The organism is Alsobacter ponti (assembly GCF_024294805.1).
GTDB lineage: Bacteria > Pseudomonadota > Alphaproteobacteria > Rhizobiales > Beijerinckiaceae > Alsobacter > Alsobacter ponti.
This window is the reverse complement of the sequence record NZ_JANCLU010000021.1, coordinates 1-55673: the sequence shown is the minus strand read 5'-3', so window position 1 is coordinate 55673 and position 55673 is coordinate 1. Positions and strand designations below refer to the sequence as shown.

Here is a 55673-nt window from a genome sequence, read left to right as displayed (position 1 = left end):
TCGTTCTTCGAGATCGGCATGGACCAGGCGCTGCGGCTGCGCAAGATGGTCGAGGAGGACCTGCGCGGGGCGATCGAGCGCAGCGAGCTCGAGCTGCAGTACCAGCCGCAATTCTCCGCGGACGGACGCCGGATTGTCGGCGTCGAGGCGCTGGTGCGGTGGAACCACCCCGTCCACGGCAGCGTGTCGCCGTCGGCCTTCATTCCTGTGGCGGAGGAGCGCGGCCTCATCAGCGCGCTGGGCGAATGGGTGCTGCGCCAGGCCTGCCGCTCCGCCCGCAACTGGAAGGGCATCACGGTGGCGGTCAACGTGTCGCCGATCCAGTTCCGGCAGAAGGACTTCGTCTCCACCGTCATCCGCATCCTCGACGAGGAACGGGTCGACCCGACGCGCGTCGAGCTGGAGCTGACCGAGGGCGTCATCGTGGAGGACGCGGACGCCGCCGAGAACGCGATGATGGACCTGCGCGCGGCCGGACTGCGCTTCGCGCTGGACGACTTCGGCACCGGCTACTCGTCGCTGATCTATCTGCGCCGCTTCGCCTTCGACAAGATCAAGATCGACCGGTCCTTCCTGGAGTCGATGGAGACGACCGGCGAGAGCGCGATCCTCGTCCACTCCATCGTGCATCTAGGCCGCGCGCTGGGCCTGACGGTGACGGCGGAAGGCGTCGAGACGGCCGAGCAACAGCGCTTCCTGCAGGCGGTCGGCTGCCACCAGGTGCAGGGCTATCTGTTCTGCCGGCCGGTGTCGGCCGAGAAGATCGACGAGCTCCTGGGCCTGGTGGGCGAGGACGGGACGATCAAGCCGCGCGCGGCGGCGTAAGGCTCAGAAGATCGCCGTCGCGCTGGCGATGACGGCGAACACGAAGCCCAGACTCAGGCTCGTGCCGACCATGCCGACGGCAAGTCCGCTGACAACCACGTAGCCGTCGCGCTCGACGAGGCCGAGGCCCACGAGGCAGACGGCCAGGCCGAGCGGGATCTGCCCGATGAAGGGCGCCGCGAAAACCAGCGCCAGCGAGAAGGCGAGCAGCACCACGCCCATGACGCGAAGCGCCGGCTCCGAATGGAACACCACGAGCCGGGGCCGCGCCGCCCGCTCCAGCCAGACGAGCCAGGGCAACGCCCGCGCCGCCGCCTTGCTCACCACGTCTCGCGCGAGGGTGCGGTCCAGAAGCCGCCTCGGAAGCCAAGGCGAGGGCCATCCGACCACGAGCTGAAGCGCCACGAAAAACAGCAGGATGCCGCTGATGAGCGGGATCGGCGGCGGCATTGGCAGACAGTTCGGCAAGCCGAGCACGACGATCAGCAGCGCGTAGGTGCGTTCGCCGAGCGCGGCGACGATCTGCCTGACGCTGATCCTGTCCTCAGTTCCCGCCGCGAGCTGCATGAGGATGTCGGATGTGCGGCTTGGGCCCTGGGACATGATTCCGTTCAAGCAAACGGGGCCGACACGGCCCCGCGACGTTCATATCCCACTCGCCAAATGAGGCCAAGCAATGTCCGCCGCGGGCAGCCGGCGTCAGAGCTCCGCCGAAGCGGCCGCGAGGTCCTGCCGGATCGCCTGCGACGCCTCGCGAAGCTCGGCCGCGCCACGCTGGCGCGGCCTCGGCACCGCGATGCTTTGGGAGACGCGCAGCGCGCCCGGCGCGCCGCCCAGCGCGACGATCCGGTCGGCGAGGTAGACCGCCTCCTCGATGTCGTGGGTGACGAACAGCACCGTCTTGCCCGTGCGTTCGCGCACGCGCAGCAGCTCGTCCTGGAGCGTCTCGCGGGTCAGGGCGTCGAGGGCGCTGAACGGCTCGTCCATCAGCAGCACGTCCGGGTCGACAGCGAGGGCGCGGGCCAGCGCCACGCGCTGGCGCTGGCCGCCCGAGAGCTCGTGCGGATAACGGTCGCCATAGGCGGCGAGGCCGACGAGGCTCAGGGCGTCCGCGGCCCGCGCGAGGCGGTCGGCCCGGCTCAAGGGGCCGCGTTCCAGCCCGAAGCCGACATTCGAGAGCACCTTGCGCCACGGCAGCAGGCGGCCGTCCTGGAACACGAGCGCGACCGGCAGCAGCGAGCCCTTTCGCGGCGGCGCGACCGCGACCGTACCGGCGCTGGGGCGGCTCAACCCGGCGATCACCCGCAGCAGGGTCGACTTGCCGACGCCCGACGGCCCGACGATGGCGACGAACTCGCCCCGCCCGACGCTGAGGTCGAGGCCGCGCAGCACCTCGGTCCGCCGCCCCTCCCGGACATAGGAGAGGCCGAGCCCGGAAACCTTGATCAGTTCGTCCGCCATCTCAGGACTTCCACGCGAGAATGCGGCTCTGCGCGATCACGAAGAGCGTGTCGATGACGCCGTACAGCGTGGCCATGGTGATCATGTAGACGACGACGATATCCGTCGCGAGCAGGCTGGAAGCCTGCATCATGCGCTGGCCGAGCCCCGCCACGCCGAAGATCTCGGCCGCCACCACGGCCATCCAGGCCTGCCCCAGCGCGGTGCGCAATCCGGCAAGGATGCCCGGCGCGGCGGCCGGCAGCACGATCTTTGCAAGCTTGGCGAAAGGCGAGTGGTAGCCGAACGCGTCGGCCACCTCGATCAGGTCGCGGTCGACGGCGCGCACGGCGCCGAGCGTGGCGAAATAGCAGATCCAGAACACGCCGATCGCCACGATGAACACCGCGGCGGGCGTCGACACCCCGAACCAGATGATCGCGAACGGCACCCAGGCCAGGCCCGGGATCGGACGGAGCAGCCGCACGACCCAGGACAGCGCCGCTTCGGCCCGCCGATCCTGTCCCGTCACGACGCCGAGCGCGATGCCGAGCGCCGCGCCCGCGACAAGGCCCATCAGGTAGTGGCCGAGGCTCGACTGGATGGAGGACAGCCAGAAGCCGGAGCGGATTTCGCGCAGCAGGGCCTCGGGAATCTGGCTCGGCGCGGGCAGGAACGCCTGGGAGACGACCCCCAGGCGCACAACGCCTTCCCAAATGGCGAGGAAGGCGGCGAGGCCCGCCGCCCCGAGCCCAAGAGAGTATCGAACGCGCACGTCAGCCCGCTCTGGCTTTGCCGTAGAAGGTGGAATCGAACAGGCCTTCCAGCGGGTATTCCTTGTCGAGCGAGCCGAGCTTCACCTGATAGGCCTGCATCAGCCGCGTCGCGTCGACGATGGCGCCGGGGTCGGCGATGAACTTGCTCGCCGGCGACACCAGGGCGGCGCGGATCGTCGCGGTGTCGACGATGCCTTTGCCCAGCACCGCCTCGACATGGGGCGCGACCCGGTCGGGATCCTTCTGGATCAGGTCGACGGCCCTGACGGTCATGTCCACGATGGCCTGCGCGGTCTTGGGGTCGCCCTGCACCAGCGCGCCGGTGAGCGCCACCACCGTGCCCGGCTGGTTCGGGAACATCTCGCCTCCAAGCGCGACGATGCGGGTGCGCGGGTCGCGCTTGGTGATGATGGTGACGGCGGGCTCGCGGACCGTCGCGCCGTCGACCGCGCCGGTCAGCAGCGCCTGCTGGGTCGCGTCGATGCCCATGGGCACGATCTCGACGTCGGCCTTGTCCGCCTTGGCGACCTCCCACAGCCAGTATTGCATCGTGGTGTTCGGCACCGAGCCCGCCGGCTGCGTGGCGAGGCGGGCGGCCTTGCCCTGCTCCTTCCGGAACGCCGCGAAGGCCTGGGCCGGGCTGACGCCCTGCTTGAAGTGACCGGCCAACTTGCCGCCGGCCACCATCACCAGTTCCTCCACCGCCGTGGCGGTGACGACCCGGATGTCAATTCCCTTCGCGCGGGCGACGGCCAGCGGGGCCACGCCCGCCACGTAGATGTCCAGCGTGCCCGAGGCGAGCGCCTGGATCATGTTGGGACCCGACTCGAAGGTGATGAACTGGAGGTCGAGCCCCGCCTGCTTTGCCCAGCCCTCCTTGTCGAGAACGATGACCGGCGCCGCGCCGAGGATCGGAATGATGCCGACCCGCAGTCTCTGGGCCGCCCGGGCGGGGCTGGCGAGATGAAGCGCGGGCGCAGCCAGGGCGGCGCCCGCGGCTGTGCGCAGCAGGGTTCGGCGAGAAAACATCGGAAGCTCCCGTTAGCGCCTGTCGGCGAGATATCACGGGAGATTTAATTCGATCCGGAAAAAACACAAGACAAATCGGAATTTCTGAAATTTCACATGTCGAATTCGCTATTAGTGGACCCTCAGCTCGCCGTTGCGCACATCCAACTCGGCGGGCCGGATCAGCCGGGCGTGCGCCACCCGCACCGAATGCAAGGGGCCTTCGAGCTTGGTTTGCCAGAACTGGAGAAAGCCTTGGAGCACCGGGAAATCCGGCGCCACGTCGTAGTCCTGCCAGACATAGGCCTGCAGCAGAACCGGGTGGTCCGGCATCCGGTAGAGGATCCGGGCCGTCGTCAGGCCATAACCTTTCAGCTGTTTGATGAAGTCCTGCGAAACCATGCAACCTCCGGCCTAGCTGCCTGAAGTCGGGTCCGCCGAGGCTCGCCCGACTCTCGGGTGAAGAACTTCGCTCCCCGAGGATGGTTCACGATCGTCAAGATGAAGTAAAGATTTGCGTGTTCTATCAGAGACTTGGCAGCCGGCCTGGAGCCTTGCTAACAACGCCGTCAGTCTTGGGCGCGGCGAACCCCACCGCTCCGCAATTGCGCCAGCAGCTCCGGCGTGTCGACGTCGAAGGTGACGGATTCGTCGGCGACCGGCACCTCGACGACGCTGTCCCTGCGGGTCGCGAGCAGCTTGCGCGCGCCGGCGTCTCCCGAGAGCGCCGCAACGTCGCCAAACAGGGAACGGGCGAGAAGCACGGGGTTGCCCCACTCGCCCGCAAGGGTGGGAACGACGGCCGGCGCGTCGGAATGACTCTCGAACGCCGCCACGAGCCGACGGACCAGGCTCGCCTCGACAAGCGGCATGTCGCCGAGCAGCACGACCGCCGCCTCCGCCTCCCCGCCAAGCGCCGCGACGCCCTTGCGAAGCGAGGTCGACAGCCCCTCGGCAAAGTCGGGATTATGCGCGAACGTCACGTCCAGCCCGTGAAGCGCCGAACGGATTTGCGCGTCCTGGTTTCCGGTGACGACGACGACCGGCGCGAGCCCCGCCGCCAGAGCGGCCTCGACCGCGTGGCGCACGAGCGGCTTTCCCTCGAACGTCTCCAGCAGCTTGTTCGTGCCGCCCATGCGGCTCGAGCGCCCGGCCGCCAGGACGATGGCTGCGACGCTCACGCGGGGCCGTCCCCTGCCGTGTCCGGCGCGCCGTGCTCGCGGGGCTGGCCGCGCTGGACGATCTCCATCAGGAGGCCGCCGACGCCCATGCCGGCGATGTCGTCGCCCGTCACGGGGAGGCCGGCGAGCAGGCGTTGCAACACCCAGTCGAAGCCGTTTTCCTTCGGGCTGCGGGCGCAACCCGGCGCGCCGAGAACCCGCTTGCCGGCGACCTCTCCGAGCAGCAGCAGATTGCCGGGATCGACCGGCATGCCGAAGCGCTCCACCCTCCCCCCGGCGGCGACGACCGCCGACGGGATGACATCGCGCCGGTCGGTGATCGCCGACGCGCCGAAAACGACGATCAGGTCCGCCGCGCCATGGGCCAGGGAGGCGATGGCGTCGGCGAGCGCCCGCGTCTCGTGCGGCGTCTCGCGGTCGGCCACGATCGTCGCCCCCGCCGGAGCGAGCCGCTCGCCCAGCACCGTCAACGTCTTGCGCACGACGGAGGGCTTCAGGCCGGGCAGCAGGGTGGAGACGACGCCCACCTGCAGCGGCCGGAACGGCGCGACGGACACGGCCGGGCTCGACCCCGACTGCGCCTGCGACAGCGCCTTGTCGAGCAGCGTCGCCGGCGTCGCGAAGGTGATGATCTTGACCGTGCCGATCATCTCGCCAGGCACCACCGCCCGCCATTCGGGGAGGGTCGCGACGGTGATCGCCTCGTCGATCCGGTTGACGCCGTCCACCAGCGCGCGCCGGACGACCAGCACGCCCGCCGTCTCGGCGAAGAGGTTGGACCGCCCGGTGAACGGCTTTTCCACGCGGACGCCCGGTCCGGCGAAGGCCTGCGCCAGTCGATGCGCCGCCTCGTCTTCCGAAACATCGTCCGGCCCCGGTCTCGCGATCACGACGCTCGCGATTCCGGCCTCGCGCAGCAGCGCGACGTCGGCCCTCGAGATCACCGTCCCCTTCTTCACCACGCCGGCCGGCAATCGCACCGAGTGCGCCGCGATGCCGCCGATCGCCTCATCGAGGGGGACGGGCCCGAACTCCATCGCGGGCTCCGTCAGGCCGCGTCGCGGGAATTGGCGCGCGTGGCGTCGGCGCTCAGCCGAAGGCTGGCGGTGATCTCGCCCATGATCGACAGCGCGATCTCGGCGGGACTGATCGCCCCGATGGGCAGCCCGATCGGAGCATGGATCCTGGCGATCTGCGCGTCGCTGAACCCGGCGTCCTTGAGCCGCTGGACCCTGGCGCCGTGCGTCTTCCGCGACCCGAGAGCCCCGATGTAGAAGCATTCCGAGCGCAACGCGATGGCGAGCGCGGGATCGTCGATCTTCGGATCGTGCGTCAGCGCCACGAAAGCCGTGTAGCGGTCCACCCCGATGCGGGGCAGCACCTCGTCAGGCCACTCCGCATGGAGTTCCACGCGGGGAAAGCGCTCCGGCGTGGCGAAAGCGGTCCTGGGGTCGACGATGGCGATGTCGTGGCCGAGCAGTTTCGCCATCGGCGCGAGCGCCTGGCTGATGTGGACCGCGCCGGTGACGACGATGCGCACCGGCGGCACCTGCACGGCCAGGAACACCTCGCCCTGCGGCGTCTGCGCCATGCGGCTCTTGCCGGCGCGCAACGCCTGGCCCAGCAGTTCGGCGAGAGGATCGGCGGCGATGTCGGCCTCGCGCACCATGCGCTGCGCGCCGGTGGCGACGTCGGTGACCACGACCGTGGCGCGGCGGGCGGCGCGCTCGGCGTTGAGGGCGGTGAGGAGTGCGAGTTTCATCAGTCCACCCTCTCCACGAGCACCTTGATGCGGCCGCCGCAGGACAGGCCGACGCGCCACGCCGTCTCGTCCGCGACGCCGAATTCCAGCATGCGCGGCCCGCCGGACGCGATCACGTCCACCGCCTCGCCCACGACCGCGCCCTCGACGCATCCGCCGGAGACGGAGCCCAGGAAATTGCCTTCCTCGTCGATGATGAGATGGCTGCCGACCGGGCGCGGCGCGGAGCCCCACGTCTCCACGACGGTGGCGATGGCCACGCCCCGCCCCTCGCGCCGCCAGGCCTCGGCCCTGTTCAGGATATCGTCGTCTGTGGACACCATGGCCGGCCTCCCTTCCAGGACAACTCTATTCGCCAGACTACCGCCGATATCGGGCCGGCACATCCGCCACGCAAGCAGATCAGCCCACGCGTTTCAGCCATTTTCGCGGGTCTGCCTCGCCGCTTTCGTCTTCCGCGAGCGCCAGCGCCAGCGCTTCCATGGACGCCAGGTTGTGGATGGGTCGGAACTCGTCCACATGGGGCAGCATGGCGCGGATGCCCTGGGCCTTGGCTTCGAAACCGTCGAACCGCAGCAGGGGGTTGAGCCAGACGAGGCGGCGGCAGGAGTGGTGCAGCCGCTCCATCTCGCGCGGCAGGCCGGCCGAGCCGTCGCGCTCCAGCCCGTCCGTGAACAGCAGCACGACCGCCCCCTGCCCCAGCACCCGGCGCGACCACTCGCGGTTGAACTGGTGCAGGCACGTGCCGATGCGGGTGCCGCCGGACCAGTCCTGCACCTGCGCCGAGCAGCGCGCCAGCGCCTCGTCCGGGTCGCGGCTCTTCAGCGAGCGCGTGACGTTGGTGAGCCTGGTGCCGAACAGGAAGGTGTGAACCCGCCGCCGCTGTTCCGTCAGCGTATGAAGGAAGTGCAGGAAAAGTCTCGTATAATCCGACATCGAGCCCGAGATGTCGCACAGCGCGACGATGGGCGGGTGGCGCAAAGCGCGCTCGTGGAAGGCGAGTTCGATCACCGCGCCGCCGCCGCGCAGGCTGCGCCGGAACGAGCGCCGCGGGTCGATGCGGCGGCCGCGGACGGCGGCGACCATGCGGCGGGTCCGCACCTCGTCGTCAGGCAGTTTCAGATCGGTGATGGCCCGCTGCGCCCTGGCGATCTCGGCCGCCGTCATCTGGGCGAAGTCCTTGCCCTGCAACACTTCCCGCTCGGAAACGGTGAGCCGGGCGGAGACCTCCATGTCCTGCTGGCGGGGCTCGTCCTCCTCCCGCCCGCTCTGCAGCAGGGCCTCGGCGACGCGCAGGGCCCCGGCCTCGGGCTTCTTCTCCTCCTGGCCCGGCGCGGCGGGAGAGCGCGGCGACATGCTGGCGATGATCTTCTCGATCATGCCCTTGCGCCGCCAGAAGATGCGAAACGCCTGCTGAAAGATCTCGGAATGCTCGTGCTTCTTCACGAAGACGGCGTGGAGACTCCAGTAGAAATCGCTGCGGTCGCCCACCCGGGCGGCCTCCACGGCGGCGACGGCGTCGAGCACCGAGCCTGGCCCCACCGGCAGCCCGGCGGCGCGCAGCGCCCGCGCGAAATGGGCGATGTTCTCGGCCAGGCGGCCTTGCCCGCCGGTTTCCGCCACACTCGGCCGATCGCTCAAATCGCGTGCTCCCGCAAGGGCTTGCGCTACACCGCCCGGGCCTTGCCGGTCGCCTCGGCCTTGATCTCGTCGAGGATCGCCTTGGCCTTGCCGGCCTGCATGGCCTGGATGTCGTCCTGGTATTTCAGCAGCGCCCCGAGCGTATCGGAGACCAGCGCCGGGTCGAGCGCCACCGCGTCGAGCTCCACCAGCGCGCTCGCCCAGTCGAGCGTCTCGGCGACGCCGGGGACCTTGAACAGATCCTGCGAGCGGATGGCCTGGACGAAGGCGACGATCTCGCGGGAGAGGCGGGCGGGGGCCTTCGGGGCCTTGGCGCGCAGGATGGCGAGCTCGCGCTCGGTGTCGGGATAGTCGACCCAGTGATACAGGCAGCGGCGCTTCAGGGCGTCGTGAATCTCGCGCGTTCTGTTTGAAGTGACAACGATGATCGGTTTTTCAGGCGCCTTGACGGTGCCGAATTCGGGGATTGTCACCTGGAAGTCGGAGAGGACTTCCAGAAGAAACGCCTCGAACGCTTCATCCGTCCGATCAAGCTCGTCGATCAGCAGCACCGGCGCGCCGGCGGGGTCCGGCGACAGCGCCTGGAGCAGGGGACGGCGCACCAAATAGCGCTCGGAGAAGATGTCGTCCTCCAGCCGCGCGCGGTCGACGACGCCCTCGGCCTCGGCGAGGCGGATCGCCATCATCTGGCCGGCATAGTTCCACTCGTACACGGCCGAGGACACGTCGAGCCCCTCGTAGCATTGCAGCCGGATCAGCCGGCGGCCGAGCGTGCCGGCCAGCACCTTGGCGATCTCGGTCTTGCCGACGCCCGCCTCGCCCTCGAGCAGGAGCGGACGCCCCATCCGCAGGGCCAGGAACACGACCGTCGCCAGCGCCCGGTCGGCGACGTACTCGCCATGCGCCAGCAGCTTCACGGTGTCGTCGATGGAGGCGGGAAGCTGGGCCATAGGTCGGATGCTCACGATGCGGAGAGGCGGCACCGTCGGAACGGTTTGGACGCCTGGAGGTGGACGTACAAGAGTTAAACGACAAGGCGGCCGGGACAAGCCCGGCAAGCGGCCGTCTGCCTTGCGCCGTTGCCTACACTCTTCGAACCTCATAGTTTTCGAGTTGACTTCGTTCCAAGTTAAGCTCCGGATGTCGGTCTCGGGCGTTTCCAGCTATCCCCCAAACAACATTGAGCTGCACCCCCCGACAGAACACATTTCCCTTAAACATCATGAATTCCTGTTTAGGGTTTACGTAACGAACTTCGGCGTCAAAGCCATCGCGGGTCTTTAACTTGAGCGGAATGATAGGAGTCCATTTCTCTTTCACTATCTGCTCCCCAAAAAAGAAAGGCGGCCATTATAGCCGCCTCTTTTTTGGAGTGTAGAACAGCCTTACTTGGCGATGGCGGCGGCGACGGCGCGCTTGGCCATCACGACGATGAGGTGGGCGCGGTAGTCGGCGCTGGCGTGGATGTCGCCGTTGAGGCCGGTCGCCGGAACGGTGACGCCCTCCAGCGACTTCGGCGAGAAGCGCTTCTTCAGCGCCTCCTCCAGCGCCGGCGCGCGGAACACGCCGCTGGCGCCCGCGCCGGTGACGGTGACGCGCACGTCCCCGCCCCGCTTGGCCACGAACACGCCGACCATGGCGTAGCGCGAGGCCGGGTTGCGGAACTTGGCGTAGGCGGCGCGCGAGGGGATCGGGAAGGACACCTTCACGACGATCTCGCCCGGCTCCAGCGCCGTCTCGAACAGGCCGGTGAAGAACTGGTCGGCCGGGATCTTGCGCTTGTTGGTGACGATGGTGGCGTTGAGCGCCAGCGCCGCCGCCGGATAGTCCGCCGCCGGGTCGTTGTTGGCGATCGACCCGCCGATCGTGCCGCGGTTGCGCACGGCCGGATCGCCGATCTCGCCCGCCAGAGCGGCGAGGCCGGGAATGGCCTGCTTCACAACTTCGGATGTGGCGACGTCGGCGTGCTTCGTCATGGCGCCGATGACGAGCGAACGGCCCTTCAGCTCGATGCCGGACAGGCCATCCACCTTGGCGAGGTCGATCAGCACGCCGGGCGAGGCCAGGCGCTGCTTCATGGTGGGCAGCAGGGTCTGGCCCCCGGCCAGCAGCTTGCCGTCGTCGGCGGCCTTGGCGAGCGCGGACGCGGCCTGCCGCACCGTCTTGGGGCTCACATAGTTGAAGGCGTACATGGGTGATCTCCGGAAGGAAGAATGTTCGCGGCTTATTCGGCGGCCATCTTGCGGGCCGCCTTCTGGCAGGCCTTCCACACGGCCTGGGGCGTCGCCGGCATGGCGATGTCCTCGTGGCCGAGCGCGTCGGTGATGGCGTTGATGACGGCGGGCGGCGCGGCGATGGCCCCGGCCTCGCCGCAGCCCTTGATGCCGAGCGGGTTGGAGGGGCACGGCGTCACCGTCGTGCCGACCTGGAAGGACGGCAGGTCGTCGGCGCGCGGCATGGCGTAGTCCATGTAGCTCGCCGTCACCAGCTGGCCGTTGGCGTCGTAGCGCGCGCCTTCCAGCAGCGCCTGGCCGACGCCCTGGGCGATGCCGCCATGGACCTGGCCCTCGACGATCATCGGGTTGATGACGTGGCCGAAATCGTCCACCGCCGTCCACCGCTCGATGGTGGTGACGCCCGTCTCCGGGTCGATCTCCAGCTCGCAGATGTGGACGCCGGCCGGGAAGGTGAAGTTGGTGGGGTCGTAGAACGCCCCCTCCTTCAGCCCCGGCTCCAGCTCCTGGCCGGAGAACTTGTGGGCGATGTAGGCCTGCAAGGCCACCTCGCCGAAGGCCAGCGACTTGTCGGTGCCGGCCACCTGGAAGCGGCCGTCCTTGAACTCGATGTCGTCGGCGGAGGCCTCCAGCACGTAGGCGGCCACCTTCTTGCCCTTGGCGACGACCTTGTCGAGCGCCTTGGAAATGGCCGACATGCCGACCGCGCCGGAGCGCGAGCCGTAGGTGCCCATGCCGAACTGCACCTTGTCGGTGTCGCCGTGGACGACCGAGACCTGGTCGATCGGCACGCCGAGGCGCGCCGAGACGAGCTGGGCGAAGGTCGTCTCGTGCCCCTGGCCATGCGAGTGCGAGCCGGTCAGCACCTCCACGGTGCCCACCGGGTTGACGCGGATCTCCGCCGACTCCCACAGGCCGACGCCGGCCCCGAGCGAGCCCACCGCCGCCGAGGGGGCGATGCCGCACGCCTCGATATAGGCCGAGAAGCCGATGCCGCGCAGCTTGCCCTTGCGGGCGCTCTCGCGCTTGCGCTTGCCGAAGTTGCGGTAGTCGGCCATCTCGAGCGCCTTGTCGAGGGAGGCCGAGTAGTCGCCCGCGTCGTACATCATGATCACGGGCGTCTGGTGCGGGAACTTCCGCACGAAGTTGCGGCGGCGGAACGCGGTCGGATCCTGCCCGAGCTCGCGCGCCGCGACCTCGACGATGCGCTCGACCACGAAGGTCGCCTCCGGCCGGCCGGCGCCGCGATAGGCGTCCACCGGCGCGGTCGTGGTGTAGATGCCGTCGACCTCGCAATAGATGGCCGGGATGTCGTACTGGCCCGACAGCAGCGGCGCGTAGAGATAGGTCGGCACGCTGGAGGAGAAGGTGGAGAGATAGGCCCCCAAATTCGCCTTGGTCTTCACCCGCAGGGCGAGGATGCGGCCCTTCTCGTCCATCGCCAGCTCGGCGTCGGTCACGTGGTCGCGGCCGTGCGCGTCGGAGAGGAAGGCCTCGGTGCGGTCGGCCGTCCACTTCACGGGCCGGCCCACCTTCTTCGCCGCCCAGACGCACACCGTCTCCTCGGCGTAGATGAAGATCTTGGAGCCGAAGCCGCCGCCGACGTCCGGCGCGATGACGCGCAGCTTGTGCTCCGGCGCGATGCCGATGAAGGCGGAGAGCACGAGGCGCGCCACGTGCGGGTTCTGGCTGGTGGTGTAGAGGGTGAACTGCTCGGTGCCGCTGTCGTAGTCGCCCACCGCGGCGCGCGGCTCCATGGCGTTCGGCACGAGGCGGTTGTTGACGATGTGCAGCTTCGTCACGTGCTTCGCCTTGGCGAAGGCGGCGTCGGTCGCGGCCTTGTCGCCCAGGCTCCAGTCGTAGACGCGGTTGTCCGGCGCGACGTCGTGGATCACCGTCTTGCCGGTCACGGCCTCGTTCATGTCGACGACGGCCGGCAGCACGCCGTAGTCCACCACCACCTTCTCGGCCGCGTCGCGGGCGGTGGCGTAGTCCTCGGCGACGACCACGGCGACGTGGTCGCCGACATAGCGCACCTTGCCCTGCGCCAGCGCCGGGTGCGCGCCCGCCTTCATCGGCGAGCCGTCCTTGTTGTGGATCATCCAGCCGCAGATCAGGCCGCCCACCTTGTCGGCGGCGAGGTCGTCGCCCGTCAGCACGGCCAGCACGCCGGGCACGGCCCGGGCGGCGGTGGCGTCGATGGACTTGATGGTGGCGTGGGCGTGGGGCGAGCGGACGAAATAAGCGTAGGACTGGCCGGGCCGGTTGATGTCGTCGGTGTACTGGCCCTTGCCGGTGATGAAGCGGAAATCTTCCTTGCGGCGGACGGGAGCGCCGATCTCGGTGGCTGTCATGGGGTGTCCCTCCAGGCCGTCCCCTTCGTCTTTTCGCGCGAATGGCGGACGGCGGTCGTCATTGGATTGCAGCGGCGGGGGCGAAGCGATGGGCGCGGGCGCGCGGCGGAGCGCCGCCGCGCCGCGCGATGCGGCCCCCGGCCCTACTCGGCGGCGACCTTCTGCCCGGTCGAGGCCATGGCCTGCGCGCCGGCCGCGACGGCCTTGACGATGTTGTGGTAGCCCGTGCAGCGGCAGATATTGCCCTCGAGCTCCTCGCGGATGGTGTGCTCGTCGAGGTTGGAGCCCTTGCGGTTCACCATGTCCACCGCGGTCATGATCATGCCCGGGGTGCAGAAGCCGCACTGCAGGCCGTGATGCTCGCGGAAGGCGGCCTGCATCGGGTGCAGCTCGGTCCCGTTGGCCAGCCCCTCGATGGTCGTGACGTGCGCGCCGTCGCAGCTCACCGCCAGCGTCGTGCAGCTCTTCACGGCCCGGCCGTCGACATGCACGACGCACGCGCCGCACTGGCTGGTGTCGCAGCCGACATGGGTGCCCGTCAGCCGCAGGTTCTCGCGCAGGAACTGCACGAGCAACGTCCGCGGATCGACGTTGCCGGTGACGGACTTGCCATTCACCGTCATTGAAACCGAGGCCATGCCACATCCTCCACTTGGATCGGCGTCCATGCCGGACGCCCTTTCTTGGCGCGCCGAGTAGCGCGATGAACCGAAATGTCTCTTGGGACCGACGCGCGTCGGGGGCGCGTTGCGACCAATGAGTTTTAAGTGTGATACGCCCCGAAACGCGGGTCAAGCGCCTTGAAGGTGCGAGAATCCCGCCGGAATCGCCGGATTTTCACCACTTTTCGCGTCGAGGCTCGCCCGTTCGCGAAAGGCCAGGCTCAAGCTTGCGCCGGGCTCACCGCCTTGGCGAAATTGGCGAAGAACTCGTCCGCCATCTTCTTGGCGACGCCGTTGACGAGGCGGCCGCCGAGCTGGGCGAGCTTGCCGCCGATCTGCGCCTCCACGTCGTAGGTGAGCTTGGTGCCGCCCTCGACCTCCTCGAGCTTCACCACCGCGCCGCCCTTGGCGAAGCCGGCGACGCCGCCCTCCCCCTCGCCGCTAATGCGGTAGCCGTTCGGCGCGTCGATGTCGGTCAGGTTCACCTTGCCCTTGAATGTGGCGCCGACCGGTCCGACCTTGACCTTCGCAGTGGCCTGGAATGAGGTGTCGCTGGTCTTCTCCAGGCTCTGGCAGCCAGGGATGCAGACCCGCAGCACGTCGGGATCGTTGAGCTTCGCCCACACCGTCGCCTTGTCGGCGGGCAGGACGAAGTCGCCATTCATGGTCATGGCCATGCGGGAAGCTCCTGATTGGAGGCGCGAATTCGGGCCGTCGCCCCACGGGGCTTGCGGCGCGGAACCCGCGCGGGAAGGATGGGGGCGGATCAGACCATGTTAGCCCGGTTCCCGCAATCGCGCGGTCCGTCCGGGTCAAATGCATTTTTCAAGGGGGACGCCGAACCACATGTCGATACTGACGGACGACGAACGAGAGACCGCCGCGGGCGGGCGCGGCGAAGGGGCCGGCATGGCGATGCGCATCGTCGCCGAAGCCGCCCGCCTGATGGGCGCGCCGCGCCTCATCCCCATCGCCTCGGCCCATATCGACGGCGCGCTCTACCACGGCGATTCGGGCACGCTGTTCGCCGAGGCGCTGACGGCGGGCGGCGCGCGCACGGCCGTGCCGTCGACGCTGAACGTCGGCGCGCTCGACCTCACGGGCTGCTCGCGGGTGAACCTGCCGCCGCACCAGCGCGACATGGCCCGGCGCATGATGCGCGCCTACGAGGCCATGGGCTGCGCGCCCACCTGGACCTGCGCGCCCTACCAGGCCGGGCACCGCCCCGCCGTGGGAACCGACGTCGCCTGGGGCGAATCGAACGCCGTCGCCTTCTGCAACTCCGTGCTGGGCGCGCGCACCAACCGCTACGGCGACTTCCTCGACATCGCCTGCGCGGTGTCGGCCCGCGCGCCGGACTACGGCCTGCACCGGCCGGAGAACCGCCGCGCCACCGTGGTCGTCGATGTGTCCGGCCTGTCGGCCGCGCTGCGGGCGTCCGAGACGCTCTACCCCGTGCTGGGCACGTGGTACGGGCTGACGCTGGGCTCCGCCATCGGCGTCATCGAGGGCCTGCAAGGCTTCGCCAGCGAGGACAGGCTGAAGGCGCTCGGCGCGGCGGCGGCCTCGGCCGGCGGCGTCGCCTTGTTCCACGTCGCCGGCGTGACGCCCGAGGCGCCCGACGCGGCGACCGCCTGCGGCGGGAAGGAGGCGCTGGCGAGGGCCGAGCGGATCGTGCTCGACGGGGCGACGCTGCGCGGCGCGCTGGCGCGGCTCTCCACGGCGGTGGGCGACCGCGTCGACGCCATCGCCGTCGGCAGCCCGCATCTGTCGCTCGACGAGATGGACGCGCTGGAGCGCCTGCTCGCGGGACGGCGCACGACGCGCCCGCTCTACGCCTGCACCGGCCGCCATGTCGTCCGCGCCCTCGAGGCGTCGGGGCGGCGGGCCGCGCTGGAGGCGCAGGGCGTGACGATCGTCGCCGACACCTGCGTGGTGGTGACGCCGATCCTGCCCGACATCGGCAATGGCGCGGTTCTGATGACGAACTCCGGCAAGTTCGCCCACTACGCGCCCGGCAACACCGGCTACGCGGTGCAATACGGCTCGCTCGCCGACTGCGTGGAAAGCGCCGTCGCCGGCCGCCTGATCCGGGAGGACGCCGCATGGGCGTGAACGACGGCCAGCGCGCCGAAATCCTGCTGCCGGGCGCGGGCGAAGGCGACGTGCTCGCCCTCACCCATCCGATCAGCTTCTGGGGCGGGGTCGACCCGCGCACCGGAAACATCATCGACGCGCGTCACCCCCAGCGCGGGGAATGCGTGGCGGGCCGCGTGCTGGCGCTGCCGGGGACGATCGGCTCGTCCTCGGCCTCCGCCGTGCTGCTGGAGCTGGTGCACGCCGGCAAGGCGCCGGCGGCGATCCTGATGACCGAGCCGGACGCCATCCTGCTGCTCGGGCTGGTGGTGGCGCGCGAGATGGGCTGGGCGACGCCGCCGGCGCTGCGCATGCCGCTCGAGGCCCAGCGCGCCTTGCCGGCGCGGGTGCGGGTGGGACCGGACGGCGCGGTGACGCCGGCCTGAGCCGGCGTCACAATTCGGCCAGGGCCTGCTTCAGCCCGGCGCGCAGGTGAGCGATGAGCGCGTCCGACGCGTCGCCGGCGGCCTCCGGGTCGCCGGCCGCCACCGCCGAGGCGACGGCGGCGTGGCGCTCCGCCGAGGCGCCGAGGTCCGGCTCGCGGCGGAAATAGTACCAGGCGCGGCGCACCATGGTTTGCAGCGGCGCGAGCGCGCGGGTCGCGAACGGGTTGGCGGCGCTGGCCGCCAGCGTCTCGTCGAACGCCTTGTCGCAGCGCATGTAGAGGGCCATGTCGCCCTTGGCGGCGGCGGCGCGCATCGCCTCGCCCGTCTCGGCCAGCGCGGCGCGCTGGGCCGGCGTGGCGCGGCGGGCGGCCGCCATCGCGACGACGCGCTCCACCGGGCCGCGCACGTCGAGCGCCATCAGAACCTCCAGCGGGTTGATCGCCCCCACCGTCATGCCCTTGCGGGGATAGACGACGATCAGCCCGTCGGCAACGAGGCGCTGCACCGCCTCGCGCACCGGCGTGCGGCCCATGCCAGCGCGCAGCGCCAGCTCCTGCTCCGTCACCCGCGCGCCGGGCGGCAGGTCGAGGCGCACCAGCGCGTCCTCGAGCAGGCGGAAGGCGCGCTCGGCCTGCGTCTCCGCCTGCCTCTCCCCGCCCTTGCCGCCCGTCTCCGCCGCCTTCGCCGTGTCGTTCACGCCCGCCCCCGTTGAATCTTCGTCTCAGGAAAGCACGCCGAGGTGACTGGCGCGACTCGCCTTTCAGCCGGTCCGTCCCGGCCTCGCGCCCCCGGCCCCGATGCCGCGAGGCAGGCCATTGACGGCGCTTCGATTGTAATATATCACAGGTATATCAACAACGCCGCAAGCGGGGCTTTCGTCGCCGCCCGCCATGGCGCAAGTTCTCTGCGAACCGGGAGACCGACACGATGAGCACGCCCTGGACCGGCATTTTCCCCGCCGTCACGACCAAGTTCACCGAGGACGACCGCCTCGACATCGCCGAGATGGAGCGCAGCTTCGCGCTGCAGCTCGACGCCGGCGTGCACGGGCTCATCGTCTGCGGCTCGCTCGGCGAGGCCTCCACCCTCGAGCCCGAGGAGAAGATCGAGGTGCTGCGCACCGCGCTGCGCGTCGCCAAGGGCCGCAAGCCGGTGCTTCTCACCGTGGTCGAGGGCTCGACCCGTCGCGCCTGCAAGCTCGCCGAGGACGGCGCCAAGGCCGGCGCGCAGGGCTTCATGGTGCTGCCCGGCGTGCCCTACAAGTCCGACGCGCGCGAGACGCTGACCCACTACCGCACGGTCGCGAAGGCCGGCGGCCTGCCGGTGATGATCTACAACAACCCGGTCAGCTACGGCGTCGACATCACCCCCGCCATGCTGGGCGAACTCGCGGCCGACCCGCTGTTCGTGGCGATCAAGGAATCCTCCGACGACGTGCGCCGGGTCACGAAGATCTTCAACGCGGTCGGCGACCGCTTCCAGGTCTTCACCGGCGTCGACAACCTCGCGCTGGAGAGCCTCGCCGTCGGCGCGGTGGGCTGGGTCGCCGGCCTCGTCTGCGCCTTCCCGGCCGAGACGGTCGCCATTTACGAGCTGATGAAGCAGGGCCGCGTCGCCGAGGCGCTGGCCATCTACCGCTGGTTCCAGCCGCTGCTCGACCTCGACGTCTCCGCCCGGCTCGTCCAGAACATCAAGCTCGTCGAGGCCCTGGCCGCGGGCTCGAACGACCGCTGCCGCGCGCCGCGCCTGCCGCTGGCCGGCGCCGAGCGCGCCGCCGTCGAGGCCATCGTGGCCAAGGCGATGGCGAGCCGCCCGCAACTGCCCGCCCTGCGCGCCGCGGCCGAATAGGGCTCGCCATGAAGATCGTGGTGGTCGGGGCCGGCGTCGTCGGCCTCGCCGTCGCCCACGCGCTCGTCGACGAGGGCCACGCGGTCACCGTCGTCGACCGCGAGGGCCCCGCCGCCGGGGCGTCGCGCGGCAATGCCGGGTGGCTCGCCCACACCGACATCGACCCCATCGCCTCCCCCAAGATGCTCCGGCAGGTGCCCAAATTCCTGCTGGACCCGCTCGGCCCGCTGTCGATCCGGCCGAGCTACCTGCCCCGCCTGATGCCCTGGCTGACGCGGCTGGTCCTGGCCTCGCGGCCCTCCCAGCTCGCCCGTTCGGTCGAGGCGCTGGTGGCGCTGCAGCGCCTCGCCATGCCGGCGTGGGACCGGCTCGCGTCCGAGCTCGACCTGTCGCGCCTGATTCACAAGCGCGGCGCGCTGTTCGTGTTCGACGGCGAGCAAGCCTTCGCGCTCGGCAAGCCGCATTTCGAGAAGCAGCGCGCGCTCGGCATCGCCTGCGACTTCCTCGGCGCGGCGGACCTGCGCGCGCTGGAGCCCGGCCTGTCCGAGCGCATCGTCGCCGGCGCGTTCTTCCCGGACGCCGCCCACGTCGCCGACCCGCTCGTCGTCACCCAGGCGCTGTTCGACGCGGCGCTGGCGCGCGGCGTCGCGTTCGCGCGAGCGGACATCGTCGCCATCGAGCCCGGACCGCCGTGTCGGGCAGTCGCGGCGGACGGCGCCGCGTTCGAGGCCGACGCCGCCGTGCTGTGCGCGGGCGCGTGGTCGAAGCCCCTCGCCGCCCGGCTCGGCGACGCCATCCCGCTCGATACCGAGCGCGGGTATAATGTCAGCTTCCCGGGCGTCACCGGCGTGCTGAGCCGGCCGGTCGCCTTCCAGGGGCACGGCTTCGTGGCGACGCCGCTCGACACCGGGCTGCGCATCGGCGGCGCGGTGGAACTCGCCGGGCTGGAGCTGCCGCCCAACCACGCCCGCAGCCGCGCGCTGCACGCCAAGGCGTCGCGCTTCCTGCGCGGCTTGCCGGCCTATGACGCCGGCACGCCGTGGATGGGCTTCCGCCCGTCCATCCCCGACTCGCTGCCGGTGATCGGGCGCTCGCGGGCCGCGCCGCACGTGCTGTACGCCTTCGGCCACGGCCATTACGGCCTGACCCAGTCCGCCGCGACGGCCCGCATCGTGGCGGCGCTGGCGGCCGGGCGCGAGCCGCCGATTGACCTCGCCCGGTTCAGCCCGCACAGATTCCACTGACACGGGTCCGACCTGCGTCGGAACCGCAGCCCTGACGGACATCGAGATGGCGACACACACGTTTTTCTGCGTCGACGGCCACACCTGCGGCAACCCGGTCCGCCTCGTCGCCGGCGGCGGACCGCCCCTGCGCGGGGCCGACATGGTGGAGAAGCGCGCCCACTTCCTGGCCGAATACGACTGGATCCGCACCGGCCTGTGCTTCGAGCCGCGCGGCCACGACATGATGTCCGGCGCGATCCTCTACCCGCCGACGCGGCCGGATTGCGACATCGCCTTCCTGTTCATCGAGACGTCCGGCTGCCTGCCGATGTGCGGCCACGGCACCATCGGCACCGTCACCATGGCGCTTGAGCGCGGGCTGGTGACGCCGCGCGAGCCGGGGCTTCTGCGCATCGACACGCCGGCCGGCGTCGTCGAGGCGCGCTACCAGAAGAACGGCGACTACGTCGACAGCGTGCGCATCACCAACGTCGCCTCGTTCCTGCACTCGCGCCAGATCGCGGCCGACGTCGAGGGTCTGGGCGAACTGGTGGTGGACGTCGCCTATGGCGGCAATTTCTACGCCATTGTCGAGCCGCAGAAGAACTTTCCCGGGCTGGAGCACGTGCAGCCCTCCGACATATTGCGCTGGAGCCCGCGGGTGCGCGCCGCCTTCCGCAAGGCCTATGACTTCGTCCACCCGGAGAACCCGGCCATCAACGGCCTCTCCCACGTGCTGTGGACGGGCACGCCGACCCGCGAGGAGGCCCACGCCCGCAACGCCGTGTTCTATGGAGACAAGGCCATCGACCGCTCGCCCTGCGGCACCGGCACCTCGGCGCGCATGGCGCAGTGGGCGGCGCTGGGCCGCCTGAAGCCGGGCGACGACTTCGTCCACGAGAGCATCATCGGCACGATGTTCAAGGGCCGGGTCGAGCGCGCGGCGCGCGTCGGCGACCGCGACGCCATCATTCCCTCGATCGAGGGCTGGGCGCGGATGACGGGCTACAACACGATTTTCATCGACGACCGCGACCCGCTCGCGCACGGTTTTCAGGTTCGCGACCAGGCCTGACGGCGCCGGATGGCTGCATTGCGTGCTCATCGGGGCTCGCCGGGAGCCGTCGAAACCACGAAAGCGGCGGTCCGGGAGGGGGTCTCGTGGCGGAATCCACCGAAGAGGGGCGCTTTTTTCGCAAGTTCCGCTTTTTGATGAAAATCACATGGCGGAAAGTTGTGAGGTTCCGGGCGGCTTGGTAAGACTGCGAGACAATGTACCCAGTGCTGGGCACGCGGCTTGCTAAGGGCCTCGCGCCCGGCGGCCGGAAGAACGGAAAATCCGCCACGGCCGGGCGCATCGTCACAGAGGGGAGTGGCAGAGCACATGGAAGTATTTCTCCAGCAGCTCATCAACGGGCTGACGCTGGGGTCGATCTACGGCCTCATCGCGATCGGCTACACGATGGTCTTCGGCATCATCGGAATGGTCAATTTCGCCCATGGCGACGTGTTCATGGTGGGCGGCTTCATCGCCCTGATGTGTTTCATGATCCTGACGGCCTGGCTGGGGCTGGCGGTGATCCCCTCCCTGCTTCTGGTGCTGCTGATCGGGATGATCCTCACCGGGCTGTGGAACTGGACGATCGAGCGCGTCGCCTACCGGCCCTTGCGCGGCTCCTTCCGGCTCGCCCCGTTGATTTCCGCGATCGGCATGTCGATCTTCCTGGCCAACCTCGTGCAGGTGCTGCAGGGCCCGCGCAACAAGCCGCTGCCGCCGATGATCCAGGGCAATTTCGTGCTGATGGGCAGTGAATCGACCACCGTCGTTCTCGCCTACAAGCAGATCGTCATCGTCGTCGTAACCGTCGCGCTGCTGATTGCGTTCTGGTGGCTGGTGCAGAAGACGCCGCTCGGCCGCGCCCAGCGCGCCTGCGAACAGGACCGCAAGATGGCCGCCCTGCTGGGCATCGACGTCGACCGCACGATCTCGATCACCTTCGTCATCGGCGCCGCGCTCGCCGCCGTCGCCGGCGTCATGTACCTCATGTACTACGGCGTGGTGAGCTTCAGCGACGGCTTCGTGCCCGGCGTCAAAGCGTTCACGGCGGCCGTGCTCGGAGGCATCGGCTCGCTGCCCGGCGCGGTGCTCGGAGGCCTGCTGATCGGCCTCATCGAAACGATGTGGTCGGCCTACTTCACCATCGACTACAAGGACGTCGCGGCCTTCTCCATCCTCGCGATCACCCTCATCTTCCTGCCCACCGGCATCCTGGGCCGGCCCGAAGTCGAGAAGGTCTGAGCAGATGACCATCGCCGCCCAGACCTCCCTGCCGGCCGCCCGCGCGGCCGAGTCGCAAATCCCCAAGGCCGCCCGCGAGGCCGGCTTCGCCGCGCTCGTGATGCTCGGACTGTCCTTCCCGATCCTGGCTCTCAGGACCGAGCAGAACATGTCCAACGAGCTGATCCTGACGAGCCGCTGGTCGTGGGCGCTCATCGCCTGCATCGCGGTGTTCATCGCGCGCTTCGTGCAGATCCTCTTCCGCAGCGCGCTCGCCAAGACGCTCACGGTGTTCGGCTCGCTGGTGCTGCTGGGCGGGCTGGCCCGCGCCGCGGGCGCCGCGTTCGACACCTTTGCCGCTTCCGTGTTCGCCATCGGCGTCGCCCTGGTGGCGCTGGGCCTCGTCTGGGAGCGTCGCGCCGCCACCACGCCGCCCTCGACGCGCACCGCCGCGGAGCGGTTCGCGTGGTTCGCGCCCGCCAAACCCTACGTCGCGCCCTTCGCGCTGGGGCTGCTCGCCGCATATCCGCTGCTGGCGCTCGCCGCCGTCGGCCAGGGCGGGTCGATCAAGTGGATCGACAATTTCGGCATCCAGATCCTCATCTACATCATGCTCGGCTGGGGCCTGAACATCGTGGTCGGCCTCGCCGGCCTGCTGGACCTCGGCTACGTCGCCTTCTACGCGGTGGGCGCCTATGCCTACGCGCTGATCTCGACGCAGGTGATCCCGGCCACCTTCCCTGGGCTCGGCGTGTGGGCCTTCTGGATCTGCCTGCCGATCTCGGGACTGCTGGCGGCGCTTTGGGGCATCCTGCTCGGCTTCCCGGTGCTGCGACTGCGCGGCGACTACCTCGCCATCGTGACGCTGGCCTTCGGCGAGATCATCCGCCTGGTGCTGATCAACTGGGTCGACTTCTCGAACGGCTATGCCGGCATCTCGTCGATCCCGCGGCCCAGCTTCTTCGGCGTGCCCTTCAACGCCTCCGACGAGGGTTTCGCCGCGCTTTTCGGGCTGGAATTCAGCCCGATCTACCGCACCATCTTCCTCTACTACGTGATCCTCTGCCTCGCTTTGCTGACGGCGTTCGTCACGGTGAGGCTGCGGCGGCTGCCCGTCGGCCGCGCCTGGGAGGCGCTGCGCGAGGACGAGATCGCCTGCCGTTCGCTCGGCATCAACACCACCAACACGAAGCTGACCGCCTTCGCGCTGGGCGCGATGTTCGGCGGCTTCGCGGGCTGCTTCTTCGCGGCGCGCCAGGGCTTCATCAGCCCGGAGAGCTTCACCTTCCTGGAGTCGGCGCAGGTGCTGGCCATCGTCGTGCTCGGCGGCACCGGCAGCCTGCTCGGCGTGGTGATCGCCTCGATCGCGCTGGTCGGCGGCTTCGAGATCCTGCGCGAGCTGGACTTCCTCAAGCAGGTGTTCGGCGAGTCCTTCGACCCGACGCAGTACCGCACTCTCCTGTTCGGCCTCTCCATGGTGCTGATCATGCTGTGGAAGCCCCGCGGCCTGGTCTCGACCCGCGAGCCGACCGCCTTCCTCAAGGAATCCAAAGCCGTGTCGTCATCTCTCGTGAAGGAGGGCCACGGCTGATGAGCGCCTCCCTCCAGACCCGGACCGCCGCCCCGCTGCTGCAGGTCGACCACCTGACCATGCGCTTCGGCGGCCTCGTCGCCATCAACGACCTCAGCTTCGAGGCCCGCGCCGGCGACATCACCGCCCTGATCGGCCCGAACGGGGCCGGCAAGACGACGGTGTTCAACTGCATCACCGGCTTCTACAAGCCGACCGAGGGGATGATCACACTCACCCACCCGGACGGCTCGTCCTACCTGCTGGAGCGCCTGCCGGACTTCCGGATCAACTGGCGCGCCAAGGTGGCCCGCACGTTCCAGAACATCCGGCTCTTCCAGGGCATGACGGTGCTGGAGAACCTGCTCGTCGCCCAGCACAACCCGCTGATGATCGCCTCCGGCATGACCTTCCTCGGCGTGCTCGGCACCAAGGGCTATCGGGAGAGCTCGCGCAAGTCGATCGAGAAGGCCGAGTACTGGCTCGAGAAGACCGGGCTGGTGGAGCGCGCCGACGACGCCGCCGGCGACCTGCCCTACGGCGCGCAGCGCCGGCTGGAGATCGCCCGCGCCATGTGCACGGACCCCGTGCTGCTGTGCCTCGACGAGCCCGCCGCCGGCCTCAACCCGCGCGAGAGCCTGGAGCTGAACACGCTGCTGCGCTCCATCCGCAAGGACCACGGCACGGCCATCCTGCTGATCGAGCACGACATGTCGGTGGTTATGGAGATCTCCGACCACGTCGTGGTGCTCGACTACGGCACCAAGATCGCCGACGGCACTCCCGAGGAGGTGCGCAACGATCCGCGCGTGATCGCCGCCTATCTCGGCGTCGAGGACGAGGAGGTCGAGGAGGTCGAGGCCGAGGTCGAGGTGGTGGCCGAGCAGGTCGAGGCGGAGCACAAGGCATGAGCACGTTGACCGAGACCGCCGCGCCCGTCGCAACCGCCCAGGGCCCGTCCCTGCTCGCCGTGCGCGGCGTGAAGACCTATTACGGCAACATCATCGCGCTGAAGGGCGTCGACCTCGACGTGCGCCAGGGCGAGATCGTCACCATGATCGGCGCCAACGGCGCCGGCAAGTCGACGCTGATGATGACCATCTTCGGCAGCCCTCGGGCGCGCGAGGGGTCGATCAGCTTCGACGGGCGCGACATCACGCAGATGCCGACGCACGAGATCGCCCGCCTGCGCATCGCGCAGTCGCCGGAGGGTCGGCGCGTGTTCCCGCGCATGACCGTCTACGAAAACCTGCAGATGGGCGCGTCGATCAACAACTTCGCGCATTTCGAGCAGGACCTGGAGCGCATGTTCGCTCTGTTTCCGCGGCTGAAGGAGCGCATCTCGCAGCGCGGCGGCACGCTCTCGGGCGGCGAACAGCAGATGCTCGCCATCGCCCGCGCACTGATGGCGCGCCCCCGCCTGCTGCTGCTGGACGAGCCCTCGCTCGGTCTGGCGCCGTTGATCGTGCGCCAGATCTTCGACGCCATCCGCATGCTGAACCGCGAGGAGGGACTGACGGTCTTCCTCGTGGAGCAGAACGCCTACCATGCGCTGAAGCTCGCCCATCGCGGCTACGTCATGGTCAACGGCGTCATCACCATGCAGGGCACGGGCCGCGAGCTGCTGGCCGATCCGCAGGTGCGGGCGGCCTACCTCGAAGGCGGACATCACTGATCGGGACGGCGACGATGCATGGCATTCTCTACGAGGAAGACTGGATCCTGCCGTTCCTGGTGATCTCCGTGATCCTGGGCGGGGCGGCGGCGTGGCAGACGGGGCGCTCCATCGCCCAGACGTGGCGGCCGGCCTGGCAGGTCGTGCCCTACATGCTGGTGCTCGGCTGCGCGGTGCGCTTCCTGCACTTCGCCCTGATGGGCGGCCAGCTCTTCACGGCGCAATACTACACGGTCGACACCGTCATCCTGCTCGCGCTGGGCTTCGCCGGCTTCCAGCACCGGCGGGCGGCGCAGATGGCGACCCAGTACCGCTGGCTCTACGAACGCACCGGCCCGTTCTCCTGGCGCGAGCGCTCTGGAAACGCCTGAAACGGGTTGGAAAACAAAAAGCTTTTCGAGTGACACCGGTTTCAAAAGGCGCAATCATCCGCCCTTGACCGGATCGCTCGGCTAGGCCGGGTCCCGATCGGGATCTATTTGAAGAGGGGAACCGCATGAAAAAACTGCTGATGACCGGAATCGCGCTCGGCGCGGTGCTCGCGCTGTCTGGCGTCGCCAACGCCCAGATCAAGCTCGGCGTCGCCGGCCCGATCACCGGGCCGAACGCCGCGTTCGGCGCGCAGCTCAAGAACGGCGTCGAACAGGCCGTCGAGGACATCAACGCCAAGGGCGGCGTGATGGGCCAGAAGATCTCGGTGAGCGTCGGCGACGACGTCTCCGATCCCAAGCAGGGCGTCTCGGTGGCGAACAAGTTCGTCGGCGACGGCGTCAAGTGGGTGGTCGGCCACTTCAACTCCGGCGTCACCAACCCCGCCTCCGACGTCTACCAGGAGAACGGGATGATCATGGTGACCCCTTCGGCCACCAACCCGAAGATCACCGAGAAGGGCATGTGGAACGTGTTCCGTACCTGCGGTCGTGACGACCAGCAGGGCGCGGTGGCCGCCGACTACATCGTCAAGCACCTGAAGGGCAAGAAGGTCGCCGTCGTCCACGACAAGACGACCTACGGCCAGGGCCTCGCCGACGAGACCAAGAAGGCGATGAACGCCAAGGGCGTGAAGGAAGTCCTGTACGAAGGCGTGAACACCGGCGAGAAGGACTATTCGGCCCTGGTGTCGAAGATCAAGTCCTCCGGCGCCGAGGTCGTCTACTGGGGCGGCCTGCACACCGAAGGCGGCCTGATCGTGCGCCAGATGCGCGACCAGGGCGTCAAGGCCGTGCTGATGTCCGGCGACGGCATCACCTCCGACGAGTTCGCGACGATCGGCGGCCCCGGCGTCGAGGGCACGCTGATGACCTTCCCGCCGGACCCGCGCAAGCGCCCGGAGGCCAAGGAAATCACGAAGAAGTTCGAGGAGAAGAAGTTTAACCCGGAGGCGTACACGCTCTACAGCTACGCCGCGGTGCAGATCCTCGCGCAGGCCGCCGAGATGGCCAAGTCGGTCGACCCCAAGAAGATGGCCGAGGTCATGCACTCGGGCAAGCCGTTCAAGACCGTCATCGGCGACATCTCCTTCGACAAGAAGGGCGACATCACCCGTCCGGACTACACCATGTATGTCTGGAAGAAGGACGCGGCCGGCAAGATCACCTACGTCGAGCAATAAGCTCCGACGCAGGCACGAACCGGGAAGGGCGCCCCTCGCGGGCGCCCTTTTCGTTGCGCGCGGCCCACGCGTTCCGCATGTTGGACGATCGTCCGTTTTGACAAACGGGCCGACGGTGCTAATGGAGGCCCGCGCCGACGCAGCGGCGCGCGAAGGAGATTACCCCGTGTCGGACCTGCTCTCCCGCCTTCTCGCGGAACGCCGCGTCCTTCTCGCCGATGGCGCGACCGGCACCAACTACTTCGACATGGGCCTCGCCTCCGGCGAAGCGCCCGAAGCGTGGCTGACCGAGCATCCGGAGAAGGTGGCGGAACTGCACCGCCGCTTCGTCGAGGCCGGCGCCGATATCATCCTCACCAACAGCTTCGGCGCGAACCGCTACCGGCTCAAGCTGCATGGCCTGCAGGATCGCACGCACGAGCTGAACCGCCTCGCCGCGTCGCTGGCGCGCAAGGTGGCCGACGCCGCCGGCCGTCCGGTCGTCACGGCTGGCTCGATGGGCCCGACCGGCGAGCTCTTCACCCCGCTCGGCGCGCTGACCATGGACGCCGCCATCGAGGCCTTCGCCGAGCAGGCGCGCGGGCTGAAGGAGGGCGGCGCGGACGTCGCCTGGATCGAGACCATGTCGGCCCCGGAGGAGCTCGAGGCCGCCGCGCGCGGGGCCATCGCCGCCGGGCTACCCTACGTCTTCACCGCCAGCTTCGACACGGCCGGCCGCACCATGATGGGCCTGACGCCCGAAGGCCTCACCGAGCTGGTCGAGCGGCTGGTCGTCAAGCCCGTCGCCTACGGCGCCAATTGCGGCATCGGCCCCGGCGACCTCGTCGCCTCGGTGCTGTCGATGAGCGAGGCGGCGCCCGGCGACGTCCTCGTCGCCAAGGGCAATTGCGGCATTCCGCAGTGGGTCGGCGACAGCGTCCACTACGGCGGCACGCCGGAGCTGATGGGGCACTATGCCTGCCTCGCACGGGCGGCCGGAGCGCGCATCATCGGCGGCTGCTGCGGAACCTCGCCCGCCCACATCGCCGCCATGCGCAAGGCGATCGACGCCGGCGCGTCCCTGCCCCGCCCGACCTTTGAGGCCGTGGAGGCGACCTTGGGCCCGATCACCCGAAGCAAACAGTCGGCGGGCCGGGCGCGCACCGGCCGGCGCGGACGCGAAGTCGCCTGATCCCGCGACGGCCGCGCCCTTGTCCGCCCCGGGCTTCACCGCGACAGACGTTCCGTTAACCATCCGGACAGCTCAACCCTGAGTTTCTGGCGCGCCCGGCCGCGCGTGCTTAACCTTGATGCATCGTGAACACTGCCCCCGGACACCGGAGGAGCCATGGTCACCGCGCGGCATCTCAGCGACACGCCACACCGGCTGACAGCCTCGGTCATGCCAGCCTTCGTCCTCGCCGCCTTCGTGCTCGCCGCTTTTGTCCTCCCCTTGTCGCCGGCCGCCGCGCAGGCCGGCTGCACGCTGAGCGACAAGGCCGTGGCCGCGGCCGGCAAGGGCGCGAAGTACGACGCCTTCGTCCGCGCCACGGGATGCCAAGGCAAGCGCATTTCGTCGTTCGAGATGCTCGGCGGCAAGACCGAGGTCTACTGGTTCGAGGATGGCGACAAGCGGCTGCAGGTCACGTTCCGCAACGGCGCGCTACAGTCGGCCCGCAACACCGGCGTGGACCCGGTCATCACCGGATCGCCGCGCTGAGCCCGAGGCTCCGTCCTCAGCCCAGGCGGCCCAGGATCGGGAACGTCTCGAGCAGCCAGAACGACAGCTGCGTGAACGAGCCGGTGAGGAAGGCCACCCCGGTGGCGACGAGCAGCGCGCCCATGGCCTTCTCGACATAGCCCATTCTCTTGCGGAAGCGCCGCATGAACCCGGTGAACGGCTCCAGCGCCAGCGCCGCGCCCAGGAAGGGGATGCCGAGCCCGGCCGAATAGGCGGCCAGCAGCGTCGCGCCGCGCGCAACCGTGTCCTCCGAGCCCGCCACCGCCAGGATCGCCGCCAGGATCGGGCCGATGCACGGCGTCCAGCCAAAGGCGAAGGCGAGCCCCATGACGTAGGCCCCCCACAGGCCGACCGGCTTTTCGACCCGCAGCCGCGCCTCGCGATAGAACATGCGGACCCGGAACACGCCCAGGAAGTGCAGTCCCATCACGATGATGGTGATGCCGGCGAGCAGGGACAGCGTGTCGAGATATTGCCGGATCGTCTGGCCCAGCACCGACGCGGTGGCGCCCAGCAGCACGAAGACGGTCGAAAAGCCGAGCACGAACAGCACGGCGACGAGCAGGATGTCCCGCCGCGCCCGCCGCTCGCCGCCCTCGACGAACTCCTCGATGGTCGTGCCCGCGAGGAAGCACAGATAGGGCGGCACCAGGGGCAGCACGCACGGGCTCAGGAAGCTCAAAATGCCCGCGAGCACCGCGGCGGTCAGGGAAACGTCGCTCATGGCGCGGTTCTAGAGCATCGCCCGGCGAAGGGGAAACCGGTTCGTGGGCCGGGATGGCGCTCCGGCCGGAATCCGGATCACGAATGGGCGACACGCCGGTGAAGAGCCGCGCGCGAAGCGGGCCCGACCCGCCCGCCTCAAGGAAAGATTGCGCCGATCATGAAATCTTTACCGATCCCGTGCTGCTCTGGACGCCTGGGCGGGCGACCAGAGCGCCTCACATGAGCGTCGATCTTCTCGCGGGAACGGTTTATGAGGCGGGTGCGGTCCTGACCATGCGCGCGCCCACCATCCTCGTCTTCGATTCCGGCCTCGGCGGCCTCACCGTCTTTCGCGAGGTCGTGCGGGCGCGCCCGGACGCGCGCTATGTCTACGCCGCCGACGACGCCGCTTTTCCCTATGGGCGGCTCGACGAGGCGGCGCTGGTGGCGCGGGTCTGCTCGGTGATGGACCGGCTCGTCGCGCTGCACCGCCCCGACATCGTCGTCATCGCCTGCAACACCGCCTCGACGCTGGTTCTTCCGGCACTGCGCGCGCGCTTCCCCATCCCCTTCGTCGGCACCGTGCCGGCGATCAAGCCGGCGGCCGAGCAGTCGCGCACCCGCCACGTCGCCGTGCTGGCGACGCCGGGCACGGTGAAGCGCGACTATACGCAGGAGCTGATCCGCTCCTTCGCGGGCGATTGCCGGGTCACGCTGGTCGGTTCGACGCGGCTCGCGGGCCTCGCCGAGGCCTGCCTGCGCGGCGAACCGGTCGCCGACGCCGACATCGCGGCCGAGATCGCCCCCTGCTTCCCGGAAGGCGAGCCGCGCACCGACGTCGTCGTGCTGGGCTGCACCCATTATCCGCTGCTGCTCGACGCCTTCCGCCGCCTCGCGCCGTGGCCCGTGGCCTGGCTCGATCCCGCCCCCGCCATCGCGCGCCGGGTGGTGCAGCTCATCGGCGGGCCGCTGCTCGGCCACGAGGGCGACGAGGAGGCCCAGGCCGTGTTCACCGGCGGGCACGGCGTCACGCCGCCGCTGGCCCGGGCCCTGGCCGATTTCGGCCTGCCCTGCGTCCACGCGGAGCCGATGCCGCTGGCCATGTGACTCCCGCCGGGCCGGCGTTGACAGGCGCGGCCGCATCCTCTAGACGCATCCGCAGCGCGGGCCTTCACGGGCCCGCGTGATCGTTTGACGCACCCGTGGTGCCGGACTTCGCCGTCCGGAACCTGTCGGCCCCGAAACGGGCACAGGAGGGCGCGTTCCTCGACATCTTCATTTCTCGAGAGGAACCGCGATGACGAAGCGCGCAGAAGCCAAGTACAAGATCGACCGCCGACTTGGCCAGAACATCTGGGGCCGCCCGAAGAGCCCCGTCAACCGCCGCGAGTACGGCCCCGGCCAGCACGGCCAGCGCCGCAAGGGCAAGCTCTCCGACTTCGGCACGCAGCTGCGCGCCAAGCAGAAGCTGAAGGGCTACTACGGCAACATTTCCGAGAAGCAGTTCCGCAAGTACTACGCCGAAGCCATTCGCATGAAGGGCGACAGCGGCGAGAACCTGATCGGCCTGCTCGAGCGCCGCCTGGACGCCGTGGTCTATCGTTCGAAGTTCGTGGCCACGCCGTTCGCGGCGCGCCAGTTCGTCAACCACGGCCACGTCAAGGTCAATGGCCGCCGCGTCAACATCGCCTCCTATCAGGTGAAGCCGGGCGACGTCGTCGAGGTGAAGGACGCCTCCAAGCAGCTGGCCATCGTGCTCGAGGCCTCGCAGCTCGCCGAGCGGGACGTGCCGGACTACATCGAGGTCGACCACTCCAAGATGACCGCCAAGCTCGCCCGCGTGCCCGGCCTGGCCGAGGTTCCGTACGCGGTGCAGATGGAGCCGAACCTGGTCGTCGAGTTCTACTCGCGCTGATCCGGCGGCGCTCCGGCGCCATCCGACGGACTTTCGACAGCCGCGCCCCCCGGGCGCGGCTGTTTCGTTATTGGGGGTATCGCCTCCGGCGCGCCCGCTCTTTCCGGATGGCTTCACCCGCGCATCGGCTTCACCCGCGCATCGAGCGCGGGCCTAAGGATCGCCAGGAGCGGACGCCCGCGTTGCCGGATCGCGACTAGGGGCGCGCCTCGCGTTCGATCTCCAGCGGGCCGGACGGCTCGAAGCGCAGAACGTAGCGCCGGCCCTTGGCGTCGGCCGCGTCGCATGCGACATCGCGCCACGCGGCGCGGTCGGCGGACCAGGTCAGGCGGCATGTCCCGGTGACAGGCACGGGCGGGGCCGAACCGTCGCGGCCGACGCGCACGCGGGTGATGTCGAGCACGCTTTCGCTCGCGTTGGCGGCGGCGTCCGGCTCGGCCACGAAGGCGATGGCGGCCTTTCCGGCCAGCCCCAGCAGGATCACCGAGCGCCCGCTGCGATACAGGACGCGGATGACGCCCGGGTTGGCGACGCACGCGACGGGCTTGTCTGCCACCTGCGCCTCGATGCATCGTCCCTTCCCGACGGCGACCTCCACGGCGGGGTCGACCGCGTCGGCGGCGCGGGCCGAAGCGGTGGCGGAAGCGGCGACGATCGCCAGCGCGGCGACGGCGAAACGGGACGAAACGCGATGCAAGACCATTCCTCGACACGCCAGATTCGTCGGCCGCGATCCAGCACGAAAACATTCACCGGTTCCGTTTATCGTGAATTCGCCGAATGCGCGCGCGGGCGCATCCCGGCGGTTGCAGCGATTTTCCGCCGTGCTACAGGTCAGGCGGACCAGTGGGGGACGTGCCAGTGAAGCTGCTCCTCATCGAGGATGACGAGGCGATGGCGCAATATGTCGCGGCGGGCTTGCGCTCGGCCGGCCACAGCGTCGACCGCGTCGCCGGCGGAAAGGCGGGGCTGGAGGAAGCCCAGCGGCAGCAGCACGAGGTGCTGATCGTCGACCGCATGCTCCCCGAACTCGACGGGCTCGAGCTCGTGCGCCGGCTGCGCGCCGGCGGCATCCGCACGCCGGTGCTGTTCCTGACCACGATGAGCGGCATCGACGACCGGGTGGAGGGCCTGGAGGCCGGCGGCGACGACTACCTCGTCAAGCCGTTCGCCCTGCCCGAGCTGGCGGCGCGCATTGGCGCGCTGGGGCGGCGCGGCGGCCCGGCGGCGGCCACCACCATCCTGCGGGTCGGCGACCTCGAGCTCGACCTCATCAAGCGCACGGCGACGCGCGGCGGCCAGCGCATCGAGCTGCAGCCGCGCGAGTTCCAGCTTCTCGAATACCTCATGCGATGCGCCGGACAGGTGGTGACGCGCACCATGCTGCTTGAAAACGTGTGGGACTTCCATTTCGACCCGCAGACCAACATCGTCGAGACGCATGTCAGCCGCTTGCGCAGCAAGGTCGACAAGGGCTTTCCGACCTCGATGATCCACACGGTCCGCGGCGCCGGGTACATGCTGCGGTGAAGCCGCGCTTCGCAGGCACGGTCTCGTTCCGTCTTGCGCTGCTCTACGCGCTGATTTTCGCCGTCTCCGCCTTCGCCCTGTTCGGCCTGCTCTATTGGCGCATCCTGCAGTTCGCCGAGGGGCAGATCAACGAGGCCATCACAGCCGAGCTGCTGGGCCTCTCCCATCTCCACGAACCCGAGGACGCCGACGTGCTGGTCCGCGCCGTGAGGAACCGCGCGGCGTCGGCCAACCCGGGAACCTATTACCTGCTTCAGGGAAGCGACGGCTCCTGGATCGCGGGAAACATCGCGACGCTGCCGCACTCAGCGGGGCGCTTCGAGCATGACGTCACGGTCACCGAGGGCCGTCCCCCGCCCCCCTACACGCGTGGCCGCTTTGTCGGCGTCGAACTGGAGGACGGGCGCATCCTATTCGCCGGGCGCAACCTCGCGCAGTTCCTCGACTTCGACCAGCGGCTGCGCGAGACCTTCTTCACCGCGATGAGCTTCGCCATGGCGCTCGCCATCGGCGGCGGCATGCTGATGAGCCTCGGCTTCCTGCGGCGCGTCGAGGCGATCAACCGCACCACGGCGAACATCGTCGCGGGCAATCTGTCCGAGCGCATCCCGATCACGGGCTCGTTCGACGAGCTCGACACGCTCGCCGAGAACCTCAACGCCATGCTCGCCCGGATCCAGACCCTGATGGACGGGCTGCGGCAGGTCTCGACCGACATCGCGCACGACCTGCGCACGCCGCTGGCGCGGCTGCGGCAGCGGCTGGAGGCGGCGCGTGACCGGGTCAGCGGCGAAAACGGCGACGTCTCCGAATACGAGGCGGCGCTGGAGGAGATCGACGCCATCCTGGCGACCTTCTCGGCGCTTCTGCGCATCGCCCAGATCGAGAGCGGCGCGCGCCTGCAGGGCTTCCGGCGCGTGAACCTGTCGGCGGTGTTCGCCACCGTCGCCGAGGCCTACGCCCCCGCCGCCGAGGACAAGGGCCAGACGCTCACCAGCGCCATCGAGGCGGGTATCGACATCTCCGGGGACCGCGAGCTGCTGACGCAGATGCTGGCGAACCTGCTGGAGAACGCGCTGCACCACGCGCCCCAGGGAGCCTCGATTCGCGTCACGCTCACCGAGCACGGGCGGCTCGCCGTCGGCGAGGTGTCCGACGACGGGCCCGGCATCCCGGAAGCCGAGCGCGCCAACGTGCTGCGCCGCTTCTACAGGCTCGAGCGCAGTCGGGGCGCGCCCGGCAACGGGCTGGGCCTCAGCCTCGTCGCCGCCGTGGCCGAACTGCACCACGTCGACCTTTCGCTGGAGGACAACCGCCCGGGCCTGCGCGTGGTGATGACCTTCCCGGAGGCGCGGCACGCGGCCGAGTCCGCGCCGGCCGCGCGGACGGACCGCGCGACGCCGCTGGCCGCCGCTGCGGCCGAACCCATCCCGCGCCCGTAATCGGCCCTCAGGCGCGGCCGAATACGCGGCGGAAGATCGTGTCCACGTGCTTGAGGTGGTAGCCGAGGTCGAACAGCTCCTCGAGCTCGGCCGGGCTCAGCCGCGCGGCGACGTCCGCGTCCGCCTTGAGCAGAGTGAGGAAATCGCCCTGCCCGCGCCAAACCGGCATGGCGTTGCGCTGCACCAGGCGGTAGGCGTCCTCGCGCGAGACGCCCTTCTGCGTCAGCGCCAGCAGCACGCGCTGCGAATGGACGAGACCGCCGAGCCGGTCGAGGTTCTTCTGCATGTTCTCGGGGTAGACCAGCAACTTGTCGACGACGCCGGCGAGCCGCGCCAGCGCGAAATCCAGCGTCACGGTGGCGTCCGGCCCGATCATCCGCTCGACCGAGGAGTGCGAGATGTCGCGCTCGTGCCACAGCGCGACGTTCTCCATGGCGGGCACGGCGTAGGCGCGCACCATGCGCGCCAGCCCGGTCAGGTTCTCGGTGAGCACCGGGTTGCGCTTGTGCGGCATGGCGGAAGAGCCCTTCTGCCCTTCAGAGAAATATTCCTCCGCCTCCAGCACCTCCGAGCGCTGCAGATGCCGGATCTCCACCGCCAGCCGCTCGATGCTGGAGGCGACGACTCCCAGCGTGGCGAAGAACATGGCGTGGCGGTCGCGCGGGATGACCTGCGTCGACACCGGCTCGGGCCGCAGGCCGAGCGCCCGGGCGACGTGCTCCTCGACGCGCGGGTCGATATTGGCGAAGGTGCCCACCGCGCCCGAGATGGCGCAGGTCGCCACCTCCTCGCGCGCCGCGACGAGCCGCGCCCGGCAGCGCGTGAACTCGGCATAGGCCAGCGCCAGCTTCACGCCGAACGTCGTCGGCTCGGCGTGGATGCCGTGCGAGCGGCCGATGGTCGGCGTCGTCTTGTACTCGAACGCGCGGCGCTCCAGCGCCGCCAGCAGGGCGTCGATGTCCTTCAGCAGCAGGTCCGCGGCGCGAACGAGCTGCACGTTGAGGCAGGTGTCCAGCACGTCGGACGAGGTCATGCCCTGGTGGACGAAACGGGCGTCCGGCCCCACGAACTCGGCGAGATGGGTGAGGAAGGCGATGACGTCGTGCTTCACCTCGCGCTCGATCGCGTCGATCTTCTCGACGTCGAACTTCGCCGCGCCGCCCTTCTCCCAGATCGTCCGCGCCGCCTCCTTGGGGATGACGCCGAGTTCGGCCAGGGCGTCGCAGGCATGCGCCTCGATCTCGAACCAGATGCGGAACTTGGCCTCGGGCGACCAGATCGCGACCATCTCGGGGCGGCTGTAGCGCGGGATCATGGCGGGTCCTTCCGAAGCTCGAGTGTCAGGCGCGGGGCGCGGCGGCGCGCGCCGCGTCGCGGATCGCGGCGATGTTGGCGGTGTAGGCTTCCGGGCTGCCGCCCTTGAACACGGCGGAGCCCGCGACCAGCGCGTTCGCGCCCGCCGCGGTCACCAGCGGCGCGGTCTCGGGCGTCACGCCGCCGTCGATCTCCAGGTCGATGGGCCGGTGGCCAATCAGGGCGCGCACGCGCGACACCTTGTCCACCACCTCGGGGATGAAGGCCTGCCCGCCGAAGCCGGGGTTCACCGTCATCAGCAGGATGAGGTCGACGCGGTCGATCACGTACTCCAGCACGCTTTCCGGCGTCGCCGGGTTGATCACCACGCCGGCTTTCTTGCCGAGCTGGCGGATCGCCTGCAGCGAGCGATGCAGGTGCGGTCCGGCCTCCGCGTGGATGGTGATGATGTCCGCCCCGGCCTTGGCGAAAGCTTCGAGATAGGGGTCCACCGGCGCGATCATCAGATGCACGTCGAACGGCAGCTTCGTGTGCGGCCGCATGGCGCGGATCACGTCCGGCCCGAACGTGATGTTGGGCACGAAATGCCCGTCCATGACGTCAAGATGGATCCAGTCGGCGCCGGCCTGCTCGACGGCGCGGATTTCCTCGCCCAGGCGGGCGAAGTCCGAGGCGAGCATCGACGGCGCGATGATGAGCGGACGCTCCCCTTGCGGGGCGGCGGTGGCGGAGGGCGCGCTGGTCATGACGCGGCGGGTAGCACTCCCGGCCCGCCGACGCAACGCGGGCGACGGAGAATCCGGGGAATTCGGCCCGGATTCAGCCTTTCGCCTGCGCCGCGCGCCGGGCCACCACGAGGGCGAGCGGCGCCATCACGAAGGGCGCGAGATAGATGGGAAATTGCAGCAGGGCGAAGAACAGGTAGGTGTCGGGTGGGCACGCCGCGCCCATCGCGCCCACCAGCAGCCCGGTGTTGCGCATGCCGGTGCCCAGGCCCAGGACGAACGCCTCTCCCGCGCCGAGCGAACGCAGCGCCAGCATCGCCGCCCCGAGGCCGAGCAATGCCAGGCCCGAGCCGACGGCGAGGTAGAGCACGGTGCGCAGGGGATCGGCCAGCGTCTGCCCGATCACCCCATCCATCGCCGCGATGGCGAAGAAGAAATAGATGAGCACGAACACGCCATCGAGCTGGTGGCGCGCCGCCGCGAGGCGCTCCGGGCCGGCGATCCGGCGCAGCAGCAGCGCCGCACCGCCGGCGCCGGCGAGCAGACCGAACAGCCGCACCCCCAGCACGACCGAGTCGATGGGCACCGCGCTGCCCGCGACGAAGCTCGCCAGCGGCGGCGCGACGAAGGGCGTGACGGCCAGCGTGATCACGAGAAGGGCGATGCCGAGGCTGTTGTCGAGGCCGAGCAGCGCCGCGTAGGCCGGAAAACCCATCAGCGGCGGAGCGGCCGCGACCAGGGCGATGCCGAGCAGCAGGCCGGGCTCCACCGCGCCGCGGCCGATCGCCGCCAACCCGATGCCGATCAGCGCCGGCATGGCGAGCACCATCCACACCGATGTGGCGGCCATCATCGCCGGCCTGCGCATCACCCGCCGCACCCCGGCGAAATCCGCCCGCGCGAAGGACAGGGTGACGAACAGGAAGATCGAGGCCGGCAGGAACGGCCGGAAGCTGGAGGCGAGCCACGGCAGCGCCAGGCCGAGGAAGATCGAGACCGCGAAGCCCGCCGCCCCATGGCGTCCCAGCCACGCGAGGCCCTTGGAAACGGGGGACAGGAACAGGGGCATTGGCGGGGGCTGGTCCTGTCTGAGGCTTGGCAGGCATGCGTGGGCTGGGCGGGACGTGACGGACGCCCTCCGTCTCCTTATTGTCGGCGATCGAGAACGACAATTGGACAGCGAAGATTTCAATGCAGCGTGACGTCGTAGTTCTGGGGGCCGGCATCGTCGGGCTCGCCACCGCCCTCAAGATCCAGGAAAAAGGCCGCTCGGTGGCGCTCGTCGACCGGTCCGTCCCCGGCGAGGGCACCAGTTTTGGCAATGCCGGCATCATCGAGCGGGCCTCGATCTATCCTTATGCGTTTCCCCGGCGCTGGCGCGACCTGTTCAAGTACGCGCTCAACACCACGCCGGAGGCCTACTACCACCTCTCCACGCTGCCGAAGATCGCGCCGTTCATGTTCCGCTACTGGCGCGCCTCGTCGCCGGCCGGCCACGAGGCGGCGATGCGGGCCGCACTGCCGCTGATCGAGCGCTGCGTCGCCGAGCACGAGCCGCTGGTGGAGGCGGCGGAAGCCGGCCATCTGCTGCGCCGCACGGGCTGGCTCAAGCTGTTCCGCTCCGACGAGAAGCTGGCCGAGGCCATCGCGGAGGCGAAGGAACTCGCGCCGTTCGGCCTCACCGTCGACTTCCTCGACGACGCCGGCGTGCGCGCCATGGAGCCGCACCTGAGCGAGGGCGTGCGGGGCGGCATCCACTTCAAGGACCCGGTGAACGTGATTGACCCCGGCGCGCTGTCGCGCGCCTACCTGCACCTGTTCGAGGCCCGCGGGGGCGGGTTCCTCTCCGGCGACGCTCGCACCCTGGCGCAGGCCGGCGCGGGCGGCTGGACCGTTCGCACCGAGGCGGGCACGGTGACCGCCCGCGACGTGGTGGTGGCGCTCGGCCCGTGGTCGGACGTGGTGTATCGGCCGCTGGGATACAGGCTGCCGATGGCGGTCAAGCGCGGCTACCACATGCATTATCGCCCGGCCGGGAACGCCGTGCTCAACCACACCGTGTTCGACAGCGACAACGGCTACGTGCTCGCGCCGATGGCGCGGGGCATTCGCCTCACCACCGGCGCGGAGTTCGCCGACCGCGACGCGCCGCCCTCGCCGGTGCAGATCGCGCGGACCGAGCCGCACGCGCGCCGCCTGTTCCCGCTCGACGGGCGCGTCGACTCCGCTCCGTGGATGGGCAGCCGGCCCTGCACGCCGGACATGGTGCCGGTGATCGGGCCGGCTCCGGCGCACAAGGGCCTCTGGTTCGCCTTCGGCCACGCCCATCACGGCCTGACGCTGTCGGCCGTCACCGGGCGGCTCATCGCCGAGATGCTCACGGGCGAAACGCCGTTCACCGACCCCCGCCCCTATCGGGCCGACCGGTTCTGAGCGGACGAGCGACGTCGCTCAGGGCGAAACCATGATGCGGCCGAAGCGGTCCTTCCACGCCGGCAGCGCGCCCGGGTAGGGCAGCGCGGTCGCCTCGTAGACACCGCGCGCGACGGCGCGGGCGAGCACGTCGGACGCCGCCATGGCGATCTCGTTGAGCGCCATCGGGCCCGCCACCTCGCGCCGGCCCGTGCCGGCGGCGAAGACGATGTCGCCGTCGAGCGGGGTGTGCGCGGGGCGCAGCGCCCGCGCGAGCCCGTCATGCGCGGCGTTGGCGATACGCTTGGCCTGAGCCTTGCCGAGCCGCGCGTCGGTGGCCACGACCGCGATGGTGGTGTTGCGGCCCGGCCCGCCCTTGAGCCGGGGGACCAGCGCGTCCTTCGGCCGCGCGTAGGGCCAGCCGATCCCGCCGAACTCGGCGTTTTGCTCGTAGGGCGCGGCCCAGAAATGCGGCCCCTCCCCCATCGTCGCCGTGCCGACCGCGTTCACGGCCACGAGCGCGCCGACCACGAACCCGCTTTCGGTGACGGCGCTGGCGGAGCCGAGCCCGCCCTTCAGCGTCGCCGTCGTCGCGCCGTAGCCCGCGCCCGCCGTGCCGAGCCGGAAGCCGGCCGAGGCGGCCTCGCACGCCGCCGCGCCGAGATCGAAGAACGGCGGCTTGCGGCCCCAGGCCTTGTCGCCGCCGTTGAGCAGGTCGAACAGGATGGCCTGCGGCACGATGGGCACCAGCGCATCGCCGACGCGAAAGCCGCGCCCGCGCTCGACCAGCACGGCCATCACCCCGCCGGCGGCGTCCAGCCCGAACGCGGAGCCGCCCGACAGGACGATGGCGTCGACCGTCTCGACCGTCATCTCGGGCTCGAGCAGGGCCGTGTCGCGCACGCCCGGCGCGCCGCCGAGGATGGAGACGGCGGCGGCGGCGGCCTCCTCGAACAGGACGACGGAGACGCCGGTGGCCCGCTCCCGGTCGTCGGCATTGCCGACGAGAACGCCGGGAACGTCGGTGATCAGATTCTGCATGGGGCGAAGTTTGGAAGAGCCGCGCCTCGCCCGCAAGCGCTCAGGCGAGCGCCTCGACGATCTCCGCCGCCGCGCGCCGCCCTTCCAGCGTCGCGCCGCCCACGGTCATCGACCCGCCTTCGGCCGTGGCCTCCCCGGCGAATCGCACGCGCCCGCCCACCGGCTCGCGCAACGCCGCGCGCGCGCCGCCGTGCCCGGGCCGCACCACCGAATAGCCGCCCTCCGCGAAGGGGTCGCGCATCCACGCCGCCGTTCGCCCGGCGACGAAGCGCTGGCGCGCCTCGCCGCCGACGATGGAGGCGAACACGTCCAGCGTCGCCGCGATGGCCGCCTCGTCCCCCTGGCCCATCAGGTCGCGCGCGACGTCGCCGCCGAGCGTGGCGATCACGAGGTCGCGGCCGAACGGGAAGAGCTCGAAGTTGAACCCCGTGCCGAGCGCGTAGGCGTCGCTCGGAGCGGGCCAGCCGAACCGCGCGCCGTCGAACGCCAGCGCCACCTTGCTCAGCACGCCCATCGTCATGCCGGAGAGGGCGTCGCGCGTGGCGGCGGGCAGCGCCGGGGCGAACGCGATGCCGCCGGCCCGCAGCACGCCGACGGGAACGGTGACGACCACGTGCCGCGCCCGCAGCGCGCCCTGGGTCGTCTCCACAAGCACGGTCTTGCCGCTCCAGTCGATGCGCGTGACCTGGACGCCGTAGCTCACGGGCAGGTCGCGCGCCGCGGCCGCGACGAGGTGTCCGTAGCCGCCCGGCGCGACGAGATCCGGCCCTTCCCACTGGGCGATCAGGTCGGCGAGGTCGATGCGCTCCGGCTCCTCCCCGATGGCGTGCTGGCCGAAGCGCAGCGCGGCGTCGCGCGCCCCCTCCGACAGCCCCGCCGTGAGGTCGCCCAGCGACGCGCCGGACGCCGGCTGTTCCTCCCGCGCGGTCTCCATGGCGTCCCAGAACTGCGCCATCCCCGCTCGCCGCGCCGCGGTCGCCCCGGCGTCGAGACGCCGCCCGTCGCGGAACGCGACGCCGCCGCCCCATCCGCGATGCTTCTCCAGCGTCACGCCGAATTCAGCCGCCAGCGCCACCCACGGATTGCGGTCCGCGAAGTGGATATAGGCGGCGCCGGCGTCGAAGGGCTGGCCGACCACGCTGTCGGTGAAGGCCCGTCCGCCGGCCCGGGTGCGCGCCTCGACAATGCGGATGTCCAGACCCGCCTCGATCAGCGCCCGGCCCGCGGCGAGCCCGGCCGCCCCGGCGCCGACGACCACGACGTCGCACAGGGCCGTGCTCATTCGCCGTCGTCCCGGCGCATCAGGTCCTGCGAGCGCGCGCCCTTCGGCGTCTGCTTCGGGCCGGTCCGCTTGCGCGTCTGCGGCTCGCGCGGCCCCTCGATCAGGCGCACCACCATGCCGCGCAGCGTGCGCACGTCCTGCTCCGACAGGTTCATGCGGTGGAACATGTTGCGCAGGTTGCGCGCCATCACCGGCCGCTTGCCCGCCGGGCGGAAGAAGCCGCGCGCATCGAGCTGCTCCTCCAGATAATCGAAGAAGGACAGCACCATCTCGCGGGGGGCCGGCGGCCATTTCGGCTTGAACGCGAAGGGCAACGGCGCTTCCGCCGCGTCGCGCCAGGCGAAGCCGAGCAGCAGCACCGCTTGGGACAGGTTGAGAGAGGCATAGGCCGGGTTGACCGGATAGGTGAGGATCTCGTCGGCGAGCGCGATGTCGTCGTTCTCGAGCCCCGTGCGCTCGCGTCCGAACAGCACGCCGACGCTCTGCCCCGCCGCGACGCGCGCCTGCATGGCGGCCCCGGCCTCGCGCGGGCCGACGACGATCTTGCCCTGGCCGCGCTCGCGCGCCGTGGTGGCGTAGACGAAGGAGAGCGACGCCACCGCGTCCCGCACCGTGTCGTACGTCGTGGCCTTGTCCAGGATGTACTCCGCCCCGGCCGCCGCCGCCCGTGTCTTGGCGTGCAGCCAGCGTTCGCGCGGGCGCACGAGCCGCATGTCGTCCAGCCCGAAATTCGCCATGGCGCGCGCGGCCATGCCGATGTTCTCGCCGAGCTGCGGCTCGACCAGGATGACGGCGGGCCCTCCCCCGATCGGCGGCCGCGTGTGGTCGGTTCCGGCTCCGGGCATTCAGGCAGCTCGCGTATCGTGGGCCGGCCGGGGCCGGATGCGCCCCGGTTTACGGGAAATTCCACCCGGGCGGGAGGGGGCATCGCGTTTTCCACGGCCCTGTCCAAAGGTCCAGCCCGTTCGTCGGCTTGCACGAAAGGCGCGCTTTGCCGCCCCGCGGGGCGATGATATGAGGGCGTCCGACGCAGCCGCCCCACGGCGGAAGCCCCGGAAACGCGAAAGGTGGACGATGGCGAAGATCAAGGTGGCCAATCCGGTTGTCGAGCTCGACGGCGACGAGATGACCCGGATCATCTGGCAGTACATCAAGGACAAGCTGATCCACCCCTATCTCGACATCGACCTGATGTATTTCGACCTGGGCGTCGAGCATCGTGACGCCACGGCCGACCAGGTGACCGTCGACGCCGCCAACGCCATCAAGAAGGTCGGCGTCGGCGTGAAGTGCGCCACCATCACGCCCGACGAGGCGCGCGTGAAGGAGTTCAATCTCAAGGAGATGTGGAAGTCGCCGAACGGGACGATCCGCAACATCCTGGGCGGCGTCATCTTCCGCGAGCCGATCATCTGCAAGAACGTGCCGCGCCTCGTGCCGGGCTGGACGCAGCCGATCGTCGTCGGCCGTCACGCCTTCGGCGACCAGTACCGCGCGACGGACTTCAAGGTGCCCGGCAAGGGCCGCCTGACCATCAAGTTCGAGGGCGAGGACGGCACGGTCATCGAGAAGGAGGTGTTCAAGTTCCCGGACGCCGGCGTCGCCATGGCGATGTACAACCTCGACGACTCGATCCGCGAATTCGCCCGCGCCTCCTTCAACTACGGGCTGAACCGCAAGTATCCGGTCTATCTCTCGACCAAGAACACCATCCTCAAGGCCTATGACGGCCGCTTCAAGGACCTGTTCCAGGAGGTCTTCGACAGCGAGTTCAAGTCGAAGTTCGACGCGCTGGGCCTCGTCTACGAGCATCGCCTGATCGACGACATGGTCGCCTCGGCGCTGAAGTGGTCCGGCGGCTATGTCTGGGCGTGCAAGAACTACGACGGCGACGTGCAGTCCGACATCGTCGCGCAGGGCTTCGGCTCGCTCGGCCTGATGACCTCGGTGCTGATGACGCCCGACGGCAAGATCGTAGAGTCGGAGGCCGCGCACGGCACCGTGACGCGCCACTACCGCGAGCACCAGAAGGGCAAGGAGACCTCCACCAACTCCATCGCCTCGATCTTCGCCTGGACGCGGGGCCTCGCCCATCGCGCCAAGCTCGACGACAACGCCGCGCTGGCGAAGTTCGCCGCGACCCTGGAGAAGGTCTGCGTGGACACGGTCGAGGCCGGCTTCATGACCAAGGACCTCGCCCTGCTGGTGGGCGCCGACCAGAAATGGCTGTCGACCACGGGCTTCCTCGACAAGATCGACGAGAACCTGCGCAAGGCGATGGCGGCCTGATCCGCCGCCCCGACGCGTTCGAAAGGCCCGGCCCCCGCGCCGGGCCTTTTCTGTTGTGCCCCGGCCTCCCCCGCCCCAGTGTCCGCATCATGCGGGCCGAAGCTCGCGCCGGAGGAGGAGAGATGACGGACCTGACCGGAGGCTGCCAGTGCGGCGCGGTGCGCTACCGCCTCTCCATGCAGCCCTACAACGCGCATATCTGCCATTGCCGCATGTGCCAGAAGGCGTTCGGCAATTTCTTTGCGGCGCTGGCCAGCGTGAAGCTGGACCGCATCGCGTGGACGCGCGGCCGGCCCTCGATCTACCGGTCGTCCGAGGCCGCCGAGCGCGGTTTCTGCGCCGCCTGCGGCACGCCGCTGACCTTCCACTACCTCGGCACGGACCGGATCGCGATCTCGCTCGGATCGCTCGACGACCCCACCGTCGCCCCGCCGCTCAAGGCCTTCGGCGTCGAGTCCAAGCTGCCGTTCATCCACACGCTCGACGGCCTGCCGGGCGAACGGACCGACCAGTTCGCTTCGCCCGAGGACCTGGCGCGGATGCGGCCGCGCGCCACGCCGCCCTGAGCGCCGTCAGCGGCGTCAGTCAGTCGTCGCGCGCATCGAGCGGGGCGTCGGAGGGCACCGTCTCGCGCTTGGCGGCGCGCTCGCGCGCGACGCGATGGATGTTCTCCGCGATGTCCGGCCGCTTCTGCATCAGGGCGCGCAGATCGGCGGCGTCGAGCACGAGCAGTTGCGTGCGCACCGTGGCGCGCACGGTGGCGGTGCGCCGCGCATTTTTCAGCACCGCGATTTCGCCGAAGAACTGGCCGTCGCCGAGCACGTGGCGCTCGCCCTCCGGCAATTCGATTTCCACCTGGCCGGACGCGATGAAATACATCGAATGGCCCACGTCGCCGCGCCGGACGATGATGCTGCCACGCTCGGCCGCCTGCGAGCGCAGGAGCCGCATGATCTCCGCCACCTCCTCCGCCGACAGCGCCGCGAAGAGCGGGACGCGGGCGATCATGCCCCAGGTCACCACGAACTCGCGGCGGTGGATCACCTCCGCAAAGGCCGTGGCGATGATGCCGACGGGCAGCGCGATCATGACCAGGCCCATCAGCGCGGTGAGCGAGGCGATCACCTTGCCGAGCGGCGTCACCGGCACGGCGTCGCCGTAGCCCACCGTCGCCAGCGTGACGATGGCCCACCACATCGCATCCGGGATGGTGCCGAACTTCTCGGGCTGCGCGGCGCGCTCCGCCATGTGCATCACGGAGGCGGTGCCGATCACCAGCCCGAACAGGATGACGAGGCACGCCGCCAGCGCCCGGCGCTCGTCGTACACCGCCTCGTACAGCGACCTGATGCCGGGCGAATACCGAGCCAGCTTGAGGAAGCGTATTAGCCGCAGCAGCACGAACACCCGAAGATCGATGTCCGGCGCGACAAGAGCCAAATAGAACGGCAGGATCGTCAGCAGGTCGATGATCGCGGGGCCGGTGCGCGCGAAGGCGAGCCGTGCCCGCCACGCCCCCATCCGCCGATAGGGCGGGTAGTCGACCGCCGCCCAAAGCCGAAGCGCGTATTCGACCGAAAACACCGCGATCGTGAGCCGCTCGATCCCGTTGAAGACCGCCTTGTGGGCGGCCTCGAGTTCCGGAACGGATTCCAGGATCGTCGCCGTGACGCTGACCAGGACGAGGGCGATCAGGAAGCGGTGGACGTAGCGCGACAGGCGGTCCGTCGGCTCCGCCGTCTCGAAAAGAGCGTAAACGCGGTGGCGCAGCCGCGCCGCGTATCGGTAGGTATGGAGGGCGGTGTTCACCGCCCCCCGATGGCTGCGGCGATCCGCTCGAGTGCGTCCGCGGCGTTGCCGCCGTCCGGGCCGCCGGCCTGGGCCATGTCCGGCCGTCCCCCGCCACCTTTGCCGCCGAGCGCCTCGGAACCGACCCTCACCAGATCGACCGCGTTGAAGCGGGACGTCAGGTCCGGCGTGACGCCGACCACGACCCCGGCCTTGCCGTCCTCCGCCACGCCGACGATGGCCACGACGCCGGACCCGACCTGCTTCTTGCCTTCATCGGCCAGCGTCTTGAGGTCGCGCATTTCGACGCCAGAGACGGAGCGCGCCAGCAGCTTGATGCCGGCGACCTCCCTGACCGCGGCGTCACCGCCGCCCGATCCCCCGCCCATGGCGATCTTTCGCCGCGCGTCCGCCAGCTCGCGCTCCAGCCGCCGCCGGTCCTCGATCAGCGCGGCGAGGCGCTCGTTCGCCTCCGAGACCGGCGCCTTGAGCTGGCCCACCAGGTCGTGAAGACGCCGGCTCTCGGCCGAGAGGTGCAGGCGCGCCGGCTCGCCGGCCATCGCCTCGATGCGGCGCACGCCCGCCGCGACGGCGCTCTCGCCCACCACCGTCACGAGGCCGATATCGCCCGTGCGCGACACGTGCGTCCCGCCGCACAGCTCGATCGAGAAGGTGGCGTTCGCGCCCTCGTCCGCGTTGCGGCCCATCGAGACGACGCGGACCTCGTCGCCGTACTTTTCGCCGAACAAAGCGCGGGCGCCCGACTCGATCGCCTCGTCGACCGCCATCAGCCGCGTGGTCACCGCGTCGTTCTGGCGGACGACGCGATTGACGATCGCCTCGACGCGCGACAGCTCCTCCGCCGAGATCGGCTTGGGATGCGAGAAGTCGAAACGCAGCCGCTCCGGCGCGACGAGCGAGCCCTTCTGCGCCACGTGGTCGCCGAGCACCTGCCGCAGGGCCTCGTGCAGCAGGTGGGTCGCCGAATGGTTGGCGCGGATCGCGGCGCGACGCTCGCGGTCGACCGCCAGCTCCAGCGCGTCGCCCAGCGCCACGCGGCCCGAGGTCACGCGCACGACGTGGGCGAACACGTCGCCCAGCTTCTTCTGCGTGTCGGCGACCTGCAGCACGACGTCCGGCCCGGTCATCACGCCGGTGTCGCCGACCTGGCCGCCGGACTCGCCGTAGAACGGCGTCTGGTTCAGCACGACGATGCCGTCCTGCCCGGCCGTCAGAGACTCGACCGGCTGACCTTCCCGCAACAGCGCGGTGACGACGCCTTCCGCCTTCTCAGCGTCATAGCCGAGGAACTCGGTCGATCCGACCTTCTCCTTCACGGCGTACCAAACCGCCTCGGTCGCCGCCTCGCCGGACCCGGCCCAGGCCGCGCGCGCCATCTCGCGCTGGCGCTCCATGGCCGCGTTGAACCCCTCGACATCGACGCCGACGCCGCGCGCGCGCAGCGCATCCTGCGTCAGGTCGAGCGGGAATCCGTAAGTGTCGTAGAGCGTGAACGCCACGTCGCCGCGCAGGCTCTGGCCCTCGCCGAGATTGCGGGTTTCGTCCTCGAGGATGGACAGGCCGCGCTCGAGCGTCTTGCGGAAACGCGTCTCCTCCAGCCGCAACGTCTCGGTGATCAGCGCCTCGGCGCGCACCAGCTCCGGATAGGCATGTCCCATTTCGCGGACCAGCGCCGGCACGAGCCGCCACATCAGGGGTTCGCGCGCGCCCAGCAACTCGGCATGCCGCATGGCCCGGCGCATGACGCGGCGCAGAACATAGCCCCGCCCTTCGTTCGAGGGCAGCACGCCGTCGGCGACCAGGAAGGCGGAGGCGCGCAAATGATCGGCGATCACGCGATGGCTCGCCTTGCGCGGGCCGGTCGGCTCGACGCCGGTGAGATCGGCGACGACCCCGATCAGCGCCCGCATCAGGTCGGTCTCGTAATTGTCGTGCGTGCCCTGAAGCACGGCCGAGACGCGCTCCAGCCCCATTCCGGTGTCGATGGACGGCTTGGGCAGCAGGATACGCTCGCCGGGCGCGACCTGCTCGAACTGCATGAACACCAGGTTCCAGATCTCGATGAAGCGGTCGCCGTCCTGGTCGGCCGAGCCGGGCGGCCCGCCGGGAATATGGTCGCCGTGGTCGAAGAAGATCTCCGAGCACGGGCCGCACGGACCCGTATCGCCCATCGCCCAGAAATTGTCCGAGGTCGGGATCTTGATGATCTTGCTGTCGGGCAGGCCGGCGATCCGCTTCCACAGCCCGAACGCCTCCTCGTCCTCCGAGTAGACGGTGACCAGCAGCCGGTCGACCGGGAGCGCGAACTCCTTGGTGACCAGGTTCCAGGCGAGCTCGATCGCGCGGTCCTTGAAGTAGTCGCCGAACGAGAAATTGCCGAGCATCTCGAAGAAGGTGTGATGCCGGGCGGTGTAGCCGACATTGTCGAGGTCGTTGTGCTTGCCGCCCGCCCGCACGCATTTCTGCGCCGTGGCGGCGCGCGAATAGGGGCGCTTCTCGATGCCGGTGAAGACGTTCTTGAACTGCACCATGCCGGCGTTGGTGAACATCAGCGTGGGGTCGTTGCGCGGCACCAGCGGGCTCGAGGGCACGACCTCGTGGCCGTTCCTCGCGAAGTAGTCGAGGAAGGTGGATCGAATCTCGTTCACGCCGCTCATGACGACCAATCTCACTCAGCATTTCGCGCCGCCGGGGCGCATGACGAACTGAGGCTTTCTAGAGGCGGGCGGGCCCGATGTCGAGACACAGCCACGGGCTTGCCGGGCCTCTCAAGCAAAACGGGCGCCCTGCAGGCGCCCGTCGCGACTTCGTGCGGGAGCCGGGAGAGATCAGGCTTCGCCAGCGTCCAGATCGTCGGCCGTCGGGTCGATGTTGTCGAGGATGCGCTCGGCCAGCAGCCCGGCGTTCTGGCGGATCTGCGCCTCGATGCGGGCGGCGACGTCCGGGTTCTGCCGCAGGAACGCCTTGGCGTTCTCGCGGCCCTGGCCGAGGCGCTGGCTGTCGTAGGAGAACCACGCGCCGGACTTCTCGACGATCCCGGCCTTGACGCCGAGGTCGACCAGCTCGCCGAACTTGGAGACGCCCTCCCCGTACATGATGTCGAACTCGACCTGCTTGAACGGCGGGGCGACCTTGTTCTTCACCACCTTGACGCGGGTCGTGTTGCCGACGACTTCCTCGCGGTCCTTGATCGCGCCGATGCGGCGGATGTCGAGGCGCACCGAGGCGTAGAACTTCAGCGCGTTGCCGCCCGTCGTCGTCTCCGGCGAGCCGTACATGACGCCGATCTTCATGCGGATCTGGTTGATGAAGATGACCATGCAGTTCGACCGCGAGATCGAGGCGGTCAGCTTGCGCAGGGCCTGGCTCATCAGGCGCGCCTGAAGGCCGGGCTGGACCTCGCCCATCTCGCCCTCGATCTCGGCGCGCGGCACCAGCGCGGCCACCGAGTCGATCACCAGCACGTCGAGCGCGCCCGAGCGCACCAGCGTGTCGCAGATCTCCAGCGCCTGCTCGCCCGTGTCCGGCTGGGCGATCAGCAGGTCCTCGAGATTGACGCCGAGCTTGCGGGCATAGACAGGATCGAGCGCGTGCTCGGCGTCGATGAAGCCGCACACGCCGCCCTTCTTCTGCGCTTCCGCGACCGTGTGCAGGGCCAGCGTCGTCTTGCCGGAGGATTCCGGCCCGTAGATCTCGACCACCCGGCCCCGCGGCAGGCCGCCGACGCCCAACGCGATGTCGAGCCCCAGCGAACCGGTGGACACGGTCTCGATCTCCACCGCCTTCTCGTTCTTGCCGAGGCGCATGATGGAGCCCTTGCCGAAGGCGCGCTCGATCTGGGAGAGCGCGGCATCGAGAGCTTTGGTCTTGTCCATGGATTGGCCTTCGACGAGTCGGAGTGACGGTTGCGACATGGGAGACGTCCTTATGACAGGGGACCGAGCGAGTCTCAACAGACCCTTGAGGCTCATACGATCACCCTTTGTTCCCCATCGCAAGTTCTTTTTTTGTTCTTCTACCGCGAGTCAAGATCTACATGCTCCGCACGGTTAACGTGTCGTGACCGCGCACGCCCGCGCCCGCCGCCGGGCTCAGCCCAGCGCGCCCTTCACCGCCTCGATCAGTTGCTTGAGCGAGAACGGCTTGGGGAGGAAGGCGAAATTCTCGCCCGCCGGCAGGTTGCGGCTGAAGGCCTCCTCGGCGTAGCCGCTGACGAAGATGATCCGCGCCGTCACGCCGCGCTTGCGCAGCTCCCCGAGAAGCGACGGGCCGTCCATCTCGGGCATCACGACGTCGGAGACGATCAGGTCGATCTCGCCGCCATGCGCCTCGACGACCTGGAGAGCCTCGACCCCCGAGGCGGCCTCGAGCACCGTATAGCCGCGCTGGGCCAGCGCGCGCGCCCCGAACGCCCGGACCGCCTCCTCGTCCTCAACCAGCAGCACGGTGCCGTGCCCGGTGAGGTCGGGTTGCGGGACGCGCGCGGCCGCGGGCTTGGCGGCCTGCCCGGCCGGCGCCGCCGCCGCGGCCGGCGCGTCGTCCTGCGCCTCGCCGGCGTGGCGCGGCAGGAAGATGCGGAACGTCGTGCCCTCGCCGACCACGCTGTCGCAGAACACGAAGCCGCCGGACTGCTTGACGAAGCCGTAGACCATGGACAGGCCGAGCCCCGTGCCCTTGCCCACCTCCTTGGTGGTGAAGAAGGGCTGGAAGATCTTGTCGATGATCTCCTGCGGAATGCCCGTGCCGGAGTCCTGCACCTCGACGAGCACGTAGTCGGCCGCCTGCATGCCGGGATAGTTGAGGGACGCCGCCTCGGCGGCGCTGACGTTGCGCGTGCGGATCGAGAGCTTGCCGCCCTCGGGCATGGCGTCGCGCGCGTTCACCGCGAGGTTGACGACGACCTGCTCGAACTGCGTCAGGTCGGCGCGCACCGGCCACAGGTCGCGGCCGTGGCGGACGTCGAGCTCGACCCTCTCCCCGAGCAGCCGCTTGAGCAGCATCGTCAGGTCCGAGAGCACCTCGCCGAAATTCATCACCTGCGGGCGCAGCGTCTGGCGGCGCGAGAAGGCGAGCAATTGCCGCACCAGGCCGGCCGCCCGGTTGGCGTTCTGCTTGATCTGCATGATGTCCTGGAAGGACGGATCGGTCGGCCGGTGGTTCACCAGCAGCAGGTCGGCGTAGCCGATGATCCCCTGCAGCACGTTGTTGAAGTCGTGGGCCACGCCGCCGGCGAGTTCGCCCACGGCCTGCATCTTCTGCGCCTGCGCGAACTGCAATTCCAGCGCGCGCTGCTCGGTGGTGTCGATGGCGTAGACGATGGCCGCCTCGCTGTCGTCCTCCTCGCGCTCCACGGCCGAGATGAAGAACCGCGCCGAGCGCGCGCCCTCCCCCGCCAGCGCCAGGTCCAGCGGCGGAATGTCGCCGCGCCCGGCGGCCGCTCCGGCGATTGCTTCCGACAGCGCCTCGCGGTCGCGCTCGCCCACCACGGAGAGGATCGAGCGCGGTTCGGAGGCGTCCATGCCCTTGAACACGGGGCCGAACAGCCGCACGAACGGCCCGTTGGTGCGCGCGATGCGCCCCTGCCGGTTCACCGCCGCGATGGCGAGCGGCGTGTTGTTGAAGAAGCGCGCGAACCGCACCTCGGCGGCGCGCTGGCCCTCGGCGACGTCCTCGCCGGCCGAGCGGTTCAGCACCAGCGTGCGCGAAGGCCCGGGCACGCCGTCATAGCCGAAGGCGACGCGGTGGAACACGCGCACCGGAAGCGACTGGCCGCCGCGCCGGCGCAGGTCGAGGTCGTGCGTTTCCGTGCGGACCTCGCCGGCGCCGCCGGTGACCGTTGAGAGCAGAGCCGCGCCGTCGCCCGGCACGAGGTCGGCCAGCTTCAGCCCGCCGGAGCCGAACTGGGCGAGATCGTAGTCCAGCCAGTTGGCGAGCGTGGCGTTGAGGTAGATGACGTTGCCGTTGGCGTCGATGGAGAGGAAACCGGCCGGCGCGTGGTCGAGATAGTCGATTGCGTGCTGGAGTTCCTGGAACACGTTCTCCTGGCGCTCGCGGTCGCGCGTGATGTCGGCGACCGTCCACAGCGCCGCGCCGCGCCCCCCGGCGCGCTCGATGGGGCGCACCTTCACGCGGTACCACGCCACCCCTTCGACGCCGCCGAGCGGCGGCGAGAGACGGACTTCCTCGGTGGCCGATTTCTGCTCCCGCGCCGCCTGGGCGAGGCGATAAATCGCCTCCGACACGTCGGACGCGCCGGTGAGCAGGCGCTCGACGGTGGGCACGTTGTCCGGTCCCGTCGATCCGGAGAGGCGCAGATAGGCCTCGTTGGCGTAGCCGATGCGACCGTCGTGGTCGACGACGAGCACGCCCTCGGCGGCGCTGTCGGCGATCGCCTTGGTCAGGTCGTTGCGCAGCGCCCTGCCCGAGAACTCGATGATCCCCACCGCTCCGGCGAACAGCGCGAAGACGCCCACCACGGCCAGCAGGGCCAGCAGCCCGACGATCAGCGGCTGCGCCTTTTCGGTGGCGAGCAGCGACAGGGCGATCGCCGCGCCGACCAGCACGCCGGCGAGCACCAGCAGCAGCCCGGCGCTGCCCGAGCGCGGCGCCCGATGCACGCTCTTCAGCTCCTGCGCCGCCGGCTTGGCCATTCTCGCCCCGTCCAGTGCCGTCATGTCGCCCTCCTGCGAAGGCGCATCACGAATCCGATCACCTCGGCCACGGCCTTGTAGTGCTCCACCGGAATGTCCTGATCGAGATCAACGGCCTTGTAAAGCGCGCGGGCCAGCGGAGGGTTCTCGACGACCGGCACGGCGTTCTCCTCGGCCAGGGCGCGGATGCGCAGCGCCAGCGCGTCGAGCCCCTTGGCGACGCAGCGCGGCGCGGGCATTCCGCGCTCGTACTGGAGCGCCACCGCGTAGTGGGTCGGGTTCATGATCACGACGGAGGCCTTCGGCACCTGCGCCATCATCCGCCGGCGCGAGGCGCGCGCCTGCAGCTTGCGGATGCGCGCCTTCACCTCGGGATGGCCCTCGGTCTCCTTGTACTCCTCCTTCATCTCCCGCTTGGTCATCTTCTGGCGGCCGTACCAGGTCCATTTCTGCCAGGCGAAGTCGCCGGCGGCGAGGAAGGCGTAGATCGCCAGCACGCCGGTCATCAGGCGGGAGAGTTCGGCGGAAGTGGCCGGCAGCAGCGCGGCGACGTCGAGCGTGACGAGGGATTCGAGGCGGGCGCGCTCCGGCCAGAGAACGACCGCCATCACGACGCTCACCAGCCCCAGCTTGGCCAGGCCCTTGAGAAACTGGACGAAAGCCTCCTTGCCGAAGACGCGCTTCAGCCCCGCGGACGGAGAGATGCGCGACAGCTGCGGCGTCACGGGCTGCGTGGTGAACATCGGCCGGTGCTGGACGAGCCCGCCCGCCAGCCCGGCGAGCGCGAGGATGGCGAGCGGCAGGCCGATCGCCCCCAGCGCCACCATCATCGAGTGCGTGCCGTAGGCCGACAGTCCGCCGGGGCCCTCGGGCAGCCTGTGGGCGTTGGCCAGCATCGCGCCGAGCGCGCGGGCGAGCGACTGCGCCGAATCGGCACCCGCCACCGCGAGGGCCAGCGCGCCCCCCGCGAGCACGAACCAGGTGTTGACCTCGGCGCTGCGCGCGACGTCGCCGCGCTCGGCCGCCTGCTCCAGCCGTCGTTGGCTTGGGGCTTCGGTGTGGTCTTCCCTGTCCTCGCTCTCGGCCATGTCAGCGTCCGGTGAAGGGCGTCAGGAGAGTGGAGAGCTCGTTCAGGAACTCGAGCATCATCAGGCCGAGCACCCCGAAGAGAATCACGAAGCCCAGTATGATGGTTGCGGGCATCGCGAGGAAGAACACCTGCAACGCCGGCATGAGGCGCGACAGCACCCCCAACCCGACGTTGAACACGATGGCGAAGACCAGAAAGGGCGCCGCGAGCCGCACCGCGACGGAGAACCCCGTCGCCATCGTGCCGAGCGCGAGGCTGGCGGCGTCGCCCGTCGCGGGAACCATGCCGGGCGGCAGCGCCAGGTAGCTGCCCCCGATGGCGGCGATGACGGCGTGGTGGGCGTCCGTCGCGAAAATCAGCGTGACGCCCAGCAGCGTCATGAAGTTGCCGACCGCGGCGGCCTGGCCGCCTTGCGAGGGATCCACCGTTTCCGCGAAGGCCAGGCCCAGCGCCTGCGATACGAAATTGCCCGCCGTCTGCAGGCTCGCGATGATGAGGCGGAAGGTGAGCCCGATCATCAGCCCGATGCCGATCTCGACCAGAAGCGCGGCCATCGCGCCGTCCGGCCGCGCCACGCTGGCCGGCAGCATCGGGCGGACGACCGGGGTGAGGGCCAGCGTCAGGAACAGCGCCAGCGCCAGCCTCACCCGCACCGGCAGGAAGCGCTCGCCAACGCCCGGCATCAGCATCACGAGCACGCCGACGCGGGCGAACACCAGCATGAAGAGGACGGCGAGCTGCGGCCCGAGCGTGAGAGACATGAGCGGCCCACCGCAATGCGCGGCCCTCTAGTCAGGCGCGCCCGCCGCGCCGATCCGCCGGGCCGGCCGGCGGGATGCATTCTAGACGCCCGCGGCGATTCGCGCCGCGATCTGGTCCATGTACGCGGCCAGCGCGTCGCCCATGAAGGGCAGCAGCAGGATCAGCGCCAGGCCGACCACGATGATCTTCGGCACGTAGACGAGCGTCTGTTCCTGGATCTGGGTGAGCGCCTGCACGAGCGAGATCACGACGCCGACGGCGAGCGCGATCAGCATCAGGGGGCTGGCCACCTTCAGGAAGGTTATGACGCCCTCGCGGGCGACGTCGAGGACTTCCGCGCCGGTCATGTCGTCGTCTCCTCCCGGCTCACACCGGCATCCGCATGATTTCCTCGTAGGCCTGGATCACCTTGTCGCGCACGGCGACGAGCGTCTCCAGCGCCGACTCGCTCTCGGCCACGGCCGTCACGACGTCGACCATGTCGGCCTTGCCCTGCGCCGCGGCGCTGGCCTGGCGCTCGGCCGAGGCTCCGGACTGCGCCACGCTCTCCACGATGCCGCTCAGCGTGTCCGCGAAGCTCGGCGCGCCCGCCTTGGGCGCCGAGGATGCCGAGACCGGCGAGGAAAGGAGCTGCGTGGCGGCGTAGGCGCCGGCGGCGAGAGAGGAAACGGCCATGCTGAAACCCCGAAGCGGCAAAACGGGAAAGGGACGGAAAGAGCGGCTCAGGCCCGCAGAATGTCGAGCGTGCGGGCCAGCATGCGGCGGGTTGCGCCGATGACGTTGAGGTTGGCCTCGTAGCTTCGCTGGGCCTCACGCATGTCCATCTGCTCGACCAGCGAATCGACGTTCGGCAGCTTGACGTTGCCGTTGGCGTCGGCGGCCGGGTGGCCGGGATCGTGTCGCGTGCGGAACGGAAGCTGGTCCTTCCGCACCCGCCCCAGCGAGACGGTCTGCGCCTCGAGCTCCCGGTCGAGCCGGCCCTGGAAGGTCACGATCTTGCGGCGATACGGGTCGCCGCCGGGCGTCGCCGCCGCCGAGTCGGCGTTGGCGATGTTCTCGGAAATGATTCGGATGCGGCCGGCCTGGGCCTTCAGTCCCGAGGCGGCGATGGCAAGGGAACGCATGAAATCCATGATCGAAAATCCTCAGGCGCGCTTACCGATGGCGATTTTCAAAAGGGACAGGCTCTTGGCGTAAAGCGTCGCCGCCGCCTGGTAGTCGGCCTGGGTGTCGGCCAGTTTCGTCATCTCGTCTTCGAGGCTGACGGCGTTGCCCGACGGCGTCGTCTCGAAGCGGCGCGCCGCCCTGGTGCGGGCCGCATCGTCCGACGGCCCGCCCGAGAGGTGCCCCGGCGCCGTTTGCAGGGGAGCGAGTCCGCCGCCGTCGCCCGCCTCGAAAGGCCGCAGGTCGCGAGGCTTGAAGCCCGGCGTATTGGCGTTGGCGACGTTCTCGGCCAGCACTTTCTGACGCGACTGGAGCCAGTGCATCCGCTCCTTGAGCTGGCTCACCAGCGGCAATCCGGCGGCGCTCATGAAATCCGACTTTCTGAAAAGGAGTTGGCGACCCGGTAAAAATTGCCGCGCTCATGGTTAATTTCGGGTAAACTTCGTTCGACTCTGGCACAATTTCCCCCCGTCCCCGGTGCGCGCGCCTTGACGCACGGGGGGCCAGGCGTAACCAATGCCGCACCCGGCGGGCGAGACCGCCGGTACGAAGGAGTTCACGCGCTTTGCTCTCGTTGCCGACAACTTGGCCAACGCCTGTCGTCTGGGCCGTCGCCTTCGCCATCATCTTCGTGCTGCTCGCGGTGTTCGCGCTGATCCTGCGGCGTTTCGCGGGCGGACGCCTGCAATCGCAGGGCGGCGCGGGGCGCTCGCGCCAGCCGCGCCTGGGCGTGGTGGACGCCTTCAGCCTCGACCGCCAGCGGCAGCTGGTCATCGTGCGGCGCGACAACATCGAGCACCTTGTGCTCATCGGCGGGCCCAACGACGTGCTCATCGAGGGCAACATTCAGCGTCCCCAGGCGACGCAGCCGCGCGAGCCCGGACTCGAGCGGATCGAGCCTCGGGTTGAGTCGGCGCGCCAGGAGCCCCGTCCCGAACCCCGGCAAGAACCTCGGCAAGAACCTCGGCAGGAGTCTCGGGCGGAGCCGGCGCGCGCCGAGCCCGCGATGCCGCCGCCTCCCCCGCCGCCGCCGCGCGCGGAAGTCCCGCCGCCTCCCCCGCCGCGTGCCGAGCCGCAGCCGCCCCGCCCGGAGCCCCGCGTCGATGCGCCTCGATTCGAGCCGCGTCCGGTCGACGCCCCGCGTTTCGAGCCCCGGCCCCCGGAGCCGCTCCGCCTGCAGCCTTGCGTCCAGCGCAGCGTCCCGCAGCG

Annotated in this window: 56 protein-coding genes (1 of these 56 running past the window's edge); 21 read left to right on the top strand and 35 right to left on the bottom strand. The window is 69.8% G+C overall.

Annotated elements, in window-relative coordinates:
• Nucleotides 1–825: the end of a putative bifunctional diguanylate cyclase/phosphodiesterase gene (locus tag NK718_RS18185; protein WP_254745214.1), read on the top strand. It extends 1374 nt beyond the left edge of the window; the window shows 825 of its 2199 coding nt (coding positions 1375–2199); its start codon lies off the left edge, out of view; it ends in the stop codon at nt 823–825.
• A 3-nt stretch (nt 826–828) separates the two neighbouring features.
• Here NK718_RS18185 and NK718_RS18180 read toward each other — a convergent pair whose 3' ends face one another.
• The 15 genes from NK718_RS18180 to NK718_RS18110 form a co-directional block, all read right to left on the bottom strand.
• Nucleotides 829–1428, bottom strand: a complete 600-nt coding sequence (locus NK718_RS18180; RefSeq protein WP_254745212.1) for an exopolysaccharide biosynthesis protein — start codon at nt 1426–1428, stop codon at nt 829–831.
• A gap of 96 nt (nt 1429–1524) precedes the next feature.
• Nucleotides 1525–2286, bottom strand: coding sequence for an ABC transporter ATP-binding protein (locus NK718_RS18175; protein ID WP_254745210.1), 762 nt, complete (start codon nt 2284–2286; stop codon nt 1525–1527).
• 1 nt (nt 2287) lies between these two features.
• Entirely contained in the window at nt 2288–3040 is a 753-nt protein-coding gene (locus tag NK718_RS18170) for an ABC transporter permease (protein WP_254745208.1), read from the bottom strand.
• 1 nt (nt 3041) lies between these two features.
• Complete coding sequence (locus NK718_RS18165) at nt 3042–4070, bottom strand: ABC transporter substrate-binding protein (protein ID WP_254745206.1); 1029 nt, start codon at nt 4068–4070, stop codon at nt 3042–3044.
• Between the two features lie 111 nt (nt 4071–4181).
• A complete protein-coding gene (locus NK718_RS18160; protein ID WP_254745204.1) occupies nt 4182–4451 on the bottom strand; it encodes an usg protein in 270 nt (89 codons plus the stop codon).
• Nucleotides 4452–4618: 167 nt separating this feature from the next.
• Entirely contained in the window at nt 4619–5230 is a 612-nt protein-coding gene (locus NK718_RS18155; RefSeq protein WP_254745202.1) for a nucleotidyltransferase family protein, read from the bottom strand.
• Nucleotides 5227–6267 carry a molybdopterin-binding protein gene (locus NK718_RS18150; RefSeq protein WP_254745200.1) on the bottom strand — a complete coding sequence of 347 codons (1041 nt, stop codon included), beginning with the start codon at nt 6265–6267 and terminating at the stop codon, nt 5227–5229. Before NK718_RS18150 ends, NK718_RS18155 begins: the two co-directional genes overlap by 4 nt.
• A gap of 11 nt (nt 6268–6278) precedes the next feature.
• Nucleotides 6279–6992 (bottom strand): XdhC family protein, encoded by a 714-nt coding sequence (locus NK718_RS18145; RefSeq protein WP_254745198.1) that lies wholly within the window; start codon nt 6990–6992, stop codon nt 6279–6281.
• Entirely contained in the window at nt 6992–7315 is a 324-nt protein-coding gene (locus NK718_RS18140; protein WP_254745196.1) for an XdhC family protein, read from the bottom strand. The genes NK718_RS18145 and NK718_RS18140 overlap by 1 nt, the downstream gene beginning before the upstream one ends.
• A gap of 79 nt (nt 7316–7394) precedes the next feature.
• On the bottom strand, nt 7395–8633 hold the full coding sequence (locus NK718_RS18135; protein ID WP_254745194.1) for a vWA domain-containing protein: 1239 nt from the start codon (nt 8631–8633) through the stop codon (nt 7395–7397).
• A 26-nt stretch (nt 8634–8659) separates the two neighbouring features.
• Entirely contained in the window at nt 8660–9583 is a 924-nt protein-coding gene (locus tag NK718_RS18130; RefSeq protein WP_254745192.1) for an AAA family ATPase, read from the bottom strand.
• A 435-nt stretch (nt 9584–10018) separates the two neighbouring features.
• Nucleotides 10019–10825, bottom strand: a complete 807-nt coding sequence (locus tag NK718_RS18125; RefSeq protein WP_254745190.1) for an FAD binding domain-containing protein — start codon at nt 10823–10825, stop codon at nt 10019–10021.
• A gap of 32 nt (nt 10826–10857) precedes the next feature.
• The gene (locus tag NK718_RS18120) at nt 10858–13221 is read right to left on the bottom strand and encodes a xanthine dehydrogenase family protein molybdopterin-binding subunit (protein WP_254745188.1); all 2364 of its coding nucleotides are present in this window, start codon (nt 13219–13221) and stop codon (nt 10858–10860) included.
• Between the two features lie 143 nt (nt 13222–13364).
• Entirely contained in the window at nt 13365–13859 is a 495-nt protein-coding gene (locus NK718_RS18115) for a (2Fe-2S)-binding protein (protein WP_254745186.1), read from the bottom strand.
• Nucleotides 13860–14104: 245 nt separating this feature from the next.
• On the bottom strand, nt 14105–14560 hold the full coding sequence (locus NK718_RS18110; RefSeq protein ID WP_254745184.1) for an SRPBCC family protein: 456 nt from the start codon (nt 14558–14560) through the stop codon (nt 14105–14107).
• Between the two features lie 169 nt (nt 14561–14729).
• On the opposite strand from NK718_RS18110, the gene NK718_RS18105 reads away from it, so the two are divergent.
• Both NK718_RS18105 and NK718_RS18100 read left to right on the top strand, forming a co-directional pair.
• Nucleotides 14730–15998 carry an aconitase X gene (locus NK718_RS18105; RefSeq protein WP_254745182.1) on the top strand — a complete coding sequence of 423 codons (1269 nt, stop codon included), beginning with the start codon at nt 14730–14732 and terminating at the stop codon, nt 15996–15998.
• Nucleotides 15989–16405 (top strand): aconitase X swivel domain-containing protein, encoded by a 417-nt coding sequence (locus NK718_RS18100; RefSeq protein ID WP_254745179.1) that lies wholly within the window; start codon nt 15989–15991, stop codon nt 16403–16405. Before NK718_RS18105 ends, NK718_RS18100 begins: the two co-directional genes overlap by 10 nt.
• Before the next feature lie 7 nt (nt 16406–16412).
• On the opposite strand, the gene NK718_RS22215 is transcribed toward NK718_RS18100, so the two are convergent.
• Nucleotides 16413–17102, bottom strand: coding sequence for a GntR family transcriptional regulator (locus tag NK718_RS22215; protein ID WP_254745177.1), 690 nt, complete (start codon nt 17100–17102; stop codon nt 16413–16415).
• A gap of 230 nt (nt 17103–17332) precedes the next feature.
• On the opposite strand from NK718_RS22215, the gene NK718_RS18090 reads away from it, so the two are divergent.
• The 11 genes from NK718_RS18090 (at nt 17333) to NK718_RS18040 (ending at nt 28313) form a co-directional block, all read left to right on the top strand.
• Nucleotides 17333–18253 (top strand): dihydrodipicolinate synthase family protein, encoded by a 921-nt coding sequence (locus NK718_RS18090; protein ID WP_254745175.1) that lies wholly within the window; start codon nt 17333–17335, stop codon nt 18251–18253.
• Between the two features lie 8 nt (nt 18254–18261).
• Nucleotides 18262–19497 (top strand): NAD(P)/FAD-dependent oxidoreductase, encoded by a 1236-nt coding sequence (locus tag NK718_RS18085; protein ID WP_254745173.1) that lies wholly within the window; start codon nt 18262–18264, stop codon nt 19495–19497.
• 46 nt (nt 19498–19543) lie between these two features.
• Nucleotides 19544–20554 carry a 4-hydroxyproline epimerase gene (locus NK718_RS18080; RefSeq protein WP_254745171.1) on the top strand — a complete coding sequence of 337 codons (1011 nt, stop codon included), beginning with the start codon at nt 19544–19546 and terminating at the stop codon, nt 20552–20554.
• A 309-nt stretch (nt 20555–20863) separates the two neighbouring features.
• Nucleotides 20864–21778 (top strand): branched-chain amino acid ABC transporter permease, encoded by a 915-nt coding sequence (locus NK718_RS18075; RefSeq protein WP_254745169.1) that lies wholly within the window; start codon nt 20864–20866, stop codon nt 21776–21778.
• A 4-nt stretch (nt 21779–21782) separates the two neighbouring features.
• Nucleotides 21783–23348: a high-affinity branched-chain amino acid ABC transporter permease LivM gene (gene livM / locus NK718_RS18070; RefSeq protein ID WP_254745167.1), complete on the top strand. Its 1566-nt coding sequence runs from the start codon at nt 21783–21785 to the stop codon at nt 23346–23348.
• Nucleotides 23348–24238 (top strand): ABC transporter ATP-binding protein, encoded by an 891-nt coding sequence (locus tag NK718_RS18065; RefSeq protein WP_254745165.1) that lies wholly within the window; start codon nt 23348–23350, stop codon nt 24236–24238. Before livM ends, NK718_RS18065 begins: the two co-directional genes overlap by 1 nt.
• Nucleotides 24235–25002, top strand: coding sequence for an ABC transporter ATP-binding protein (locus NK718_RS18060; RefSeq protein ID WP_254745163.1), 768 nt, complete (start codon nt 24235–24237; stop codon nt 25000–25002). The genes NK718_RS18065 and NK718_RS18060 overlap by 4 nt, the downstream gene beginning before the upstream one ends.
• Before the next feature lie 14 nt (nt 25003–25016).
• The gene (locus NK718_RS18055; RefSeq protein ID WP_254745161.1) at nt 25017–25373 is read left to right on the top strand and encodes a DUF6867 family protein; all 357 of its coding nucleotides are present in this window, start codon (nt 25017–25019) and stop codon (nt 25371–25373) included.
• A gap of 125 nt (nt 25374–25498) precedes the next feature.
• The gene (locus NK718_RS18050) at nt 25499–26614 is read left to right on the top strand and encodes a branched-chain amino acid ABC transporter substrate-binding protein (RefSeq protein ID WP_254745159.1); all 1116 of its coding nucleotides are present in this window, start codon (nt 25499–25501) and stop codon (nt 26612–26614) included.
• A 121-nt stretch (nt 26615–26735) separates the two neighbouring features.
• Nucleotides 26736–27785 carry a betaine--homocysteine S-methyltransferase gene (gene bmt / locus NK718_RS18045; RefSeq protein WP_371877321.1) on the top strand — a complete coding sequence of 350 codons (1050 nt, stop codon included), beginning with the start codon at nt 26736–26738 and terminating at the stop codon, nt 27783–27785.
• A gap of 156 nt (nt 27786–27941) precedes the next feature.
• Entirely contained in the window at nt 27942–28313 is a 372-nt protein-coding gene (locus tag NK718_RS18040) for a hypothetical protein (RefSeq protein ID WP_254745155.1), read from the top strand.
• Between the two features lie 16 nt (nt 28314–28329).
• Here NK718_RS18040 and NK718_RS18035 read toward each other — a convergent pair whose 3' ends face one another.
• On the bottom strand, nt 28330–29058 hold the full coding sequence (locus NK718_RS18035; protein WP_254745153.1) for a cytochrome c biogenesis CcdA family protein: 729 nt from the start codon (nt 29056–29058) through the stop codon (nt 28330–28332).
• 221 nt (nt 29059–29279) lie between these two features.
• Here NK718_RS18035 and murI point away from each other — a divergent pair, with 221 nt between their 5' ends.
• Nucleotides 29280–30146, top strand: coding sequence for a glutamate racemase (gene murI, locus NK718_RS18030; protein ID WP_254745151.1), 867 nt, complete (start codon nt 29280–29282; stop codon nt 30144–30146).
• A gap of 190 nt (nt 30147–30336) precedes the next feature.
• Nucleotides 30337–30954, top strand: a complete 618-nt coding sequence (gene rpsD / locus NK718_RS18025) for a 30S ribosomal protein S4 (RefSeq protein ID WP_254745149.1) — start codon at nt 30337–30339, stop codon at nt 30952–30954.
• Nucleotides 30955–31150: 196 nt separating this feature from the next.
• On the opposite strand, the gene NK718_RS18020 is transcribed toward rpsD, so the two are convergent.
• Nucleotides 31151–31651: a hypothetical protein gene (locus NK718_RS18020; protein ID WP_254745135.1), complete on the bottom strand. Its 501-nt coding sequence runs from the start codon at nt 31649–31651 to the stop codon at nt 31151–31153.
• Between the two features lie 164 nt (nt 31652–31815).
• Between NK718_RS18020 and NK718_RS18015 the strand changes: the two genes are divergently transcribed.
• Both NK718_RS18015 and NK718_RS22005 read left to right on the top strand, forming a co-directional pair.
• Entirely contained in the window at nt 31816–32484 is a 669-nt protein-coding gene (locus NK718_RS18015) for a response regulator transcription factor (RefSeq protein ID WP_254745133.1), read from the top strand.
• Nucleotides 32481–33926: a sensor histidine kinase gene (locus NK718_RS22005; RefSeq protein WP_254745131.1), complete on the top strand. Its 1446-nt coding sequence runs from the start codon at nt 32481–32483 to the stop codon at nt 33924–33926. The genes NK718_RS18015 and NK718_RS22005 overlap by 4 nt, the downstream gene beginning before the upstream one ends.
• 7 nt (nt 33927–33933) lie before the next feature.
• Here the strand turns inward: NK718_RS22005 and purB are convergent, their stop codons facing one another.
• The 3 genes from purB to NK718_RS17995 form a co-directional block, all read right to left on the bottom strand.
• Nucleotides 33934–35241: an adenylosuccinate lyase gene (gene purB, locus NK718_RS18005; RefSeq protein WP_254745129.1), complete on the bottom strand. Its 1308-nt coding sequence runs from the start codon at nt 35239–35241 to the stop codon at nt 33934–33936.
• 25 nt (nt 35242–35266) lie between these two features.
• The gene (rpe, locus tag NK718_RS18000) at nt 35267–35986 is read right to left on the bottom strand and encodes a ribulose-phosphate 3-epimerase (RefSeq protein ID WP_254745127.1); all 720 of its coding nucleotides are present in this window, start codon (nt 35984–35986) and stop codon (nt 35267–35269) included.
• Between the two features lie 73 nt (nt 35987–36059).
• A complete protein-coding gene (locus NK718_RS17995) occupies nt 36060–37034 on the bottom strand; it encodes a hypothetical protein (RefSeq protein ID WP_254745125.1) in 975 nt (324 codons plus the stop codon).
• Between the two features lie 122 nt (nt 37035–37156).
• Between NK718_RS17995 and NK718_RS17990 the strand changes: the two genes are divergently transcribed.
• Nucleotides 37157–38398: an NAD(P)/FAD-dependent oxidoreductase gene (locus NK718_RS17990; RefSeq protein ID WP_254745123.1), complete on the top strand. Its 1242-nt coding sequence runs from the start codon at nt 37157–37159 to the stop codon at nt 38396–38398.
• An 18-nt stretch (nt 38399–38416) separates the two neighbouring features.
• On the opposite strand, the gene NK718_RS17985 is transcribed toward NK718_RS17990, so the two are convergent.
• The 3 genes from NK718_RS17985 to NK718_RS17975 are packed head-to-tail and all read right to left on the bottom strand — an operon-like array spanning nt 38417 to nt 41545.
• Entirely contained in the window at nt 38417–39418 is a 1002-nt protein-coding gene (locus NK718_RS17985) for a P1 family peptidase (protein ID WP_254745121.1), read from the bottom strand.
• 40 nt (nt 39419–39458) lie between these two features.
• The gene (locus NK718_RS17980) at nt 39459–40700 is read right to left on the bottom strand and encodes a flavin monoamine oxidase family protein (protein WP_254745119.1); all 1242 of its coding nucleotides are present in this window, start codon (nt 40698–40700) and stop codon (nt 39459–39461) included.
• Nucleotides 40697–41545 (bottom strand): RNA methyltransferase, encoded by an 849-nt coding sequence (locus NK718_RS17975; protein ID WP_254745117.1) that lies wholly within the window; start codon nt 41543–41545, stop codon nt 40697–40699. Before NK718_RS17975 ends, NK718_RS17980 begins: the two co-directional genes overlap by 4 nt.
• 229 nt (nt 41546–41774) lie before the next feature.
• On the opposite strand from NK718_RS17975, the gene NK718_RS17970 reads away from it, so the two are divergent.
• Nucleotides 41775–42989: an NADP-dependent isocitrate dehydrogenase gene (locus NK718_RS17970; RefSeq protein WP_254745115.1), complete on the top strand. Its 1215-nt coding sequence runs from the start codon at nt 41775–41777 to the stop codon at nt 42987–42989.
• A 122-nt stretch (nt 42990–43111) separates the two neighbouring features.
• On the top strand, nt 43112–43555 hold the full coding sequence (locus NK718_RS17965; protein ID WP_254745113.1) for a GFA family protein: 444 nt from the start codon (nt 43112–43114) through the stop codon (nt 43553–43555).
• Between the two features lie 19 nt (nt 43556–43574).
• On the opposite strand, the gene NK718_RS17960 is transcribed toward NK718_RS17965, so the two are convergent.
• The 11 genes from NK718_RS17960 to NK718_RS22265 form a co-directional block, all read right to left on the bottom strand.
• Complete coding sequence (locus NK718_RS17960) at nt 43575–44798, bottom strand: cyclic nucleotide-gated ion channel (RefSeq protein WP_254745109.1); 1224 nt, start codon at nt 44796–44798, stop codon at nt 43575–43577.
• The gene (gene alaS / locus NK718_RS17955; RefSeq protein WP_254745106.1) at nt 44795–47455 is read right to left on the bottom strand and encodes an alanine--tRNA ligase; all 2661 of its coding nucleotides are present in this window, start codon (nt 47453–47455) and stop codon (nt 44795–44797) included. Before alaS ends, NK718_RS17960 begins: the two co-directional genes overlap by 4 nt.
• Nucleotides 47456–47626: 171 nt before the next feature.
• Nucleotides 47627–48712, bottom strand: a complete 1086-nt coding sequence (recA, locus tag NK718_RS17950) for a recombinase RecA (protein ID WP_254745104.1) — start codon at nt 48710–48712, stop codon at nt 47627–47629.
• Nucleotides 48713–48889: 177 nt separating this feature from the next.
• A complete protein-coding gene (gene cckA / locus NK718_RS17945) occupies nt 48890–51472 on the bottom strand; it encodes a cell cycle histidine kinase CckA (protein ID WP_254745102.1) in 2583 nt (860 codons plus the stop codon).
• A complete protein-coding gene (gene flhB / locus NK718_RS17940) occupies nt 51469–52536 on the bottom strand; it encodes a flagellar biosynthesis protein FlhB (protein ID WP_254745100.1) in 1068 nt (355 codons plus the stop codon). The genes cckA and flhB overlap by 4 nt, the downstream gene beginning before the upstream one ends.
• A 1-nt stretch (nt 52537) precedes the next feature.
• Nucleotides 52538–53299, bottom strand: coding sequence for a flagellar biosynthetic protein FliR (fliR, locus tag NK718_RS17935; protein WP_254745098.1), 762 nt, complete (start codon nt 53297–53299; stop codon nt 52538–52540).
• An 81-nt stretch (nt 53300–53380) separates the two neighbouring features.
• Nucleotides 53381–53647 carry a flagellar biosynthesis protein FliQ gene (fliQ, locus tag NK718_RS17930; RefSeq protein ID WP_254745096.1) on the bottom strand — a complete coding sequence of 89 codons (267 nt, stop codon included), beginning with the start codon at nt 53645–53647 and terminating at the stop codon, nt 53381–53383.
• Nucleotides 53648–53666: 19 nt separating this feature from the next.
• On the bottom strand, nt 53667–53975 hold the full coding sequence (gene fliE / locus NK718_RS17925; protein ID WP_254745094.1) for a flagellar hook-basal body complex protein FliE: 309 nt from the start codon (nt 53973–53975) through the stop codon (nt 53667–53669).
• A 47-nt stretch (nt 53976–54022) separates the two neighbouring features.
• On the bottom strand, nt 54023–54433 hold the full coding sequence (flgC, locus tag NK718_RS17920; protein ID WP_254745092.1) for a flagellar basal body rod protein FlgC: 411 nt from the start codon (nt 54431–54433) through the stop codon (nt 54023–54025).
• Nucleotides 54434–54445: 12 nt separating this feature from the next.
• Nucleotides 54446–54832, bottom strand: coding sequence for a flagellar basal body protein (locus tag NK718_RS17915; RefSeq protein ID WP_254745090.1), 387 nt, complete (start codon nt 54830–54832; stop codon nt 54446–54448).
• 188 nt (nt 54833–55020) lie between these two features.
• Nucleotides 55021–55673: hypothetical protein (locus NK718_RS22265; protein WP_254745088.1), on the bottom strand; the 653-nt coding region annotated here is incomplete at its 5' end.

What these genes read in the sequence shown, in the direction of transcription:
- flgC (WP_254745092.1), bottom strand. Translation starts at nt 54,433, where the DNA reads ATGGATTTCATGCGTTCCCTTGCCATCGCCGCCTCGGGACTGAAGGCC.
- NK718_RS17915 (WP_254745090.1), bottom strand. Translation starts at nt 54,832, where the DNA reads ATGAGCGCCGCCGGATTGCCGCTGGTGAGCCAGCTCAAGGAGCGGATG.
- NK718_RS18105 (WP_254745182.1), top strand. Translation starts at nt 14,730, where the DNA reads ATGTCGATACTGACGGACGACGAACGAGAGACCGCCGCGGGCGGGCGC.
- NK718_RS17990 (WP_254745123.1), top strand. Translation starts at nt 37,157, where the DNA reads ATGCAGCGTGACGTCGTAGTTCTGGGGGCCGGCATCGTCGGGCTCGCC.
- NK718_RS18110 (WP_254745184.1), bottom strand. Translation starts at nt 14,560, where the DNA reads ATGGCCATGACCATGAATGGCGACTTCGTCCTGCCCGCCGACAAGGCG.
- NK718_RS18035 (WP_254745153.1), bottom strand. Translation starts at nt 29,058, where the DNA reads ATGAGCGACGTTTCCCTGACCGCCGCGGTGCTCGCGGGCATTTTGAGC.
- recA (WP_254745104.1), bottom strand. Translation starts at nt 48,712, where the DNA reads ATGTCGCAACCGTCACTCCGACTCGTCGAAGGCCAATCCATGGACAAG.
- NK718_RS18130 (WP_254745192.1), bottom strand. Translation starts at nt 9,583, where the DNA reads ATGGCCCAGCTTCCCGCCTCCATCGACGACACCGTGAAGCTGCTGGCG.
- alaS (WP_254745106.1), bottom strand. Translation starts at nt 47,455, where the DNA reads ATGAGCGGCGTGAACGAGATTCGATCCACCTTCCTCGACTACTTCGCG.
- NK718_RS17970 (WP_254745115.1), top strand. Translation starts at nt 41,775, where the DNA reads ATGGCGAAGATCAAGGTGGCCAATCCGGTTGTCGAGCTCGACGGCGAC.
- NK718_RS18140 (WP_254745196.1), bottom strand. Translation starts at nt 7,315, where the DNA reads ATGGTGTCCACAGACGACGATATCCTGAACAGGGCCGAGGCCTGGCGG.
- NK718_RS18125 (WP_254745190.1), bottom strand. Translation starts at nt 10,825, where the DNA reads ATGTACGCCTTCAACTATGTGAGCCCCAAGACGGTGCGGCAGGCCGCG.
- NK718_RS18150 (WP_254745200.1), bottom strand. Translation starts at nt 6,267, where the DNA reads ATGGAGTTCGGGCCCGTCCCCCTCGATGAGGCGATCGGCGGCATCGCG.
- rpe (WP_254745127.1), bottom strand. Translation starts at nt 35,986, where the DNA reads ATGACCAGCGCGCCCTCCGCCACCGCCGCCCCGCAAGGGGAGCGTCCG.
- flhB (WP_254745100.1), bottom strand. Translation starts at nt 52,536, where the DNA reads ATGGCCGAGAGCGAGGACAGGGAAGACCACACCGAAGCCCCAAGCCAA.
- purB (WP_254745129.1), bottom strand. Translation starts at nt 35,241, where the DNA reads ATGATCCCGCGCTACAGCCGCCCCGAGATGGTCGCGATCTGGTCGCCC.
- rpsD (WP_254745149.1), top strand. Translation starts at nt 30,337, where the DNA reads ATGACGAAGCGCGCAGAAGCCAAGTACAAGATCGACCGCCGACTTGGC.
- NK718_RS18050 (WP_254745159.1), top strand. Translation starts at nt 25,499, where the DNA reads ATGAAAAAACTGCTGATGACCGGAATCGCGCTCGGCGCGGTGCTCGCG.
- fliQ (WP_254745096.1), bottom strand. Translation starts at nt 53,647, where the DNA reads ATGACCGGCGCGGAAGTCCTCGACGTCGCCCGCGAGGGCGTCATAACC.
- NK718_RS17980 (WP_254745119.1), bottom strand. Translation starts at nt 40,700, where the DNA reads ATGAGCACGGCCCTGTGCGACGTCGTGGTCGTCGGCGCCGGGGCGGCC.
- NK718_RS18080 (WP_254745171.1), top strand. Translation starts at nt 19,544, where the DNA reads ATGGCGACACACACGTTTTTCTGCGTCGACGGCCACACCTGCGGCAAC.
- NK718_RS17995 (WP_254745125.1), bottom strand. Translation starts at nt 37,034, where the DNA reads ATGCCCCTGTTCCTGTCCCCCGTTTCCAAGGGCCTCGCGTGGCTGGGA.
- bmt (WP_371877321.1), top strand. Translation starts at nt 26,736, where the DNA reads ATGGAGGCCCGCGCCGACGCAGCGGCGCGCGAAGGAGATTACCCCGTG.
- livM (WP_254745167.1), top strand. Translation starts at nt 21,783, where the DNA reads ATGACCATCGCCGCCCAGACCTCCCTGCCGGCCGCCCGCGCGGCCGAG.
- NK718_RS17975 (WP_254745117.1), bottom strand. Translation starts at nt 41,545, where the DNA reads ATGCCCGGAGCCGGAACCGACCACACGCGGCCGCCGATCGGGGGAGGG.
- cckA (WP_254745102.1), bottom strand. Translation starts at nt 51,472, where the DNA reads ATGACGGCACTGGACGGGGCGAGAATGGCCAAGCCGGCGGCGCAGGAG.
- NK718_RS18120 (WP_254745188.1), bottom strand. Translation starts at nt 13,221, where the DNA reads ATGACAGCCACCGAGATCGGCGCTCCCGTCCGCCGCAAGGAAGATTTC.
- NK718_RS18040 (WP_254745155.1), top strand. Translation starts at nt 27,942, where the DNA reads ATGGTCACCGCGCGGCATCTCAGCGACACGCCACACCGGCTGACAGCC.
- NK718_RS18075 (WP_254745169.1), top strand. Translation starts at nt 20,864, where the DNA reads ATGGAAGTATTTCTCCAGCAGCTCATCAACGGGCTGACGCTGGGGTCG.
- NK718_RS18160 (WP_254745204.1), bottom strand. Translation starts at nt 4,451, where the DNA reads ATGGTTTCGCAGGACTTCATCAAACAGCTGAAAGGTTATGGCCTGACG.
- NK718_RS18085 (WP_254745173.1), top strand. Translation starts at nt 18,262, where the DNA reads ATGAAGATCGTGGTGGTCGGGGCCGGCGTCGTCGGCCTCGCCGTCGCC.
- NK718_RS18060 (WP_254745163.1), top strand. Translation starts at nt 24,235, where the DNA reads ATGAGCACGTTGACCGAGACCGCCGCGCCCGTCGCAACCGCCCAGGGC.
- fliR (WP_254745098.1), bottom strand. Translation starts at nt 53,299, where the DNA reads ATGTCTCTCACGCTCGGGCCGCAGCTCGCCGTCCTCTTCATGCTGGTG.
- NK718_RS18180 (WP_254745212.1), bottom strand. Translation starts at nt 1,428, where the DNA reads ATGTCCCAGGGCCCAAGCCGCACATCCGACATCCTCATGCAGCTCGCG.
- NK718_RS18145 (WP_254745198.1), bottom strand. Translation starts at nt 6,992, where the DNA reads ATGAAACTCGCACTCCTCACCGCCCTCAACGCCGAGCGCGCCGCCCGC.
- NK718_RS18100 (WP_254745179.1), top strand. Translation starts at nt 15,989, where the DNA reads ATGGGCGTGAACGACGGCCAGCGCGCCGAAATCCTGCTGCCGGGCGCG.
- fliE (WP_254745094.1), bottom strand. Translation starts at nt 53,975, where the DNA reads ATGGCCGTTTCCTCTCTCGCCGCCGGCGCCTACGCCGCCACGCAGCTC.
- NK718_RS17965 (WP_254745113.1), top strand. Translation starts at nt 43,112, where the DNA reads ATGACGGACCTGACCGGAGGCTGCCAGTGCGGCGCGGTGCGCTACCGC.
- NK718_RS17985 (WP_254745121.1), bottom strand. Translation starts at nt 39,418, where the DNA reads ATGCAGAATCTGATCACCGACGTTCCCGGCGTTCTCGTCGGCAATGCC.
- murI (WP_254745151.1), top strand. Translation starts at nt 29,280, where the DNA reads ATGAGCGTCGATCTTCTCGCGGGAACGGTTTATGAGGCGGGTGCGGTC.
- NK718_RS18165 (WP_254745206.1), bottom strand. Translation starts at nt 4,070, where the DNA reads ATGTTTTCTCGCCGAACCCTGCTGCGCACAGCCGCGGGCGCCGCCCTG.
- NK718_RS18090 (WP_254745175.1), top strand. Translation starts at nt 17,333, where the DNA reads ATGAGCACGCCCTGGACCGGCATTTTCCCCGCCGTCACGACCAAGTTC.
- NK718_RS18055 (WP_254745161.1), top strand. Translation starts at nt 25,017, where the DNA reads ATGCATGGCATTCTCTACGAGGAAGACTGGATCCTGCCGTTCCTGGTG.
- NK718_RS18115 (WP_254745186.1), bottom strand. Translation starts at nt 13,859, where the DNA reads ATGGCCTCGGTTTCAATGACGGTGAATGGCAAGTCCGTCACCGGCAAC.
- NK718_RS18065 (WP_254745165.1), top strand. Translation starts at nt 23,348, where the DNA reads ATGAGCGCCTCCCTCCAGACCCGGACCGCCGCCCCGCTGCTGCAGGTC.
- NK718_RS18175 (WP_254745210.1), bottom strand. Translation starts at nt 2,286, where the DNA reads ATGGCGGACGAACTGATCAAGGTTTCCGGGCTCGGCCTCTCCTATGTC.